The sequence below is a fragment of the Tumidithrix elongata BACA0141 genome, assembly GCF_036349135.1.
GTDB lineage: Bacteria > Cyanobacteriota > Cyanobacteriia > Pseudanabaenales > Pseudanabaenaceae > Tumidithrix > Tumidithrix elongata.
Window position 1 is genome coordinate 1 of the sequence record NZ_JAZBJZ010000006.1, and the last position, 57,671, is coordinate 57,671.

The window sequence follows — 57,671 nt, forward strand, 5'->3', positions numbered from 1 at the left end:
CATCTCGCCTTCTAACTGTTTTGTTATTATCTATTATTTCCAAACAAGTCTATTACTGATAAAGTATGTCAGTTTAGGTTATAGAAAAGTGATATTTAAACAGTAAATAAGACATTTAAACTAAAATTCCTCTGAATTTATAGTAATTTCAATTAAGATAGTTATAACGTAGTTGCCCAAAAGCAATTAAAGCAACTAAGCGAGTCAAAAAGTATGATGCTTAGACAGAGAACCTTTGACGAGATTTGCGAACAGTACGATACAGCTATGTCAGCTTATCTCTCAGACGATCGGGCATTTTCCTTAGAGAGTGCTTATCAAATCGGTTGTCTCGCGATCGAAGCAGGTCTAGATATTACTAAGCTTAATCATATTCATAAGCGATCGCTTCATCATAATTGGAAAAACTGCTCAGGCGATCGAGATAGTTTGCAGTTTATCGATCGCGCCGCTGATTTTTTTGCCCATAGTCTCTTACCCTTTGCTACCAATGAACCTCAAAGCAAATTGTTAGATTTACAGCAACTCAACGTTAAGTTAGAGGAACGTGTCGAACTCCGCACGCAGGATTTAACCCAGTTAAACCAACGCTTACTGGAAGAAATTGCCGAACGTCAGCAAACTGAAGCTGCCCTCAATCTTCAGTTAGAAAGGCTTAAAGGTCTCTACCGCATGGTCTCTGCACTCAACCAAACAGAGACTTTACAAGATATCTACAAAGTTGCATTAGAAGGAATTCGAGATACCCTAAAAATAGAACGAGTCGCTTTACTAATACCTGATAATGACGGAATTAGTCGTTATCAATGCTCCTTAGGATTGAGTAAAGGCTATACCAGCGCTGTTGAAGATTACTTTGTCTCTATTAATGAGAACCAAGATACAGGGACATTGATTATTCCCGATCTAGAAGATCGAGAGGAAACTGAAGAATTGGCTGTAATTAGAGAAAGGGAAGGAATAAAAGCGATCGCTTCCTTTCCAATGCGCTACCAAGGGAAAAATCTGGGTAGAATTTCTGTTTACTACGATTCCCCCCACCAATTTGCCGATGAGGAAATTCAACTAGCAAAAACCATCACGACCTATATCTCTGTGGCAATTACACGCAAAACCACCGAATTAACCCTCAAAAAACAGTTAGCGGCAATGGAGACTTCTGCGGATGGTATTGCGATTATGAATTCCCGTGGAGAATATACCTATTTAAACCAAGCTCATGCCCATATCTTTGGATACGATCGCGCTGATGAATTACTTGGCAAAAATTGGCTAAATCTCTACAACGCTGCCATTGTTAATTTCATTGAATCCCACGTAATGCCTTCTGCCCTTGAGATCGGTTATTGGAATGGCGAACTCACAGGAACTTGTAAAGATGGCACAGGGTTTCCCCATGAGTTATCTCTCACCTTGTTAGCCGATGGTGGCAGCGTCTGTATTTCTCACGATATTACGAAGCGCAAACAAGCTGAATTTGAACTACGGAAAGCGCAACAACTCCTACAAGCAATTTTAGATAACTCACCTTCTTCCATCTTTGTCGTAGATTGGCAAGGCAAGTATATGTTAGTCAACCGTAGCTACGAGCGATTGGTCGCAAGAGCAAACCACGAAGTGATTGGCAAGAATGTTGCAGATATTTGGCAACCAGAGATTGCCTCAGCTTTTATCGATAGTTACATTGGCATTATCAAATCAAGACAACCCAGTGAAGTTGAGGAGGTTGTTCCTCAGGCAGACGGACTCCACACCTACTTTACGGTCAAGTTCCCCCTCATGGACGATCGCGGCATTCCCTACGCAATCTGTGGAATCTCTACAGATATTAGCGATCGCAAAAAATCTGAAGCCGCCATGCGCGTGAGTGAAAACCGCTTGCAAACAATTGTGAGTAACATTTCCGATGGCATTATTATCGCCGAAGAAAATGGGCATATTATTTTTGCGAACCCCTCAGCAGAAAAACTGTTTGGGCTCCAGCCCCAAGGTTTGGTTGATTCTTACCTAGAGATGCCAGAGCAATTTCGTCACCCCACAGAGGTGGAAATCGTTCGCGCCAACCAAAAACGCGGAGTCGGCGAAATGCAGATGGTAAAAATAGAGTGGGATAGCTCACCAGCCTATATCGCGGCAATTCGAGACATTACCGATCGCAAGAAAGTTGAAAAGCAAATTCAGCGATCGTTACAAGAAAAAGAAGTTTTACTTAAAGAAGTGCACCATCGGGTCAAGAATAACTTGCAGGTAATTTCTAGCTTGTTGTCTATTCAATCTCGGCGTTTATCCGATCGCCAAAGCATTGATGCTTTGACAGACTGCCAAGAACGAATCCTTTCGATTGCCTTGATTCACGAGCAACTTTATCAGGCTAAAGATCTATCTCAGATTGGCTTAGATGAATATATTCAGAACTTGGCAAACCGCCTTGCTGTGACTTACTCAGATCGTGCTGAAAAAGTCAAACTGCGCTTAAAGCTTGCGCCCATAACTGTTAACATTGAAACAGCCATGCCCTGTGGGTTGATCGTGAATGAGCTGATTTCTAATTCGTTTAAACATGCTTTCCCAAACCAAAGATCGGGGAAAATTAGAGTTGAGCTAACTCGATTCGATCCAGACCGCCTGATTTTATCTGTCAGCGATAATGGTGTCGGACTGCCTGACGACCTCGATACGCTTACAACTCAATCACTTGGGCTCATGCTAATTAGAAAGCTAGCTAGACAGCTAGAGGGAGTAACAACATGGGACTATACTACTGGCACTAAATTTCAGGTTATGTTTAAAGGTCTTGACTACCGTACTCGAATCTAGCAAGGTTGAAACATGCAGGTAAATGGTAAATATTGATGTCCTTGCCTAAAGTATTAATTGTTGAAGATGAAAGTATTATTGCATTAGACATTGAGGATATCTTGTCATCGCTCGGCTATTGTGTCATTGGTACAGTTGAGTCAGGCACTGAAGCGATCGCCCAAGTTGAGGCAACGCGCCCCGATCTAATTCTCATGGACATTAACCTCAAGGGAAGTATAGACGGGATTGAGGCAGCTAAAGAGATCCAATCGCGTTTTCAAATTCCTATCGTTTATTTGACTGCCTTTGGGGATGATGCCACCCTAAGGCGAACGGCATCAACGGAACCCTACGGATACATTCTTAAACCAATTAAAGCGAACGACATTAATGCCACGATCAAGATGGCACTTGCTCGACATCATGCCGAAAAACGTATTATGGATGGAGCTTTGCAACAGCAAGCTCAAGGACTCCTTGACCTTCATACCTTATATACTGGAACTGTTGCCCATGAGTTACGCGCTCAATTAGCAACAGTTCAACTATCCTCTGATATCCTAAAATTCCACTATCAGCAGATATCAGAAGCTAGAAGATCTAAATGTTTTTTGCGAATTCAAGCGGCAATTCAAAATATGACGATTTTGTTAGATGAGTTAATTGTCCTTAGTCAAAACAACTACAGTCATATTCAATGCCAACCAGAGCCCTTAAACATTATCAGCTTTTGTGAAGAGCTGATTGAGGAAGTGAAACTGATCAGCCCAAAGCATACAAGCCTTGTGCTAGAGAGCCACTTAACGACTCCCTCCGCAACATTCGACCCTAAACTGCTCAGGCATATCGTTATCAATCTCTTATCCAATGCAGTTAAGTATTCTCCTCAAGGTGGTGTGATTCGCTTAACCCTCGATCGCAATCAAGAGCAACTCAGTCTGCAAGTAGAGGATCCAGGTATTGGAATTCCACCCGAGTATTTATCTGAAATGTTTCAAATGTTTCAGAGAGCTGCCAATGTTGGAGATATTAAGGGAACTGGAATAGGATTAGTCATTGTCAAACAATTTGTCGATGCCCATGGAGGGCAAATAGAAGTTGAAAGCGTTGTAGGTCAGGGTACAAAGTTTACGGTAAATTTACCCATCCTGTGAACCATGAGTCGTTTAATGGAACATCTTTTCTAGTCTCGCAGTCAAACCATTGAATGGAAATGTAAAACCGAACATGATTCAACTCCTTCAATTTAATCCTCTCAATGCTCAAAATGCTTTTTCCCTGTCCTCAAGAGATCGCGAGAAAGAACTAGAGAGAACAAATCACGATCTATCTCAGGCCTCTCGCTGCCATTACGCTACGATCGCTTTTTTGGTTGGACTGGTATGGACGATTTCTGGCGGCGATGGGGCTTTTGCCAATCCATCTCCATCCTTGAGATCGAATCCTCTGCAAATTGCCCAGAACAATCTAGGCTATGAAAGGAAAGATTTTACTCCCATAGATCTTAATTACATTCAAGTCAAGATTGGTAAAAAGCCCGGCGCGATCGTGATAGAAGCTTTAGGTAGTGCTGAAGCAGGAGAAGGGGGTGGAGGTGAAGAAATTCTTGAAATTAAATACCCTCGTTTCGATCGCGCGATCGCAGTATTTACACGCACAGGTCTAGCAGATGACTCCGTGAATGGATTTCGCTATCGAGTCGAACTGATCAGGCAAGAGAATCAATTATGGCGCATTGTTTGGGTGGGCATGCAGACCAAGTGCCAGCCAGAACGGGGGCACCAAGATTGGTCGAGTAAGCTATGTAGCTAAAGGCAAGCGATCGCGCAATTCACCACAAAAGATGAATCAGACTTAACGTTTCATTAGCATCTGCTTGACGGATGCCTGATCGGAGAGTGGCTGCGCAGATTCGAGAATTGGATTGGAAACTCCAAGTTTTTGGCGTTGTTGTAGCTTAAAATCTTGAACGGTTTGACTAAATGTGTTGGTAGGATTGGGGTTGTCTTGTGGTGACTGCCAATTTAGCAGATTTGTGATTCCATCGATGGCGGGAATCGTGAGTTTATCTCCTCCAAGTTGGAAGAAATTCATGCTTCCACTTAAAACGGAAGAATTGTTTTGTTGCATCTCTCCCAAGGCTTGCTGGGAAAGAGGTGTATTATTACCCGTTGGTTGACCAATTGTGGCAATCTGCGCGATCGCATCTGAAACGTAATAAGAACCACAAACTGACATTGCGCCACTACCCGCGATCACAACCAACCATAGTTTTTTAGATAGCATTTTTACCTCTCCTAATAATATTTGGGCTTTGGATGAGCAACACAGAGTCCCAAAGAGAAGTTGCTTGCCACTTCAGCAACACAAAAGCAACACAAAACAAACGACGCTCTACATACTCAACACAAGAGAGGTAAAGCTGACAAAGAAAAGATTGATAGAACGTCCAAAAACCAGAAATATAGCAACAGGAAATCATTCATAAAGCCACCTTGACTGCCCATTCTCAGTTAAGGTTCCCGTACAAAAAAATTTATGAATCTACCCTGTGGCTATAGCAAGTATTCCTGCCATGAAATTTAAACTACCACAAACAAAATTTTCAAGCTCACTTTTGATTCACAAAGTTAATATTTCGCAAACTTTATCCTCCTTAAGGAATAGTTTTAAATATTTAGGAAAGCTTTTAAGAAAGGCATCAAAATCTAATGCCTGCTAGGATTGAATTGATATTTATCAAGAACTTAAGAACTAAGCTTTAGGTTTTCATGTCAATTCCTACTACTGACACCACGCTAGAACCCCCCAGCCAAGCGCCAACATCTGAGGATGAGGTGCTTGATGAGGCAACGGATGAGGTAATTGATGAGGCGATCGATGACGTAGAGATGTCGCTATTCGATCACCTTGAAGAACTGCGAACCCGAATTTTCTACGCGATCGCGGCGGTAATCGTTGGGGTTATTGGTTGCTTTGCGATCGTCAACAAAATTGTCTATCTGCTCGAAATTCCCGCCCATGGTGTCAAATTTCTCCAGCTATCGCCCGGAGAATACTTTTTTGTATCGATTAAGGTAGCTGGCTACAGTGGCATCTTGGTGGCTAGTCCCATGATTTTGTACCAAATCGTGCGGTTTGTCCTACCCGGACTCACCAAAAAAGAAAAGCGGCTCGTTGCCCCAATCGTCTTTGGTTCCAGCATTCTGTTTGTGGCTGGCATTGTGTTTGCCTATGTAGCTTTGATTCCCGCTGCCCTCAATTTCTTTATTAGCTATGGCGGGGATGTAGTGGAGCAACTCTGGTCGATCGATCGCTATTTTGAATTTGTGCTGCTGCTGCTATTTAGTACGGGTTTGGCATTTCAGATCCCGATCGTGCAGGCGTTGCTGGCAATTACAGGAATTGTTTCCTCTAAAAAAATGTTGGCGGGTTGGCGGTTCGTCGTGCTTGGCGCAGTGGTCCTAGGCGCAGTGTTAACGCCATCCACCGATCCCATGACCCAAAGTTTGCTGGCTGGGGCTGTGGGGATGCTCTACTTTGGGGGCATCGGCATCGTAAAGTTATTAGGTCGCTAAAGGTGGATAGACATGAAAGATTGCCAACCTAACCTCCAACCCGCCAAACTGCAAATTTACGACACGACGCTACGAGATGGAGCGCAGCGAGAAGGGTTATCCCTATCAATTGAGGATAAAGTCAGAATTGCCCGTAAGCTCGATCGCTTAGGGGTAGCCTTTATTGAAGGTGGTTGGCCTGGGGCAAATCCTAAAGATGGCGAGTTTTTTCGGCGGATTCAAGCAGAGCCCTTGATGAATGCCGAATTGGTTGCCTTTTGTTCGACGCGCAGACCAGGAGCGAAAGCCAACGAGGACGCGATGCTCGTGCCGATTGTGGCATCGGGTACGCGCTTGGTAACCGTATTTGGGAAGTCTTGGGATCTGCATGTTACCGAGGGCTTGCGCACTACCCTTGATGAAAATTTGGCAATGATTACCGACACGATCACCTATCTGCGCAGCCGCGATCGCCATATTATTTACGATGCCGAACATTGGTTTGACGGCTATAAGCAAAATCCCGAATATGCGCTTCGTACCCTAGAGGCAGCGATCGCGGCTGGGGCTGAGTGGCTGGTTTTTTGCGATACCAACGGCGGCACATTGCCCAGCGAAATCGAAACCATTGTGAAACAGGTTGGGAATTGGTTGTCAGAAAGGGGCGATCGAGATTCTAAAGGGATAATGCCAAAGTTGGGGATTCATACCCACAATGACTCAGGGCTAGCGGTGGCAAATGCCCTAGCTGCCGTGCAGCAGGGCGTAACCATGATCCAAGGGACAATTAATGGTTATGGCGAGCGCTGCGGCAATGCCAATCTCTGCACGCTAATCCCCAATTTACAGCTAAAAATGGGCTGGCAATGCATCACGGACGAACAGCTAACCCAACTATCTGAGGTGTCTCGCCAAGTTAGTGAAATTGTTAACCTCGCCCCCGACGAGCATGCGCCCTTTGTAGGTTTGTCAGCATTTGCCCATAAGGGTGGCATTCACGTAAGCGCAGTGCAGCGCAATCCGCTCACCTACGAACATATTGCCCCCGAGCAGGTTGGCAATAGCCGTCGAATTGTGATTTCCGAGCAAGCAGGACTAAGTAATATCCTGTCTAAAGCCAAAGCCTGTGGCATACCCTTACAAAAAGACGATCCGACCTGTCGCCAAATTCTCCAAAAAATTAAAGACCTAGAACAACTGGGCTACCAATTTGAGGCAGCAGAGGCAAGTTTCGAGCTATTAATGCGCGATGCGATCGCCCAACGACCTCATTTCTTTAGCGTGCTTAGTTTTCAAATTCATAGCGATGCCGCCCGCCATAGCGATCGCCACGGTGAGGTCGATTCCCTTGCCACGGTAAAAGTGATGGTAAAGGGGCAAGAAAAATTAACAGCTTCGGAAGGCAATGGGCCAGTATCAGCGCTAGATGCGGCTTTACGCAAATCCTTGGTGAAGTTTTACCCAGCGATCGCCCAGTTTTATCTGACCGACTACAAGGTACGGATTCTCAATAGCAATGCGGGAACAGATGCCAAAACCCGCGTGCTGATTGAATCTAGCAATGGCGATCGGCGATGGACGACCGTAGGCGTCTCCACCAATATCATTGCCGCCTCCTGTAAGGCCTTGGTGGAAGGGCTAGAGTATGGCTTGATGCTCTATGAATCGCAAAACTCACCAAATCATCTAAGCGATCGCGGTTTGTCAGATTTTATCGAACAAAATATCGAACAAAATTACGATCGAAGTAATCCAAACAACCAAATTGGTGCTATAAATCTCGCAAATTAACTATAAAAGCTGTAAACTCTTGCCTGCTTACTCAAGATGGCGTAGTTGCGAGGGGATTTCTCAAACATATGGATAAACTCAATATCCAAAATAGTAACTACGAGCAGACCCTAAACGGGATCACAAAAGACCTTGCGGATCTGCGGGCAAACCTGATTGGACGGCTCAGCCGCGAAATCTTGATCTTGCAAGCCCAAAAAAATGCCCTCACCGATGACATTCAACGCCTGCAAGCGCAGAGAAATGAGCTTGAGGTGCAGATCGTGTCTCAGCAAGGACTCAACCAACAGGAGATTCAGCGCCAACAATGGATCGAGCAACTGGCAAGAGCGATCGCGGTTCACCTCAAAGCCGACACCTATACGTCTAACTCTGGGCCGTTAAATCAATATTCGCAAAACGTCGATCGCTTAATCACGAATCTAGATAGTTCGCTCAGAGCAACGTTTCAAGCACTCCAAAGCGATGTTGACAGCTACCAAAAAGAGCTAGATCAACAAATGGGTCGGATGTATAGCCAAAGGCAGCAAGGAGAGTTAATGCTGGCGGCTTTGGTAGAGAGACTCAACGAGCAGCTTCGCAGCTCCCCTAGCCCCAATAGTTATAGCAATGGCATGAATGGGGTGAATGCTGAAACTGCTGCTAGAAGTGATATCGCAGAAATAAGAACCGATGTCAAAACCAGCGTCAAAACCAATGGTAATGGTTCCTATAGTTCGGCTAGCTCTGCTAAACTTCCGCCGATCTATGGCAATCAAAACCTAGCCACAACTGTTGCACAACCCAAGAAACTTCTAAGCGATGATTGGTGGCAAGGATTCTTTTTGGTGTTAGCAGCCTCGGTGATCCTGTCTTTGCAAAATGTATTCGTCAAAGTTGTCCTTTCACCATCAGACATTTTTGGCGCTTTTCATTTTGGTGGCTTAATCAAGCCCAGCATTTCTAGTTCCTTTATGCTGCTGTTTTTGAGAATGATGTTTGCCACGCCTTTAATGTGGCTGGTAGCAACCCAAGTATTTAGGGTGAATGTCAAAAGAGACATTCAGCAAGCCTTAGCTCCCAATCGGCGACCTTTATTTTGGCGAGTTGTAATTAGTGCGGTATTGCAATTCACCTCATTTGCTTTCATCTATCTAGCGATCGGCTTGATGAAGCCCGGAATTGCTGTAACGCTATTTTTCATTTTCCCAACCGTAACCGTGCTATTGGCTTGGCTTTTGTTTGGAGATCGCCCCACGCGGGCAAGATGGGTTGTGATTGGGATTGTTTATTTCGGCGCAGTTTTAACCGCAAAAGATGTGCTTGTTGGAGTACAACCTAATTTAAATCCGATTGGCATACTTTATGCAGTGCTATCAGGAATTACATTTGCGGGTTATATCGTTGCCTCTCAAGCTTGTTTTAAACAACTCAACCCTGTTTCCTTTACAACGATTAACTTTAGTATCGTTTTACTGCTCTGCACCTTGACCTTGCCATTCATCTCGTCCTCCATCTCTTTTGATGGTTCGCTTTTAGGCATGTGTTTCTTGATCGCGCTGACGACGCTGAGTGGTTATTTATTGACCAGCTTTGGTACAAAACTGATGGGGGCGTCACAGGCTTCGATTGTCAGTGCTAGTGGTCCTGCATTTACGACATTTTTGGCGTTTGCGATCTTGGCAGATAAGATCCAGCCCTTACAGGTGGTGGGGGTATTGATTGTGACCCTTGGGGTAGCACTACTCAGCCTGCAAAATCTACGGAAACGCCCTGCTAGGTAAAAAAATTGCCTGAGATTTTGCCCATGAAGCCGTTAGAATATATCCACAGGTAATCATTCATCATTCTGTTTATCTTTAGGTCATTGCTAGGGATATTAGCTAGGTAAGAAAGTGGTTAGAGATTTTCGAGATCGCGCTCAAGAAACAGCTTCAACATCGCAGCAATTTATGCGATCGCTCAGTCATAGCCTCAGACGCAAGCAAGATTTTCCAATGTGGGCATTGGTAGCCGTTGTGTTGCTGATCATGCTGTTTTGGAATTGGCAACTGGTGATGGCAACCATGGCTGGTGTCATGGTGATGAGCCTGATCTATATCTTGCAAGACTGGGAATGGCATGGGCTCCTACCCCGCCTTCAGAAGCTTTGGCGCAGCCCCTATCGTCGTCTCTCCCTTGCAGTCGCCACAGGAGCCTCTACCGTATTTTTTACCTATACGTTATTGGGAATTTGGAGCAGTGTTCCCGACCACTGGTTAGCCTCAGCCGAAATCTTACAGTTAACCGCCACTTTTGCTGTACTACTCTTACTGGCACAGCAAGTCATCGATCGCTGGGTACAGAAACAACAAACCAGCATCGACCAGCTTATTTCTCGCATCACTTCAACGGACGATTTAGAACGACTTATAGCCGTACGTCAACTCGCTCAATGCGTCCAACAAAAACGCTTTCCACTCAGTCAAGAACGCGCGATCGCGGACTATTGCCATCTACTTCTCAGCCGCGAGTCAGTTCCCGCAATTCGAGATGCCGCCTTGGAAACCATAGAAAGCCTTAACTATCTCAACCTACCTTCTTCCTCAGTCCGCAATCTCTCTAGCTAGCATTTAAAAGCAAGGAATATTTAGGATTTACGCTAGCACAAACAGATCTTACGCGCCCTAATATCTTCTCCATTGAGGACTCAAGGTAGTTAGGAAATGAATGAGGTCAAATGGGATAGAAACCTGCCATCTCGCTCTTACTTCTATACATTTGTTTACCCTTTTGGGGCGGCTATATGCGCGCTTGGGTCGCTCAGACAATTTTATGCCAAATTAGAGCAATTCAAATAACTTGGCGTATAGAGAAGAAACTTGTCTCAGGCATGGATCGCGATGAAGGATTAACGCTGCTAGTTTTTTGGATGAAGTGGCATCGCGTTATTCAAAATAGTCTTTCTGCAAATACTTTAAAGCTTGACCTGTGGATTCTAAGCTTGATTTATCACGTAAAGGAAGGAATATATAGAAAAGCAGAAGCATTTGAAGAGCTTTTGTTAGCCCGTTGGTTCGATCCGAATAATGCAACAGCTCATGCTTATCTCGAACTTTTTTGCGTATATCAACAGCATCCCCCCGACTGATGAAATACGATCTGTTGAATATTCGAGGTTAGTGCTTAATGCTGAATCTTTGTCCCTGTATCGACTAACACAAAGATAAATACCCAAGTTTGGTCTGATCTTAAAGGGGGTAGTTTATCGTACTGATAAATTTTGTTGCGGCGATCGCTTAAGCTTGCGCCATCACCTTCTAACATTTCAATTCCTACTCATTCTTCACTAGTAATGAAACCAGCCATCACAAAGAAAAAACGGCACTTACCAAAACTGCTGGCACTGAGCATTGGCTCCATGATCTTTGCAGTATTCGCGCCGACTGTCGTTCATGCCGCAGATCCAGCGACGATTGACTCTTTGACCAAGACCACCACAGACATGAAGGTGTCCATTGACACCACATGGGTGCTGATATCTGGTTTTTTAGTATTTTTTATGCAGTGTGGCTTTGCCATGCTAGAAGCAGGCTTAGTGCGTCAAACAGGTGTTGTAAATACCCTGATCGAAAACTTTATTGATGCAGCAACAACGATCTTAGGCTGGTGGGCAACTGGGTTTGCGATCGCATTTGGTACGAGTGCCAATGGATTTTATGGCACAGATAATTTCTTTCTCAGCCAAGCGATCTCAACGGCTTCCGATGGTACGTTAACTTACGCCATGGGCGCGGGTGGTTCCAGCGTCCAGATCAGCACTTTCACGCTGTTTTTCTTCCAATTTGCCTTTGCTGCCACGGCAAGTACGATCACCACAGGCTCGATGGCGGAGCGAACAGACTTTATTGGTGACTTGATCTACAGTACTGTGATGGGCGCATTTAGCTACCCCATTATCGTGCACTGGGCTTGGAATAGCGGTGGTTGGCTAGACAAGCTCTACTACCATGACTTTGCGGGTAGCTCGGTTGTCCATGCTGTGGGTGGCTTTACCGCACTTGTGGGGGCAATTATGCTCGGGCCTCGTGCTAATCGCGTGTGGGGACAGATGCCTCCCGCTCACAATTTAGGCTATGCAACGATTGGCACGATGATTCTCTGGTTTGGTTGGTATGGCTTTAATCCAGGCTCTGCTTTAACCATGAGCAACCCTGGTTTGGTTAGCCTCGTAACCATTAACACATCCTTGGCAGCAGCAGCAGGAGCCATGACAGCTCTGATTTATGTCTACATCCGCTTCAAACAGTGGCACTTATTTTGCGCGCTGAATGGTTCCCTTGCAGGCTTGGTGGCGATTACAGGTGGTTGCGCATTTTTAATGCCCTGGGCAGCAGTGCTGATTGGCGCGATCGCTGGGGTAATCGTAATTGTGGCAGTAGATGTGGTCGAATGGTTTGAAATTGACGATCCAGTCGGTGCTTTTGCCGTTCATGGCTGCTGCGGATCGTTTGGAATCATTGCGATCGGCTTTCTTGGCGATCCGAGATTAACCTTAAATCAAAAATCTGGGTTGCTGCTGGGTGGTGGGTTCGATCTACTGGGTGTACAGTTAGGCGGCTTAGTTGCGATCGTTGCATTTACTTCTGCCTTTGCCTTTTTGATGTTCGGCACGCTCAAAATGTTGGGGCTTTTACGCGTGAATCCAGAAGCCGATCGCGTTGGCATTGATGTTTACGAGCATGGTGCATCTGTATGGCCTGATGTTTATCCAATCGACGATCTACAAGATGATGCCGAAGATGAATATGAGGATGAGGAAAACACCAGTTTGAGATCGCTCAAAAATTAAAATTTTGGAATGCGATCGCAATCTAGAACAAAATCTAAAACAAAGCCAACCTTGTATATAGCAATCCTAAATCGTTTGTGAGGCTTGGGTTTCGATACTTCAACAAGCTCAGCACATCACTAGGTTCAACCCGCAGGTGCTGAGGGGTGGGCAGTAAACGCTATCGCCCTGAGTCGAAGCATATTATTCAAATGCAAATTAACTAGGAATGCTATATCCTCTGAGAAACTATGTTTTTATGATTTTATTAAGATGTTCAAAAAAGCGCTAACATCGCTTTTTTGAACATCCGCCCTATAGGAGAAAATCTAATCTTGATTTGTGGCAATTTCAATCGATTTTATTGTCAGTTTTTAAAATAATTTAATTTTTCAAAACACTACTGATTTTTGCCTGAAGTAGATAGACTCTTTGGCATGTTTATTGGCAATAAACGTTTAAACAGTACTGAACTTTGACCGAGCTAAAGTCAAGCTTCAATGTTTTTTATCTGTAGTGGCTCGACAAATTGAAGTGTGAAACTTATAAGCCAAAATGCTTTATTTATTGCGCTCAGACAAAGATGTAGCATCTGATACAAAGTCATCACCCTTGGTCTGGTGAGATCTAGTAAGTTTAATTGCACATTTGACTAAGCCTGACTAATTTCTTCAAGGTTGTTTATTCCTTGACTTTAGAAGCTTAAAAATTTTCTGCTCGATATTTTGTCGCAATATTATGCACAATTTGTCCGATTGGAATCTGTTGTTTTACCGCATATATGTCTGGCTTAACGTATTTCTCGGTGTAAAGGCAGGATATTCATTAAGTGTCTAGAGATACAGAATTGGTTTTCTGATAGATAGATAGTCAAATGCAATTCTTATGTAGATCAATTCCTAGGGTTTGTGAGGTAAAAACTAAAGTGCTAAGAAAGCTTTTAATTTCCGGGGTAATCACATTGTGTATGCTGATTCTCCCATTCGTAGGGAGTGCGTTGGCGCAAACCCCTGCGCCAGCTCCTGCCCCCGCTCCACCATGGGCTGCTAACAACGGTGATACCGCTTTTATGCTGGTAGCATCTGCGTTAGTTTTGTTTATGACCCCTGGTCTAGCCTTCTTTTATGGAGGTTTGGTGCGATCGCGCAACGTTCTCAACACCATGATGATGAGCTTCTTGCTCTTAGCGATGGTCGGTGTAACTTGGACGTTGTTTGGCTATAGCCTTGCCTTTGATGTCACACTTGGACCTAGTGGCTTTGGTGACGGTATTCAAAAATTCATTGGTGGCTTTGAGTGGTTAGCCTTGAATAAAGTTACAGCAGATGCAGCCGATCCAATTGGCTATGCTGCAACAATTCCTCACCAAGTTTTTATGGTGTACCAAATGATGTTCGCCGTAATCACGCCTGCTCTGATATCGGGAGCGATCGTCGAGCGCATTTCTTTCAAAGCCTACTTTTGGTTTATGCTGCTTTGGTCTTCTCTAATTTATCCTCCTTTGGCTCACTGGGTCTGGGGCAAAGGCTGGCTCAATGCCATGGGTGCTTTAGACTTTGCCGGTGGAACTGTTGTTCACATTAGCTCAGGTGTTTCTGCTGTTGTTGCCGCATGGATGATTGGTCCCCGCAAAAACTATACAACGACCCCTCATATCCCTCACAACGTACCCTTTGTTTTATTAGGGATTGGAATGCTGTGGTTTGGTTGGTTTGGGTTTAATGCTGGTAGTGCTTTGTCTGCTGGTTCCTTGGCAACTGTAGCTTTTGTTGCAACCATGGTTGCAACATCGGCTGGTGGTCTAACTTGGATGCTGGTTGAATGGGTATTTAGAGGCAAGCCCACAGCAGTAGGTATTGCCAGTGGTTTCCTCGCAGGTCTTGTAGGCATTACACCCGCTGCTGGGTTTGTCACACCAATTGGTGGCATCTTAATTGGCTCAATCACGGCTGTTTGCTGCTTTATTGCGGTAAATCTTCGCGCAAAGTTGCAATTTGATGACTCCCTAGATACCTATCCCGTTCACGGCGTAGGTGGAACTATTGGAGCATTACTCACTGGTGTTTTTGCTACAAAAGCTGTCAACCAAATTATTGACCCAGCAACAAAACAACCCATGAATCTTGGACTCATTGATGGTAATGCTGGACAAATCTTAGTTCAGTTTTATGGCGTTGCTGCAACCTATGTCTTTGCTGCTGTTGGCACAGCGATTATTCTCTTTGTCTTAAAGCTCGTATTTGGCGATCTACGTGTTAAACCCGAAACTGAAACCCAAGGCTTGGATGTTACCGTACATGGTGAAGAAGGCTACGGTCAGGACTTTGGATCTGGTGGCTATGCTTTGTCTGAAAGTGAAGCACAATAGTCTTTCACCTTTCATTACATTCAGATGAAAAAAAGTGTTCCTAGTCTAGTCCTAGGAGCACTTTTTGCATTGACCCAAACCTGCGAGCTGATGCTATCGTGCAGTGCTGATAGACTAGAAACTAAGCTACGAAAATTATCTGTTGCCTGTCTATGATTAACCCAAACGAGCTTGAAGATAATCTAGAATCCCTAAAAATTCAGAATCAGCAATTGGCCGAGCAACTACTTTTATCGCAGCTAGAGTGCAGCCAAATCAAGCAAAAACTTGAGGAGCTTGAAACTCAAGAGCTAGAGAAAATCTCTTTAATCGTGCAACTGTTAGAAGTTGGACTTGCACTTTCAAGCATCAAAGATTTGAAAGAGCTATTGAGTTTGATATTGTCTAAAAGCCGTGAAATCACTTGTAGCGATGCTGGCAGTATTTATTTGATCGATCGCACTGATTCAGTTGATAGTATTTGCTTTGAGGTTTCTCAGAATGACTCACAACCACAGCGATCGCTGACAAATTTTGCGATGCCCATGAGTCCTGAAAGTTTGGTTGGATATGTGGCAATTACGGGAGAAGTTTTAAACTTACCAGATGTCAAAAACATCCCATCTCATGTTTCCTATCAGCACTACCAAGCCATGGATCGCGATATTGAGTACATTACGCGTTCGGTTGTGGTTGTGCCCATGCAAGGTTCAACGGGAAACGTGATTGGGGTCATGCAGTTAATTAATCGTAAAGTTAAGCCTGATATTCTCATAACCGATAAAAATGTGAACAAAGTTACGCAGTCCTACTCAGATTGGGAAGTTTGTGTCTTGCGATCGCTAGCTAGCCAAGCCGCACTATGTATTGAGCGTAACCAACTGATGAGCAGACAATTGCCGATTGCGCCATAGGTAGAGGGTAGGCAATTAGCAAATAAAGTTCTGAGTCGAGTTTCGATAGGTTTAATTCTAGTTTTCCGATAGAATGAGATTTGCTATATCAATCTCTATTTTTCATTTCATTGGGAGATTCTCATTCATGCTCACGCTCAAAATCGTGGTTTATATCACCGTCATATTTTTTGTTAGCCTTTTTGTATTTGGTTTTCTAAATAGCGATCCTTCTCGTAACCCCGGTAGCAAAGATCTAGAGTAAAAACTCAACATAAAAATCTAAAATCATTGGGAGTGTCTATCAAAAGCTCAACAACCAAAGCATCTCCCTCTACTCAAAAAGAGGAGAAACGCTCTGAAGGTGGGGATTGGCGGTTATTACTGCAACTACTGCCATATGCAAAGCGCAGCACAAAAGACTTAGTCATCTCATTTGTCCTCCTTGTACCTTTGTCAGTTGCTGGAGCGATCCAGCCAATCTTAGTACAACAGGGTATAGATGGACCCATTAAACATGGAGACTTAATCGGACTTAGGTCTGTCTGTTTATGGGTACTGCTAACGATTGTGGTGCGTTTAGCTTTGCAGGCTTGGCAAGGTTACTTAGTCCAAGCAGTGGGGCAAAAGATTACGTCTGATATCCGAACAGATCTCTTTCGTCATGTCACGTTACTCTCCACCAGCTTTTTTGACCGCACCCCTGTTGGGAAATTAATTACTCGCCTTACTAGTGACGTTGAGGCATTAGGCGATGTTTTTGCTACGGGCGCAGTAGGTATCTTTAGCGATCTTGCCTCGATCGCGGTAATTGCACTATTTATGTTTTGGTTGCGTTGGGATCTAGCGTTACTCCTCGTAGCAATGGTAATTCCGATTACTGGGTTAATTGTTTTCTTTCAGCACGAATATCGTAAAGCTAACTACAAAGCGCGCGATCGCCTATCTGATCTAAATTCAATCCTGCAAGAAAATATTATTGGCGTTGGCATTGTGCAGTTGTTTCGTCGCGAGACGTTTAATGCGAAGCAACACAAAGAGGTCAACAAACGCTACATTGACGAAGTTAATACGACGATTTTTCATGACTCAGCAGTGTCAGCCACCCTAGAGTGGATTGCATTGGTTGCGATCGCAGGGGTTTTGTGGTTAGGCGGCGGTCAGATCATCCAAAAAAGCCTCACCTTTGGCGAACTGTCTGCATTTGTGCTGTTTTCACAGAGGCTATTTGACCCTCTACGGCAGTTGGCAGAAAAATTTACGGTGATTCAATCGGGCTTTACTGCGATCGAGCGCATTAACGGCATCATGCGTGAAGCGATCGATATTCGCGATCCTGAATTTCCTAAGTCTCTACCCTCAGATGGGAAAGGAGAAATTTGTTTTGAAGATGTTTGGTTTGGCTATAAGCCAGATGAATATGTCCTAAAAAATTTGAATTTCACGATTCAAGCTGGAGAAAAAGTAGCGTTAGTTGGTCCAACTGGGGCAGGAAAAAGTTCAATCATCCGCCTATTGTCGAGACTCTATGAGCCAACCAAAGGTCGAATTCTGATTGACGGTGTAGATATTAAAGAAATCACGCAATCAGAACTGCGCCATCGCATTGGTGTGATTTTACAGGACGCATTTTTATTCTCAGGGGATGTGAAAGCAAACATTTCTTTAGGTGAGGACTATAGCCTAGAGGAAGTAACGGCTGCAGCCCAGTCTATGAATGTCGATCGGTTCATCCAAGCCCTGCCCAATGGCTACAATACGCAAGTAAGACAGCGGGGAACAAACCTTTCTGGTGGTCAAAAACAGCTTTTAGCGTTTGCTCGGGCTGCGGTTCGCGATCCGCGAATTTTAGTTTTAGATGAAGCCACAGCCAGTTTAGACGTTGGCACGGAATATCTGATTCAACAAGCGCTCGATCGCTTGCTCGTCGGACGAACGACCATTATCATCGCTCACAGGCTTTCCACAATTCGAACAGCCGATCGTATCTTGGTATTAAAGCAAGGTGAAGTCGTCGAGTCAGGTAGTCATACCGAGTTGATGCAAAGCCAAGGTCTCTATGCCAGCCTTTACGAGCTAGAGATGATGTCAATGGCATAGGATTGAGCATCGGGTTCACGTTCATAAAATCGGCGATCTCATTGACATTTGATGGTGCAACAAATCAGGTAGACTTAGCAGTCTGTTAGCGCTGATAAGTACAGACACGATCGAGCATTTTCCGAGTAGCTTCAGACTGAGGGTTCATTAAGGGCTTAAATGTAACCCCATCAGCGGTAACCACCTGAAACCTTCCATCACAAGGGGTATAAGCAAATGGACGATCTACGCCAATCTGATATGTAAAGAAATATCCGTTCTTACGCCCTTCTTGCTGAATCGAATCCAAATTTAGATAGACTTTCTCGCCTGTAGATGCGTTCCCTTGATACTCCCATCGTGCAGGAGTAGCCGCTATCGCTGGTGTCCCATAAACACTAACGATAACGGCGGCCAACATTACTTGCTTCAACATGATTTAATCCCGAATATAAAATCCCCTGAATTTACCTAAATTTAAGTTTGGACTAATTACGGTGTTTTCAACCGCTCTGGCACTATGTCGATCTCCGTTACCGAATAGGGTTGACCATTCAAGCACTTACGGAATTCATCCCTCACCTTGAGCCCACTATGCCACGTAGTTTTGGCAACAGACCGACCATCGATTTTTACATCAAAACTCTGGACATCTTCCATCGTCGCCAAAGCTGCATCAATGGTCGGCACAGCAAAAGCAATCACCCCAAATGGTAGCTTTGGCATTGTGTAATTAAATGCTTTTACCGTAACAGGGGGTTCATTGTTTTGAATCAGAGTAACCGTGATTGTTTGCATCGTTTCAGGTTTCGGAATACTTTCTGCCGTAAATGTAAGGAGAGCACCCTTGTAGTTACCCCCAGGTCCCAACAAATTGATCATCACTGGCGCTTTTTTAGCTTCAGGATCCATCGATGCCTTTAGAAAGGATGCAACGCAATAGTTACCTGGTTTTGCCCCCACTAACCTTGAACTAGGAAAAAGGTTCCAACTGCCCGATATATATTTCAGATACTTTGGATCTTGCAATAATTTAGTTTGTTGTTGCAAATTGAGCATGGCAGAAGCAGATTGAAGTTTTAGTGCCTCAAACACAGGGTCGTAATAACTAGAACGAGAACTACTACTACTACTTTGCTCTTCTGGCTCCTCTTGATAATTCGGATCCCTAGCACAAATAGGAAAAGATGCTATGCCATTCGAAGCTGGGGAGTTTCCAATTACCATCTCCCCAGCAGCACCAGAACAAGGATATTGAGCTTTTGCTTCCTGCACTAAAAAAGTCATAGTTACGGTAAGAGACAAACCAAGCAGCCAAACTTTGTGGAACGAGTTTATAGATAAATTCATCTTTGCAATCCCAAACTAAAGCTATTTTCAATCAGCAAAAAAAGTTTCTTAAAACCACTAAGCATTACCAAGGGTAAACTTCAGCTAATTTTTAGCACATACAAGGCTTAGACGTTAAAACAAGATCCTAGTTCCAGCCAAATATTTGAGTTCAGGCTTCGGCTGCGGTTAACAAGAAATAGTTATGGCATGAATTGATAGCGCTGGGTAGGGAAGCATAACAACAGTTTTACATTTTCTGCTTTCCACCTGCGGATAATTACTCAGTGTCGGTATTGCTGACAGAATTATTTATAGAATTTACGGTGGAGCTGGCAAAAATGCTTGGTTCCGTGCCTTGCAGCAATCTTTCAATATTGGAGCGATGCCGCCAAACCACAAAGCCACCACCGATCGCAGTCAGCACCAAGTAAGCCAGATCGGCGCGAACGATCAGCATTAAAATAGGCGTAGCGATCGCCGCCAAAATTGAGCTGAGCGACACGGTACGCCAAATTGCCATGGTTGCCAACCAAAGTCCAAAAGCAGTTGCGGCGACAATCCAATTAATTGCAAATAAAACGCCTAGTCCTGTTGCCACTGACTTGCCCCCGCTAAAACCAATCCAAATTGAGCGGCTATGCCCTAGCAAAGCCAGTAAGGCTGCACCGATCGCAAACCATTGCATCCAATTCTCAGGAACTGAGTAGTTGAGGGTGAAAAAAGAGCTAAAAAAAGGTCGTAACCAAGTTTGTAGTTGGCTAGCAGATTGCATCAAAAAAACGGCAACGAAACCCTTGAGAAAATCGACAGCAAACACTGTGATGCCCGCAGGCTTACCAACACATCGCCAGACATTTGTCGCTCCAGTAGAGCCAGAACCATGCTGACGAATGTCAATGCCTACAATTCGTCCCACAACATAACCCGTTGGAATCGATCCCAAGAAATAGGCAATAACCAGTAAAAAGTACTCAACCCACATATTCAATCAATAGAAATAGATTGAGGCCCACTGCTCTTACCATTTTGATAGTTGTTCGTAGCTGAACTCCCCTTTGTAGAAACACCTTGGTTCTTTAACCAAGATTTCAGCGGATCTTCATTGGTATCAAGTCTAAGAAAGCCAGAAAACAGCCCACCTAAAAATGCTACGGGCTGGTTTACAAGTTCTTGGAATATCGGTTTTAACTCATCCATCATTTGGTGCCCACTAAATTTTTAGTTAAGTTTTTTGTTGAATTTCCTAGTCTAAGGCAACTGGTTTAGTATTTACTAAATAGACGCTGATTAGGGCATTATATATAAGGCAATTGTACAATCTTTTCAAGGGATCTGAAGGATCTAATAGGTTTACTGCACGACGGAATAAGCATTTCTTTTGCCTTGCTCCTGTATCACCTCGCAATGTTTTTTTCCTAAGTTAATGACTACACTTAACGGTTCCACTTTACGTCGCCTCAAGCAACTCAAACAAACCACAGCAGTTTGGGAGGGGGATCGTCGTTCGTTGCCCAGATTTAGAGAATATCAATCTGATTCAAACCTTATACATCTTGGCGATCGCATTGAGGAGGAAGATCACCCTCAGTGCATTCTTTGGGTAGATGGCTCTATGGGCATGGTACGGGCTATGGACGTTGTCGATGGAAGCGTTGGGCAAGAAGCTTTTGTGCGGGCGTTACTCCAAGCCATTGAACGCCCGCAAAGTCCTGCGCAACCAGGGCTACCCCAAAAAATTCTTGTTTGCGATCGCCAACTACAGTTTTACCTACGTGGTGTTTTGCAGGAGTTAGATATTACCGTTGAGCACGTTGAGAATTTGCCCCTTGTGGATGAAATCTTTGCGAATATCATTCAGCATGCTAATATTACGCCCCCTTCGGTTCCAGCATCACAAGCGGCTGACCTTTATCGTCAATCCGATCGACTTTGGAGAAATGCCCCTTGGAATTATCTCTGGGATCATGAAGTCATTGAAATCGAATTAAATCGTTGGGATCTTGGTTCGCTGTATGCGATCGTGATGGGACGTTTAGGTTTAGAGCAGGGCGTGATTTTTTATCGCTCTAAAGAATCTCTCGTCCGATTTCGCCAGCGGTTGGCACTAGAGGAAGCAGAGGATGATTTAGAGGAAACTTTTTTGCACCAAGACTGCCTCTTTAATTTATTTGAGTCATCCGAATCCCTTTCTGAAAGTGAAATGCGGGTGATTCGATCGCATGGTTGGCCCACAACCCAAGATAACGTTCATCCTATCTTTGGGACATTGCATCCCCTTGAGGGTGGTAGACCGTTTCTGTATGAAGAAGAAGCGATCGCACTTACCGTAGCAACAAATGCATTAAACCAGTTTTTAGCCCAGCATAGCGGCAAACTAAAGGCTGGCAAGTTTGTTTCTCTAAAAGGCACATACAGCATACCAACTTCGCCTAATCAAGAAGGTAAATCTGAAACAGTTAAAGTTCTCGTCAAAACGCTTCCCGATTTGGCTGAAGAGTTACATAGCTTCGCACCTGAGCAAGAAGATGATGAGGATGATGAACCATTAATTCATGAGGATTTGTGGCCTGACAAAGCAGTATTTCAACTTTCCGAAATTCCCTGGTCGTTGGTTACTGAGCTACGTCAAACTGCGCCCTATCGTTATTTGGCAGATACATCCTTCCCTCAAAAGGGAACTGCTTTTTCGGGGCTATTAATTCAAACCTCTCGACCCAAGGCATTGGAGCTGATTAAACAAATTGAATCCTTTGGCGGAATTAAAGGAATCTGTTTTAACCCTGCGGAGTCATTTTTTGGCGAATCCTGTGACCTCGGCTTGATTGTTATGGGTAATGATGACCTACATCTGTTTGGCGAATTCCATAAGGATATTCGCGAACTAGAACAAGTTCGTAAAAATTGGAATCAGCGCTGTAAAACTGCGAAAGGGAAGTGCGGTGTGTTGATCGCGATGGGCGTTACGGGGGCATCGCGCGGCAATCCCGAGCCCCGTCATATCCTCGGATATTATGAAGTGGAGTTGATTCCAGCTAAGGATCTTGGCTTAGGCACACTGCGATCGGAACCGATGTTCGACTTTGAATTTTGATTCTAGGAACCTTTTATCCTTCAACTTCTGACACCTCCCGTTAATAAGGGGAGGATGGGTGGGGTTCTTGAGACTCTCTTTAACACGAGTTCGACAGCTCTATATTTTACCTCTCCCCAACCCCTCTCCTCGCAGGAGAGGGGCTTGAACCCCCAATTTTTCTTGCTCCTCCCTCTCCTAAAAGGCGAGGGAGGCTGGGAGGGAGAGGTTCATCGAATTCACATCTCTTTAAAAGAGCACTTTAAGTGTGAGTTGCTCGCTTGTAGGCTTCATCCAAAACCTCGCTAAGGGTGGGATGGGCATGAACGTTACGCACAAGGTTATGGATAGAGGCACGTTGCGCGATCGCAGCGGAAGCTTCATGAATTAGATCGGAAGCATGAATTCCCATAATATGCACGCCCAAAAGCTCGCCAGTATCTTGACGATAGATAATCTTGGCTAGTCCGTCAGTTTCTCCTTCGGCGATCGCTTTGGAGTTGCCCTTAAAGTAAGAGCGGGTTGTGGCAATCTTAAAGCCATCGGCTTCAGCTTTAGCCTGTGCTTGGGGCTCAGTCAGTCCCACAAAGCTAATTTCTGGGTGGGTAAAGGCAGCCGCAGGAATACTGAGGTAATCGACCGTACTATGTCTGCCGCAAATATTCTCAACAGCAACTACGCCCTGTGCCGAGGCAGCATGAGCTAGCATCATTTTGCCTGTGGCATCCCCGATCGCCCACACATGGGGTACAGTCGTTGCCATGGTGTCATCCACTTCGATAAAGCCGCGCTGATTGGCAGCCAAGCCCACAGACTCTAAACCAATATCTTTGGTAAGTGGAATTCGTCCAGTGGCGACCAGACAGGCATCGACTTCTAGAACATCTACAATTTGTTTGGTCTTGGCGTCGGTTAGCTCAATTGTGACGGGTGAGCCTGCGGTAATTTTGGTAGCAAATACACCCGTTCTCGTTTCGATATCGCGTGGCTTGAGTAGCACGCGCTCGGCAAGCTTAGCGATATCAGGATCGAATCCTGGCATGAGGTGATCCAATGCCTCGATCATGGTGACTTCACAGCCTAGAGCTGTATAGATATCGGAAAATTCTAAACCAATATAACCACTACCAATAATTGCAACCCACTGGGGCAGCCAGTCTAGCCTCACGCCTTCATCACTAGTAAAAACGGTTTTACCATCTAGTTGAATCCCAGGTGGCACAAAGGGAACGGAACCCGTAGATAAAATTACATCTCGAGCCGTAATCTTGCGACCCGACACATCCACAGCCTGTTTGCCTGCTAATTTTCCTCTACCATGAATGATATCGACTCCCAATTTTTTGAGGCTGTTGGTGAGATCGCTACGTAGCTTACTAACTAGATTGCCTGCATGGGTAGAAATCGCCTCTCGGTCAAAATTGACCTCACCCACACTAATGCCCAGAGCTTTGAGGTGATCTTTAGCCCGTAACTCTCGCACGCGTCCTGACGCTGCCAACAATGCCTTAGAAGGAATACAACCGCGATTTACACAAGTACCACCCATGTCAGCAGATTCAACAATGGCGGTTTTTAGCCCACAGGCAACAGCATGAAGGGCAGCCCCATGACCACCTACACCTGCACCAATAATTACCAAGTCGTAGTCAAACTGTTCCGCCACCGTTAAATTCTCCTGTGCAAATGTGCTTGAGTGATTTTATTTTGGACTTCTATTTTGACATGATTTGCCCACGCGATCGCTTGAGCGAGGAATGCAGCCTTGCGAACGGGCTATAGGCTATCTATATAAATCTTAATATATTTGCATAGCCCTACGTTTAGATTCAAAGTAGGCGGAGGATTATAAAGATTGGCACAATTGGCATAGTAAGTTTTTGCTCTAAGTTATTACTCTAAGTTTTTACGCATTGATGAAACCCACTAAGACGAAACATAGGAGAATTCTAATCATTGTCGCGATCGCGATCGCCATCCTCCTACTCCTCTCTAGCATCATTCCGATTAAACTCGCGATCGCCTATGCACAAGCCCCTCAACCTCAAGCCATTTTAGTTTTAGGGGGTGGTAGGGGAAGAGAACAGTTTGCGGCTCAGTTTGCTAAAAATCATCCCGATCTAGACCTATGGCTTTCTTCGGGTATTAACGACGAAGAGGCTCAAACCATTTTTGAAAGAGCTGAAATTCCCGAACAGCGGATACATCTAGATCGCCGCGCCACCGATACGGTTACGAACTTCACCACACTGGCAGATGACTTTAACAGCCTCAAAATTCAGCATACTTATCTGATTACAGGCGACTTTCACATGCCCCGTGCTAAGGCGATCGCTGCCTTTGTCTTTGGTAGCAGAGGTATTGCAGTCACACCCATTACAGTTCCTACAACCAACCCGCCCGAATCCTGGTTGCGAACCGTGCGGGACTGTGGGCGTTCGGTTTTATGGATTACCACAGGTCATTCAGGTGCAAGTCTCAGACCCGATGAAGATAGCGAAGCAGAATAAGAAATCGAGATATGGGCTTCTATTTCTTGGCTCCTTTTGACTACTTCTCGTAGTTTTGGATGACAACGTAGAAAAACAAGAGAATTGATAAGGTCGCTAGGATGATTCCGACAATAACCTGCGATCGTCTTGGAGTTGGATTTTCATCAGCCCAAACCTCCTGCCCCCAGAGTGCCCCAGGAATACCCGCCAATAGCGCTCCATATATTGGCATCCGAACAGCATTATTTGCACATTCTTTCCCAACGCAAAAAATATAAGATAGCGAACCCAATGCGCCCGTAAGGAGTAACGTTGCCAACACAGCCGCAAGCACGCCCCATCGGCTTCCCCGACTAGGATTAAAAACCTTACTGACAACTAATCCTGTAACAACGATGGCGACCAGGACGAGCATCAAGTTCACAAATATTGTAATTAGTAAAAAACTTACCACGCTAAATAATGGCGATCGCTAATGGAAAAAGTAGGAGCAAAAAACTAGATCGAATCTTTGTCCCTGCCACCTAGTCTACCTTAACAGCACGATTGCTGCCCTCAATTCATAAATTAACGGAAGAAACAAAAATGCTTTGCCCGTTGTTGAGATGAGATCAAAGCTAACATCTGCATCTGTCCGACCTTGCGATCTGCCCCACAACATGACTGGCAATATTCTGCGATCGCTGCCCCAGCCCCATAATCTCGTACTTTAGATAGAATGACTTAATTTCACTTTCATATGAATATGAAGGCAAGTATGCTTTACATCCGTTTTTTGATCTCCCACTCCTCAGCAAAATACGCTGATTTTGTTTGACTCTACCTGCGCGGAGTGGTAGGGTGACACTGCCTCTCTCTGTAAGGACCAAATTGAGAGGCAAATTTTAAAAGTCATTATCTAAAATTCAGACTACCTAAATCCTAGATCTGAGTCAAATCTACACCAGATCTACACAATTTTTTGCGCACTAAATTCAAATTATCCAAATATCCATTCCCCCGCGAGCGATTGCTTTTAGTAGCAAGGTCGCTTTTTCTGCTTTCCCATTGCCAACCATTTTTATAGAAATCGATGAACATTCTTCTAATTTATCCCCTGTTTCCGAAAAGCTTTTGGTCATTTGAGAAAACCCTAGAACTGGTTGGTTTTAAAGCCCAACTCCCACCCCTTGGCATTATCACCGTCGCGGCAATTTTGCCGCAGCACTGGGGCTTTAAACTGGTCGATCGCAATATCCGCGATATCACCGAGGCAGAATGGCAATGGGCGGATATGGTGATCATGTCGGCAATGATCGTACAAAAAAAAGATTTCGTCGATCAAATTCAAGCTGCAAAACAACGAGGCAAGTTGGTTGCCGTCGGTGGTCCTTACCCCACGGCATTGCCTAAAGAGGCTGAAGCCGCAGGTGCTGATTTTCTAATTTTGGATGAAGGCGAAATTACGCTGCCCCTCTTTGTAGAAGCGATCGAACGTGGCGATCGCTCTGGGATTATTCGTGCGAATGGCGATCGCCCCGATGTTACCGCTACCCCCATTCCTCGCTTTGACCTGCTAGAGCGCGATGCCTATGCTGAGATGTCCGTACAGTTTTCGCGCGGCTGTCCCTTCCAGTGTGAATTTTGCGACATTATCATTCTCTACGGTCGCAAACCCCGCACCAAAACACCTGCCCAAATCCTTGCAGAACTGCAATGTCTCTACGATCTAGGTTGGCGACGCAGTATCTTTATGGTGGATGACAACTTTATTGGCAATAAGCGCAATGTCAAGCTGATGCTGCAAGAACTTCAGCCTTGGATGGAAGAACGCAATTATCCCTTCTCTTTTGCCACAGAAGCCTCAGTGGATTTAGCACAGGATCCTGAAATGATGGAGATGATGGTGCAGTGTAACTTTGGTTCGGTCTTTCTCGGTGTAGAGACCCCCGATGCCGATAGTCTTGCCCTTACCAAAAAGTTTCAAAATAATCGCGATCCCCTCTCAGAATCTGTGATTAACATTGCTAGAGCAGGATTGCGTGTGATGGCAGGCTTTATCATCGGCTTTGATGGAGAGAAAAAAGGAGCTGGCGATCGCATCGTGCAATTTGTCGAGCAAACCACCGTTCCTACCGCCTTGTTTAGCATGTTGCAAGCTCTACCTGACACAGGTCTGTGGCATCGCCTCACTAAAGAAGGACGCATGATTTCAGATAATAGTAATGGGCATCAAGCCACCTTGATGAACTTTACCCCTACAAGACCCCTAGAAGATATTGCCCGCGAGTACGTTCATGCATTTTGGACGCTCTACGATCCCTTGGTATTCCTCAATCGTACCTACCGACATTTCCTCATCCTAGGCGAATCCGATTATAAGAAGCTAAAACGCAGAAAAGTAGAAAAAACAGCGGGTAGCCCAGGGATAAGTTGGGTAACCATTCGGGCTTTGCTAATCCTAGCATGGCGGCAGGGTGTGGTGCGCAAAACCCGTTTCCAGTTTTGGAGTCATCTATTTGACTTGCTCAGACGCTATCCAAATGTTGTCACCAGCTATCTCTCGGTCTGCGCCCAAGGCGAACACTTTTTAGAATATCGCCAAATCGTGCGCGATCAAATCGAAGCACAGTTAGACCTATACCTAGCTACAAAACCGATGGCAAGAGAAGCAATAAAAGAGACTGCCTTGGAACCAGAAACAGCCCTTAAATAGAAATTAGGGGCAATTCCCTGAGGTTGCCCTGGGCATATTGGGCAGGCACGGAGCACTGCCCCTACACATTCAATGGAAATTTTCTAGGTAATCACCGTGGGGCGATCGCGTCCCGTAAATTCCCGAATCTGAGCGACTTCCTCAGCCACTGAGATTAAGGATGCTAAGGCGACTTGCGGATCTTGATTGTGCTTAGCCACGTTAGGTTCGTAGGACTCGACATACAGTCGTAATGTTGCACCTTCTGTGCCTGTGCCTGACAAACGGAAGACAATGCGAGAGCCATCCGTAAAGCCAATGCGAATACCCTGCTTGCTACTCGTACTTCCATCCACAGGATCGGTATAGCTAAAGTCATCGCTAAATAGAACTTCGTATTGTCCAAACTGTTTACCTTTGAGGCTAGAACCCTTAGCTCGTAGCTGATCCACTAGGGTATTAGCGCGATCGGCATTCACACCTTCGTAATCGTGGCGCGAATAGAAGTTGCGTCCGTACATCTGCCAATGTTCGGTGACAATTTGTTCCACAGACTGCTGGCGTGCTGCCAAGACATTCAACCAAAATAGAACTGCCCACAAGCCATCTTTTTCGCGAACGTGATTAGACCCCGTACCAAAGCTCTCTTCACCGCAGAGCGTCGCTTTGCCAGCATCCAACAAATTACCAAAGAACTTCCAACCAGTAGGAGTTTCATAGGCTTCTATGCCTAAACGAGCGGCAACGCGATCGGCGGCCTGACTGGTAGGCATCGAACGGGCGATTCCCGCTAAACCAGACTTATAGGCAGGTACGAGATGGGCATTCGCGGCAAGAATTGCTAAACTATCGCTCGGTGTAACAAAGAACTTACGACCTAAAATCATGTTGCGATCGCCATCGCCATCAGAGGCAGCACCGAAGTCAGGGGCATTCTCACCAAATAGAATCTCTACCAGTTCGTGGGCATAGACTAAATTAGGATCGGGATGTCCGCCCCCAAAGTCTTCCAACGGAATGCCATTGATTACCGAGCCAGCTTTTGCACCGAGACGACCTTCAATCAAAGCATGGGCATAAGGGCCTGTGACTGCATGCATTGAGTCCACGCACAAACGAAAAGGGAGTTTGGTTAACAACAACTGAATGCGATCGAAATCAAACAGAGATTCCATTAGCTCAGCATAGTCGGCAACAGCATCAATGACTTTGACAACCATGGAACCAAGTTGAAAGTCTCCCTGCCGATCGAGATCGATGTCACTAGCTTCTAAGATTTTGTATTGGCTGATGGTTTTGGTGCGATCGTAAATCGCATCCGTAACTTTTTCGGGTGCAGGCCCACCATTGCCCGTATTGTATTTAATGCCAAAGTCACCATCTATACCACCTGGGTTATGACTGGCAGAGAGAATAATGCCACCAAATGCTTTGTATTTCCGAATTACACAGGAGGCAGCAGGTGTCGATAAAATTCCACTGGCACCGACAAGAACTCGACCAAACCCATTCGCGGCTGCCATTTTTAAAATGATTTGGATCGCCTGACGGTTGTAATAACGACCATCCCCACCTACAACCAAAGTTTGACCTTGAAAGCCTTCTAGACTATCAAAGATTGATTGCACAAAATTTTCTAGATAATGAGATGTCTGGAAGACGGTAACTTTTTTACGCAGTCCAGAGGTGCCGGGTTTTTGATCTGTAAATGGTGTTGTCGGTATGGTCTTAATATTCATAGCAATTATTGGTTCTGGACATATCGGGCAAGGGCTGGAATAACGGTTATTTAAAACTCAAAGACATCTTACAATTTTTACCAAGCAAAATCGTCGATATAAGAGATCGCTTTTTCTGCAGCGAAGGGTTAAATCTCTGGCTATAGGGTTCAGAAAATAACATTTGCAATGAAGTGAGCCATCATGCCTTCATTCTGGTTAAAACTATCGGCTTCAAAAATTTGGATATCCATTCCATTTTTGCCGACTATCCTCAAATCATCAAGAACAAATGGAAAGCCTAAAAAGCTTTACAAGAAAACCCCTAGAAACTCGTTTAACCTTCAGATTCAGTTGTACCTAAATTTTGATTTTTAAAAGGCAATTTTTGAGGAGCTTGGTGTAGATAAAATTTAAGCAATCTGCAAAAATCTTCAACGATCGCATTTTGTCACAAAAAAAATTACGGTTGTTTGGATTGTGGAAGTGCGATCGCAATTGCCTTGTATTTATCTAATTAAAATGTACAATTATTTATCTAGAGTTTATGCGAAGCATATATTTAACTGATATATAGATTGCTCATTATATTAAGTTGAGCAGATTTATTAGGAGGATGAAAAAAGATCTAGTGCGCAGCGTAGTACTTAACTAATGAACATTCAAGAAAAGTTAGAACAACATAAGGCTTGGTTGAAGACAGACGGTGGAGAGGGAGAGCGGTTCAGAGCGAGTAAAGCCGACCTCAGCGAAGTGGACTTCCTTGGAGCTAACCTGAAAGGAGCTGACTTTAGTTTTGCTAACCTTACGGGAGCCAACTTTAGTGAAACCAATCTGGGCTTTACCAATCTCTTTGAAGCCAATCTCACGGGAGCCAATCTCAGAGATGCCAGTCTCAGAGGAGCTAACCTTAGTTTTGCTAATCTCACGGGAGCCAATCTCGAAAAGGCTAACCTAGTTGAAGCGAATCTTGTTGAAGCAATTCTGATTGAAGCGAACCTCAGTAAAGCGAAACTTAGAGAAGCCTATCTCAGCAGAGCTAACCTTACGTCAGCAAACCTTAGTTTTGCTACTCTCACTGGAGCCTACCTTGAAGGAGCCAATTTGGTTGGCGTAAACCTTAAAGGTAGCAACTTTGTTGGAGCCTACCTTGATGGCGCAAACTTTACGGGTGCAAACCTCAATGGTGCAAATCTTCTCGGTGCGAACATGTTTGGAGCTACGCTCATTGCCGCAATCCTTTGCAATACAACAATGCCTGATGGGAAGATCGATAATTCAGGCTGTTATTAATTCCCAAGGTTTCTCAAAGCGTGGCTGAAAGGCAAGGCGATTCATTCCTCAAAGGAATATTAGTCTGTCTACCCAATCGCATAGATGCGATCGCGTCCGTCGTTTTTGGCTTGATAGAGGGCCTGATCGGCGATCGTAACTAAAATAGTCGGTGCGGCATCAATAATGGGAACCATGCTCGCAACGCCAAGGCTAACACTAATATACTTGGAAACTAAAGATGCTTCATGTTCGATTTGTAGGGCTTTGACGCTATCCCGTATTTGATTGGCAACAGTCATAGCTCCATCCATATCCGTACTTGGTAGCAACACGGCAAACTCCTCACCTCCATAACGAAAAACCATGTCGGCTGGACGCTTGGCAGATTGGTTCATTGCCTGAGCCACTTTTCTTAGGCAATCATCACCACCCTGATGCCCATAGGTATCGTTGTATTTTTTAAAGTAATCTACATCGCACATGATTAAAGAAAGGGGCTTGCGATCGCGTCCTGCACGATCCCATTCATCTAATAAATATTCATCAAAACGTCGTCGATTTGCGACATTGGTCAATCCATCGAGATCGGCAAGTTGCTGGAGCTTCTGGTTTGCATCTTGCAATGAGGCCTCGGCGCGATGGCGTTCGTAGATTTCTTGACGGAGTTCCTTCGTGCGTTCTGCAACTTCAATCTCTAGTTTCTGCAAATATTCAGCCTGTACGGCATACAACTCAGCATGGAGAAGGGTGTTCCCGATCGCGGGGGCAACAGGCGAGGCGATTCTTGTCAAAAGCTTTAAATCTCTAGCGGAATAAAATATAGGCGTGTCATGTGCTATGGCAATCGCTCCGATTGGGCGATCGTCGGTGCATAGGGAAACGCAGATCATCGAACTCACGCCCGTAATCTGACCTTTGTGTAATGTGTTATGCGGGAATGTATTACGTGGATCGGAAGCAACCTCATTGATAATGTCGGCTGTACCATTTTGGGTCACACTGCCAATGATGCCTTCTCCTAAGGCAACGGTAGTTTCTAAGGTAAAAGCATCTCCTGACGCAGCAATGGTTTTTAAAAGACCTGTTTCTGAATCAAGCAGTAGCACTGCGGCACTCGTGGCAGGGATTAATTTAGTAGCTTCTTGAATGGTGAGATTGGCGATCGCTTCAAGATCGATACAGGGAGAGAGCTTATTCGCCATATTTAAAATTAGACTCATTTCCCGATAGCCTTCGAGCACCTCATATCCAAGTTGTTTTTTCTCCAGTTCCTGTTTAGCCAGAAAGTTTAGCAACGAGACAATTGTCTCGACATGATTTTCTCCACAAACCCACCCAATGGTTTTGTCTTCTACCGCGACCAGATGCCTGTGCTCTAGTGCGGGATTTCCTTTTGCAAACAAAACATCACCATTGACATCATGAATACTAATCGTTAACTCGAAAGTATTCTGCAATTGTTCGAGAAGCGCTCGCCCTTCTTTTTTGATGAGTTTGCGCAGGCTGATCTTAAACATTTTGAATTACAACACTGATGAAAAGGGTGTTTTAGATGAAGTTGCATATGAATCATAGCAAGCAAAGGACTTGGCGAGATCTTGCGACCTCCTCATTAAAAAGGAGTAGCAGATAAGTCGGAATGAGTATGTCTTTATGATGGGACAAACGCAGCACTAGACACCCCCTTAGCTAGATCCGCTTTTTGTAAATAATTGTTAATCTTTATTTCATAGAGTTAAGAAAACAGAGAAAACAAATGCAAAGCGGATTTACCATCAACGACCAAGGTCTACTCAACAACTACGCGATCGAACCTCAGATGTATGTTGACGATGCCGAACGTGCTGGCTTTACACCATTTGCCGAGAAACTGAACGGTCGCCTCGCCATGATTGGATTTGTCTCTCTACTTACCATCGAAGTTTTAACCAGACATGGCTTGATCTGGTGGCTCAGTAACCTGTAAGCCCTCATAGCATTTTCCTCCAGTTAAGTTAAGTCAAAGATAATAACGGTTCCATCCCTACCTATTCAGTAGGGATTTTTTTTGCGATTTGTCAATAATGCCGCACTTCTCAACCTCAATCGACATTAAAAGATACAGCGATCCTAAATCGCTTGCGTGTAGGGTCAATGCATGAATTAACCCTACAATTCTAGACAGAGAAAAACTTCTTATTTATCATTTAGGATCGCTGGATGTCTCTATTATTAGAAACGATTAAAGTCAAAAACTCGAATTTACAAAACATCGAATTTCATAACCAAAGGCTTAATTTCTCAAGGGAAAGATTATTTAGTGCCAATCAAAAACTAGATTTAGAAAGTGAAATTCAAATCCCCTCAGATCTAAAAGATGGAATATCTAAATGTAGAGTTTTATATAGGGATAAAATCGAAAAAATAGAATTTCACCCCTATCAAATCAAGTTAGTTAAAACCTTACAAATTGTTTACAGCGATCGCATTGATTATCCATATAAATTTGCCGATCGCACATCCTTAGAAAGCCTGAAAACAGGTATCGTAGCCGACGATATTCTCATCGTTAAAAACGGCTTAATTTCGGATACTTCCTACGCCAATATTGTGTTTTTTGACGGTCGGGATTGGATTACCCCTGCAACACCTTTATTAAAAGGCACAAAAAGAAGTCAATTGCTGCAACAACAAAAAATTCGAGCAGAAATAATTACGATCGACGACTTACAAAAATTTCAATATGCCAAATTGATTAATGCAATGATCGATCTAGAAGAAAGCCCGGTCATTGAAACCTTTATCCATTACAGATAGAAATGATGAATAGAGAGGAAGTCTTTTAAGAATGGAAGTAGACAGAGATGAGAGGAAGGAAAGCCAGAAATAGCCAAGCAAAAGACCATGATGGAATTTGAACTGGTGACTCGGGTTGGTTGAGCAGGGCTTCAATTCTCTCCTCAAGGCGATCGCGGGTTGTCCAACGGCTTAAAGCCGCAGAAAAAATTTCAGTAGAATCGGTCTTATCGCTCACTAACCATAGAATGGATTCTGCCAAAAGCAAGGTATCCACAGATTGCGCTGCCCAGCGATCGGCACGCAATTCTCGCAAAATCAACAACTCTTCCCAAATTGCTTGCGTGTTTGGCAGCCAAAATGTAACTTGACGAATGCAGCCCAACCAGAAAAACCAAAAGGTGTCGCGATAATGCAGGTGAGCCTGTTCGTGTTGGATTACGGCTTTAAGGTGCGCTGCGTCAAGATTTTCTAGTAAGCCCCGACTCACCACCAGTTGCGGTTGCCAAAATCCAATCTGAGCGGCAAACATCGTCGGTAACTCTAAAATTCTCACCGACTGCCCGCCCAGTTCTACCTGTGCGTAGGTGTTGATTTTATGCAGCGATCGCCAGCCTGTCACGATCAGTTGCACGAGCAGAAAAAAGTTGTAAATGAGAAATCCCCAAGCGATCGCATAGCTAAACCAACCCGCTGGCAAGCCAATCATCTGTCCTTGCGTACCCATCAGAATCACAGAAATTGCGGTTGCGATCGCCAGCAATGGCGGCAACAGAAACAGGATGAGACTTCTTTGCCAGCGTTGCGACCAAGAAGTGAGGAAGTCAGTACCTGTAGGGGTTGACCAACTCCAACGCAAACCAAAAGCACAGAACGTTACAACCAAAATCATCGCTAGGTGCATTATTCCGACTCCCTTGCTTGACGAATTGCTTTAAGCCTTGCCGCGATCGCTTCGATTTTTGCCTGACTGGTTTGATCGAGGTCATCCGCAAAGGCTGCCACGATGTCGGCTGTGCCCACTTCTAAAAATCGGTTGAGTTGGTGATAGGCCTCTAAGGCTTTGGCTTCTTGGCGCGACACGAGTACCTGCCAGTAAAAAATACGTCCTTGTTTTTGGCAACTAAGCCAACCTTTTTGCTGAAGACGCCTCAAGACCGTCATCACCGAAGCATAGGCAAGTTCGCGATCTGGATCTGCCAAAATGCGATCGAGGATATCTTTGACCGTGGCTAAATTCAGATCCCAAATAATATTGAGAATTTCTGATTCTAAAGGTCCTAGCTTTAATTGCCGAGGCCGATATTTAGGTAAGGGAGTCATAGCTAAAGTATCAAGTTGTAACTAGCTTACATGTTGGAACGTAGTCTCAACACCAGATCGACCAAGATTATTTTAAGTCCCGATTGAAATCTTGATATTTGACAGCCCGTCGTTTGACATCAGTAAAGATTTCAGGACAGCATAAAAGGCTGTATGCAAAGCTTATCGGGCAACTCTAGTAAAAAGTAGCATTATGAATAAATTGTTTGGAAAGTTTTCTACATTGTTGATTGGTGGACTTATCGGTAGCCTATTGCTTGCCAACTCAGCTTCCTCCGCTGATGTAGATAGAAAAATTGCGATCGCAAGGTTGATCAATGCCAAGCAAGAAATCGTCGGCATTGCCACATTCTTACAAACCGCTGAAGGGGTAAGCGTAACTGTACAAGTACAGGGCTTAGCGAAGGGGGAACATGCAATTCATATTCATGAGGTAGGTAAGTGCGAACCACCGAGCTTTATGTCTGCTGGAGAGCATTTTAACCCCAAGCCCGCCAGCGCCACTGTTATAAATCCGATGCATCAGCATGGTGACAAACATGGCGGTCACGATCATGGTAGTGCCGCAGGTGACTTACCCAATATGGTTGTGGACGAAGGTGGTATAGGTCTTTTGGTTGCAACTTTACCGAAAATCGATCTAGGATCGGACTCAGATGCGTTATTCAAAAAGGGTGGTACAGCTATCGTTATTCATGCTGGGGCTGATGGCAAATCTACGATCCCGAATGTCGATGCCAAGGCTAGAATTGCCTGTGGTGTAATTGTACCTTAAGGAGTGGGCAAAGCATTCGAGTTCCAATCTCTTGAATTCTTATAAATTATCCCGAATGTTTTGCCGCTTCAATTCGCCTGCTTTTATTATAGACTTTACCTAATGCATTCGTATTTATGAACCTTTCTAACTTCCTTTCTCGCTCAGTAAAAGAGTTTGTCTGGCAACCCTTGAATCTAGGGATAGGATGCTTGTTAGCAGTTTCTACTTTGTCAGTTTTACCAACCAAAGTCTATGCTCATGAGGTAGAAGTTTCAGGGGATGTGGGTGGACTAATACACTTGGAACCAAACGATAATCCTGTGGCAGGCAAACCCACTCAAGTTTGGATCGCACTCACCAAACGAGGTGGAGAGATAATTCCATTAGAGCAGTGTGACTGTATTTTAGAAGTAAGGACGAAGCCCTTTCGTCTTAGCTCAGTGCCTATATTCCCTACCCTCAAGCCAACTTCCGCAGAGCGCTATAGAGGAATTCCGGGCGCTGAAGTAATTTTCCCTCACATTGGTCGATACGAGTTGCAACTCAGCGGTAAGCCTAAAGCCGGTGCTGACTTCAGCCCATTTGTCTTAAATTTTGAGGTTACGGTAGCAACGGGAAGGGGTTAGTGTTAGATTTCCTGTTGGTTGCTGCTTTAGGTTTTTTAGGGAGCTTTGGTCATTGCATTGGTATGTGTGGGCCAGTGACCGTAGCTTTTTCACTCTCTGGCAAGCAGTCATCTCCGAAAACTTGGCAGCAGCATCTGTACTTTCATGGGTTGCTCAATTTGGGCAGACTGATGAGTTATACCTTGGTGGGCGCAGGGATTGGTGCGTTAGGATCGGCACTGGTAGCTAGCGGTCAACTAGCAGGCATTGATAGCCAATTGCGCCATTGGTTGGCAATTTTTACGGGCAGCCTTTTGGTTTGGATGGGAATTTTGCAAATTAAGCCCGACTTACTGCCGCGCATTCCCCTGTTTAATCCGATGGCGATCGCAACGTTGCATCAAAGACTGGGCTCGGCAATGGCTAAACTTTCCTTGCGATCGCACTGGCTGACACCTGCTTGCTTGGGAATGGTGTGGGGGCTGATTCCTTGCGGCTTTTTATATATTGCCCAGCTCAAAGCGGCAGAAACTGGGGATATTTGGAAAGGCGCGATTGTGATGTTGGCATTTGGTGTGGGAACTTTGCCTTCTATGCTAGGGATAGGCATTTCAGCTTCCCTTTTGAGTAGCGATCGCCGCAGTCAGCTATTCCGAATGGGAGGATGGATAACCCTTACTATTGGCATTCTCACGCTATTGAGAACGGGTGAGATGGTCGATTATACAGGTCATGCGGCGCTATTTTGCCTGATGTTGGCACTCGTTGCGCGTCCAATTAGCAAGTTATGGGGATTTCCCCTGCGCTATCGTCGGGCTTTGGGCGTAACTGCTTTTATATTATCCATTGCCCACACGTTGCATATGGTTCAACATTCGTTTAAATGGAATCTGGATGCGATCGCTTTTATGCTGCCCTTTCAACGATGGGGAATTTGGTTGGGTGCGATCGCGCTTTTATGCATGGCTCCTGCGGCTTTCACCAGCTTCGATCGCATGGCACTTAAACTAGGCAAATACTGGCGATATCTGCATTTGCTTACCGTACCAGCTTTGATTTTGGCTGTAATTCACACGCTCCTAATCGGTTCCCATTATCTCGGTAGTTTGGAATGGACAGGCACGAATATTACACTCTCGATTTTGTGTGGAAGTGTTGCATTATTGATTTTATTGCTACGATTTCGAATAACTTGGAAACTGGCATTCCTAGAAAAATTTTATGTTGCTCCGAACGAAAAAAACAAGATTCATTAATCTGATACCGCAAGCATCAGAAAAAAAACCAACAATCCCGAGCGTTATCCTGCCTATGCATGACTAGATGCTATTGGATCGTCATTTCTTAGCTTCGATAAAATTTTTATGCCTAATTACTTTCTCCCAAAGGGAATCGAACAACTTACAGAGGCGACCTCGATCGCACTGGCAAATTCTCTCCAATTCCAAAAGATTGCAACTCCCTTAAGCCAAGCGGAGATCACAACAGCTTTTGTTCATCAAGGTTCCATCGAGCAAGGAGGAAATCTCTCACCCATCGTTTTTTTACATGGGTTTGACAGTTCTGTTTTAGAGTGGAGAAGACTGCTTCCTTTACTATCTAGCGATCGCGAACTGTGGGCAATCGATCTATTAGGCTTTGGCTTTACCGAAAGACCTTTGGGATTATCCTTCAATTCTGAGGCGATTAAGGCACATCTATATTCCACATGGAAAGCCCTAATTGCTAGACCTGTAACTTTGGTGGGAGCCTCGATGGGAGGAGCCGCTGCGATCGACTTTACCCTCACCTATCCTGAAATAGTTGAGAAGCTTATTTTGATCGACAGTGTCGGATTCACGGGAGGAGCGACCGCAGGCAAGTTTCTATTTCCTCCACTGGACTATATAGCGACACAATTCCTGCGCAATCCAAAGGTGCGTCAAAAGATTAGCGAAAAAGCTTACTACAATCCTAGTTTTGCTTCACCTGATGCGCTTTGCTGTGCGGCATTACACCTAGATTGTCCCAACTGGCAACAGGCATTGATATCCTTCACAAAAAGCGGCGGCTATGGCTCTTTTAAAGATAGACTCGCCCAAGTTCAACCACCTTCTCTGATTTTATGGGGCGATCGCGATCGGATTCTGGGTACAAAAGATGCTGAAAATTTGCGGAGGGTAATTCCTCATAGCCAACTAATTTGGATCGAAGCGAGCGGTCATGTGCCCCACCTCGAACAACCTCAAAGCACCGCGAAACATATTCGAGAATTCTCTGGTTAGAATTGACTAAATTTATAGACTGCGATCTTGAAACAAAGAATGGGCAAACAAAGCGGCTTGGGTACGATCGCGCAAGTTTAATCGGCTGAGAATATTCGTGACATAGTTTTTAACCGTATTTTCGGAGAGAAATAACTCTTCCGCAATTTCACGATTGTTAGCACCAGCCGCAATTAGCTTGAGTACCTCTAGTTCTCTGGGGGTGAGTTTTGACAATTCCGATGGAGGGGGAATCGAAGGAATGGATGTTGCTGTCGGCGCGATCGCTTTTTCAAACAAGCCGGGTCCTAGTTGCGTATGTCCTTTATACACAGCACGAATTGCCATCGCAAGTTCGTCAGGCTCGGTATCTTTGAGCAAATAGCCTTTTGCCCCCAATCGCATCGCTTGCGACACGTAATCATCATCATCAAAGGTGGTCAGGATCAGAATTTTGATATCGGGATAAAGCTGTGCGATCGCGCCAGTGGCAGCAACGCCATCCATCACGGGCATCCGAATATCCATCAGAACGACATCAGGTTGCAATGAGGGAATTTGGTCGATCGCCTTTTGCCCATTTTCTGCCTCACCCACGATCGACAGATCGTCGTTGGACTCAAGCATGGTTCTAAGTCCTTGACGAATAATATGCTCGTTATCTACTAACAAAATCCGAATCATAGGAATGTGCCACAGTAAAATTTGCTAGAGGTAAAGCAACAGAGAGACGACAACCTGCTCCTGGTTGGCTATCTAGGATGAATTGACCGTAAAGCGCTGTCGCTCGTTCTCGCATCCCCTGCAATCCAAATCCAGTCGTGTTTTGATTTGGATTAAACCCCTTACCATCGTCCTCAATCATCAAGTGAATGATGCCCGTTTGTTGATGTAGTTCAATGGTAACAGCCTTCGCCTGAGCGTGCTTATAGATATTGGTCAGGGATTCCTGCACAATTCGATAGAGCGTTGTATTGATATCAGAGGGCAGGGATTGGGTTAGATGAATGCGATCGGACACTTCAATCCCCATGGTTTGCCTAAAGTCATTCAGTAGCCTTTTAAGTGCTGATTCCATAGATTGCCCCTGTAATGGATTCGATCGCAACACAGAAACTGACTTCCGCACTTCTAGCAGGGCTTCTGCGCCCAATTGCTTTGCCTGCTTTAGGGCAGTCAAGGCTTGGTCATTTTTAGTTTGCCAAAGCAGCAGGGCATTGTTGATTTGAATTGTTTGTGCAGATAGGGTATGTCCTAGTCCATCATGAATTTCACGGGCAATTCGGTTGCGTTCTTGTAGCGTTGCTTGGTCTTCAATGCGCAGAGCATACTGGCGCAATTGTTGGTTGGTCGCTTCTAATTCTTGATAGACCTTCTCTAACTTTTCTCGACTTTTTCGCTCGGCAAGCAAAGCGTTAATTAAGAGCAAAGCGAAAATCAGCGTCAAGCTGAACAGCAAAATACTACTCAGACGCCAATCCCAGACTGCTTCAGCGACTCGATATCTTTCAGGATCGATGGGTCTTGACAAAAGTAAGATCCCATAGGTTAAAAGTGACAAGGTCAAAATCACCAACTGTCCCAATCGTTTAAAGATGAGGCAGCTTCGCATCAGCAGAACGAGGCACAACAGAAAAAGCGGACGCGAGGATAAAGCCCCTTGTGTTGCTGGCAGTAAAATCAAGCCAAACTCCAGCGCAGTGTATAGCAGTTTTTTTCTAAAAACTCCAGTGGGCAACCACAATCCCATCAGTCCAAAAGCCAGAATTGATAGCACTGGCAGCAATAATGACAAGGACCAATGGAACGGCAGCAGAATTTCCATAAATACCGCCGTGACCAATAGCAACCATTCCAACTGGAGCAAAAGACGAAAGGATGAATAGGTCGAGGGAGTCATGGTGATGCTATTTCACAGTGATGATGAATGCAGGAAATCTATTGCTTACTCTCAATCTTAATCGGTAACGTCTGTTCGGTCTAGAAAGCCTGAAACGCTTATATATGCTTCTGCCCCCAGATCCCCTTAATTATTCACTCGAACTTGCGTTCGGTATGCAATTGATATACCAAATCTTTTGCCTATATTCCTAGAAGAATTACGACTAATTTTAATGTCAAAGCCATAGGAAAAAAGTCATGAATGCTTCAGTACTTTCTAACGGGTCAGGTCAGTACATCTGGGTCATGTGAAAATTTTCTTTACCCTATAGGATGGGCACACCAAAGGAAATTCTCGTTATTCAAGTCTCAAAATAGATCTGTAAGATGAAAAAACAACTGAGCCTCGCGATCGCGATATGTACGATTCTCCTTGCAGGTGGCATTACGGCATGTACGCAGGCAAACTCCTCAGCAACACCGCAGGCAACTTCTTCTCCAGTCAGTAGCGTTCCCTCCGATCCATCTCCAAGTTCTACAGCCACAAGTACTCCTTCAGACACCTCGCAAACGGGCAAGCCTACAGATACGGAACGGGCTCAGAGACGCGAGGCTAGACGCAAACAGATCGAGGAAGTCTTAACTCCAGAGCAAGTGCAACAATTGCAAGCAAAGCTGAAGCAAGGCGAGAAGATGCAAAAAGCCCTATCTGAACTCAATCTGACTACCGAGCAGAAAACCAAAATCCAGATAATTTTTGAAAAATCCTACGCCAAGACCCCAGATTCTGCTCCAGGAAAATCACAGTAGGGATTCGGAATGGAATCCCTGGGCTAAATGAACGCGAACATAGAATGACCTAGGAATTGTTATGAGCGAACATCAATTAGAGATTCCATTGAATTACGAGGAAGTCCTCAATCACTCCTCTCATGGAAATATTCCAAATCAAACATTGGCTCAGGATTCTAGTCAAGAGCTGACTGAGAATGGGTCAAAATTGCGGCCTAAAGTCTCAAAAACAAGACGAATTGGTTTGACCCTTGCAGGTTTATTGTTGTTGGGAATAGTAGGATTCTTTAGCTTTCGAGCACTTACAGCCACTAAATCCGATGATTCTGGTAAGAAAGGCGATCGACAGGGACAAGTTATTCCTGTAGCTGTAGCAACGGTGACGCAAAAAACAGTGCCGATTCAATTGCAGGCGATCGGAAATGTGCAGGCAGGATCGACGGTTTCAGTGACTCCCCAAGCGGGAGGACAGATTACTGGCGTGTATTTCAAAAAAGGGCAGGAAGTCCATAAGGGGGATCTCCTATTCACGATCGATAATCGATCGCAGACAGCTTCAATCCAACAGGCTCAAGGAGTACTGGCAAGAGATCAGGCATCCGTACAACAGGCAAGAGCTACCCTAGCCAAAGATTTAGGATTAGTGCGGCAGGCAGAGGCAACCTTAGCAAAGGATGAAGCGCAGGCGCAACTCGCCCAAGCCCAGAGCAATCGCTATAACGATCTGTACAAGCAAGGGGCGATCAGCCAAGATCAGGCGCAGCAATATGCCACTAGCAATCGCGTTTCCGAAGCGGTACTACAAGGCGATCGCGAAGCCATTACCAATGCCCTAGCCGTTGTCGAAGGTGATAAAGCCGCGATCGCCAATGCCGAGGCATTGCTGGCTACCGATGAGGGAGCCTATCAAAATGTGCAAGTTCAGGCTTCCTATACCCAAATTTATGCTCCGATTGACGGACGGGTGGGCAACATTCTCGTGACCGAGGGTAATGTCGTACAGGCGAATAGTAGCAATCCGCTCGTCACGATCGCCCAGATTAATCCAATTCAAGTTTCCTTTGCCATCCCTGAAGCGAATCTGCCAGAAATTCAAAAGCGGATGCAGAATGGCAAGCTCAATGTCGATGTCACCTTCGCTGGGAATACTCGCCCGATTTCGGGAACCCTGACCTTCATCAACAATACCGTCGATAACACCACAGGGACGATTCAACTAATTGGAGATTTTAATAACGCCGAAGGGAAGTTGTTCCCCGGTCAGTTTGTGAATACGACGCTGACGCTAACCCAAGAACCGAATGCGATCGTGGTTCCCGCTCAGGCTGTACAGAATGGGGCAAACGGACAATTCGTATTTGTGGTAAATCCTGACGATAGTACGGTAACCAATGTGCCAGTGGTTGCTACTGCTACCATTGATGGTCTAGATGTGATTCAAAAGGGACTCAAACCAGGCGATCAAGTCGTTACGGATGGGCAGGCAAATCTGGTTACGGGCAGTAAGGTACGGGTGAAAGCGGCTCCTGACAATACGGCTGGAGATCGTTCTACAGGAGACAATGGGGTCACCAAGCCAGCCACAGATCCGACCAAGACAGGTAAACCTCGGAAACCACGTTCGGGGAACTCTAATACAAGTCAATCTGGCAACAATCAATCTGGCACGAGTCAATCTGGAAAACCCGTGGGAGGACAGTAATGAACCTCTCAGAAATATTTATTCGTCGCCCAATCATGACCACATTGGTGATGGCGGGTATTTTGATCTTCGGATGGATGAGCTATCAGTCCTTGCCGATCAGCGATTTGCCAAGTGTGGACTATCCTACGATTCAGGTGACGGCAGGCAGACCAGGAGCTAGCCCCGAAACGATGGCAGCATCAGTAACGCGCCCCCTAGAGAAGCAGTTTTCTAGTATTGCGGGACTGGATTCGCTCAGCTCCACGACGACCTTGGGAAAGACTCAAATCGCGCTGCAATTTAACCTCAGCCGCAGTATTGACGATGCTGCTCAAGATGTACAAGCTGCGATCGCGGCATCCTCAGGACAGCTTGCCAACGATCTACCCAATCCGCCCACCTATAGCAAGGTCAACCCCGCCGATCAGCCGATTCTCTATCTCTACCTCTATTCTCCCACCCTACCTCTATCTCAGGTAGATAATTATGCCGAAACCTACCTAGCCCAAAAGCTATCGACGATTTCAGGTGTAGCGCAGGTGAGCGTTTACGGTTCGCAAAAATATGCGGCAAGAATTCAACTAAATCCGCAACTTTTAGCAAGTCAAGAAATCGGCATCGATCAGGTACAGACTGCAATTCAGCAGGGCAATGTCAACTTGCCAACGGGAAGTCTTTCGGGCGAACATAAGAACTTTACGGTGCAAACGAACGGCCAACTTCAGGATGCCGCTGCCTATCGCAAGTTAATTGTGGCATATAAGAATGGCACACCCGTTTATCTAGAACAATTGGGGAAAATAATTGACAGTGTAGAGAATGATAAGGTCGCGAGTTGGTATAACAATACTCGCGCCATTATTCTGACGATTCAGCGCCAGCCAGGCACGAATACGGTGCAGGTGGTCGATACGATTCAGAAATTGCTGCCAAAATTGCGCGAACAGATTCCTAATTCCGTGCAGATTGGCGTCCTTTACGATGCCTCCCAGTCGATTCGCGCCTCAGTGGATGACGTGCGGTTTACCTTGGTCTTAACGATCGCTTTAGTCGTTCTCGTCATCTTTCTGTTTTTACGGAATCTATCTGCCACTGTCATCCCCAGCTTGGCTTTGCCCGTGTCGCTGATCGGCACATTCGCGGTGATGCACCAGTTGGATTTTTCCCTCGATAACCTGTCCCTGATGGCATTGACCCTATCGGTGGGTTTCGTGGTGGATGATGCGATCGTCATGCTGGAAAACATCGTGCGGCACATGGAAATGGGCGAACGACCGATGGAAGCGGCGCTAAATGGCTCGAGAGAAATCGGTTTTACGATTCTATCCATGACGCTCTCCTTGGTGGCTGTGTTTATTCCCATGTTGTTTATGAACGAACTCTTGGGAAGGCTATTCCATGAATTCGCGGTGACGATCGCGGTTTCCATTCTGGTTTCAGGCTTTGTCTCGCTCAGCTTGACCCCGATGTTATGCAGTCGTTTCCTGCGTCCCGTCCATCATGCGCGTCAAAGTCGCCTCTATCGAGCCACTGAGGTCATGTTCGATCGCTTTCTCAACCTCTACGATCGCACCCTGAAAATCGTGTTGAAGTATCATCGCACCACGATGATTCTCTCGTTTGTGCTGCTAGCGGTGACAATCGGGCTGTTTGCCGCAGTACCTAAGGGCTTCATTCCCAGTGAAGATAAGGGGCAAATTATCGGAACGACGCAGGGAGCCCAAGATGTCTCCTTTGATGCTTTGGTAACGCACCAACGAGAAGTTGCCGCTCTAATTCGTCAAGACCCCAATGTCGAGGCGGTAAACTCCAATATTGGCGCTAATGCCAGTGGTGGTGGGGCAACAAATGCCAGCAATTCTGGTAGCTTATTCATTCTTTTAAAGGAGCGATCGCAGCGATCGTTAAGTGCCGATGAGATTATTCAAGAGTTACGTCCCAAACTTGCGACAATTCCTGGCATTCAAGTCTTCTTACAAAATCCGCCTGCAATTCCGATTGGAACCTCGCAAACTACGGGACTCTATCAATTAGAGCTCCAGAATTCTGACGTACAGCCTTTGCAGCAGTACGTTCCCCAACTGGTAGAAAAGCTGAGAGCGCTTCCCCTACTCCAAGATGTGAATAGCGATTTGCAGATGACGGCTCAAGTCCAAGTCAACATCGATCGCGACAAAGCCTCAACCCACGGCATCACAGCCCAACAAATCGAAAATGCGCTTAGAAGCGCCTATGGAGCCTATCAGGTATCCACGATCTATGCTGCCACCAACGAGTACCAAGTCATCCTCGAACTGGAACCGCAGTTTCAGCAGGATATCAATGCCTTGCTGTCGCTTTACATCACCTCTACCAATGGTACAGTTGTACCGCTCAAAACCTTTGCTACTATCTCCCAAGGGATTGCGCCTCTGATGGTCAACCATGCGGGAAGGATGAATGCTGCCACGATCTCTTACAATTTAGCACCCGGCGTAGCCTTGGGAACGGCGAATCAACAGATCGAACAATTAATTCGCGATACGATTCCAGAGAGTATCAGTACTAGTTTTAAGGGTGCGAGTGAGGTATTTCAGAGTTCGTTACCGAGTTTATTAATTCTGCTCGCGATCGCAATTCTGGTAATCTATCTAATTCTGGGAATCCTCTATGAGGATTTTATCCACCCGATTACGATTCTGTCAGGCTTGCCCTCAGCGGGTTTTGGCGCGTTGCTGACGCTGATCATATTCCAAGTCGAACTCAATGTTTACTCGTTTATTGGGATTATTCTGCTCGTGGGTATCGTCAAGAAAAACGGAATTATGATGGTGGACTTTGCGATCGAAGCACAGCGAACTCAATCCCTAAAACCCGCAGCAGCAATTTATCAAGCCTGTTTGGTGCGATTTCGCCCAATCATGATGACGACGATGGCAGCACTGATGGGAACCCTACCGATCGCGATCGGGTTTGGTGCGGGTTCTGAAACTCGCCGACCTTTAGGTATTGCCGTCGTAGGTGGATTGGTGTTCTCGCAAATCCTAACCCTGTACCTAACACCCGTTTTCTATATCTATATGGAATCATGGCGCAAAAAGCTTAAAGGATTTAGTTTGCAGCGTCTTTTTGTAGAGCGGGTTTAAAAGGAATACCGAGAAAGAAAAAGAGACGGACAGAAAAAACATGAATCTTTCCAAGCTATTTATCAACCGTCCAGTCATGACAACGCTGGTAATGATTGGAATCCTCATCTTTGGATTGATGAGTTACGTCCTGTTGCCGATCAGCGCTCTACCCAATGTCGAATATCCCTTTATCAGCGTCTCTGCCAGTCTCCCCGGGGGCACGCCCGAAACAATGGCATCGGCGGTGGCTGCGCCCCTCGAACGGCAGTTTACCGAAATTGCAGGACTGAACTCCTTTAACTCGACTAGTTCTACGGGCAGTACCAATATCTCCTTACAATTTGACTTCAGTCGTAGCGTTGCCTCCGCTGCCAAGGACGTCCAGTCTGCGATCTCTGCCGCAGCGGGACAGCTACCAGCGGATATGCCCAAGCCCCCTACTTATCGCAAGGTCAATCCATCTGTTTCTCCAGTTCTCTATCTCTACCTCTATTCCGAAACCTTGCCGATTTCCGAAGTGGATGAGAATGCCGAGATTACGATCGCCCAGCCAATTTCCGCCATCAATGGTGTAGCTCAGGTGCAGGTCTATGGACAAAAACAATATGCCGTCCGCGTCCAGCTCGATCCGCGTGAAGTCACCACAAGGGGAATTGGACTCGATCAGATCAAGACGGCGATTCAGCAAGGGAATGTTAACTTACCCACGGGGAGCTTGTCTGGCAAGGATAAAAGCTATCTCATTCAGGCAAACGGTCAACTCAATGATGCCGCTGCCTATGGTGAATTAATTGTCAGCTATAAAAATGGTGTGCCCGTGCGGCTGCGGGATCTAGGTGACGTGATCGACAGCATTCAAAACAACAAGGTCTCGAATCTTTTTAGCGATCGCAATGTTTCCAATCAACCCTCGATCGTTTTAGCAATTCAGCCCCAACCCGGAGCGAATACGGTCAAGATTGTCGATGCTGTCAAAGCCATGCTTCCGACATTACAGGCACAAATCCCCCAATCGATTGAGATGGGCATTCTCTACGATCGCTCGATCACAGTCCGCGCTGCAATTCAGGATGTGCAGTTCACGCTAATTCTGTCGATCGCTTTGGTGGTGATGGTGATCTTCCTGTTTTTGCGAGATATCCCTGCCACGATGATTCCCAGTATGGCTTTGCCGATCGCGATTATTGGTACGTTCGCCGCTATGTACCTCTTGGGATATTCCCTAGACAACCTCTCGTTGATGGCATTGACCCTTTCGGTGGGATTTGTGGTGGATGATGCGATCGTTGTACTAGAGAACATCGTGCGCCATCGCGAAATGGGCGAATCGCCGATGGAAGCAGCGTTAAAAGGTTCGCAAGAAGTCAGTTTCACGATTTTATCGATGACGCTTTCTTTAGTTGCCGTATTTATTCCAATCATTTTTATGGGCGGACTGATTGGGAAGCTATTCCATGAGTTTGCGATTACGATTAGTATTGCCATTCTCGTGTCGGGGTTTGTCTCTCTCAGTCTCACTCCCATGCTCTGTAGTCGCTTCCTCAAATCTCCCCACCATCAGCAAAACCGTTTCTCCAATTTTTTAGAGAGGGGCTTTGACGGTTTATTAAGGATCTATGAATGGACGCTCAAGCCTGTCTTGAAGCATCATCGCATCACCATGATTTGTTCCTTCCTGCTGCTACTCCTCACCTTCTATGCTTTCACTCTAGTTTCCAAAGGATTTATTCCCACAGAAGATACTGGGCAACTGATGGCAAACACCAAAGCCGCCCAAGACATCTCGTTTGACGATATGTTAAAGCATCAACAAGAAGTCGTCGATATTATTCGCAAAGATCCCAACATCGATGCCCTCAACTCGACTGTCGGTGCATCAGGCCCCAATGCCTCCGTCAATAGTGGGCGAATTACAATTCGGTTAAAGCCTCGCAACCAAAGACCGCTCAGTGCCGATGAAGTAATTCAGGAACTAACGCCAAAGTTACGCCGCGTTACTGGTCTTCAGACATTTTTGCGATCGCCTCCAGCAATTCCCATTGGTGGACAACAAACCAATTCCACCTACCAATTTACCCTGCAAAGCCTTAACTTACAGGATTTGCGGGATGCCGTTCCTCGCATGATCGATAAGGTCAAAACCCTACCTGGGTTGCGGGGGGTCGATAGCGATCTGCAACTCAGAACGCCTCAAATAGAAGTACAGGTGAACCATGACAAAGCGGCTCTCCTTGGTATTACCGCTGCCCAAATCGGGAAAACCCTTGGGAATGCCTATGGTTCCAGCCAAGTTTCCACAATTTATACACCCAACAACCAGTACTACGTCATTTTAGAGCTGAAGCCAGAGTTCCAACGCGATCCGACGGCACTATCGATGGTTTACGTGCGGGCTAGCAATGGTAAAGCGATTCCCTTGAGCACGATCGCTACGATTAAGCAGGGTGTGGGGCCGCTCACCGTTAACCACTTGGCGCAACTACCTTCAGCCACGATTTCCTTTGATACGCAGCTAGGCACATCTTTGAGCGAAGCCACCGCAGCCATTAAACAGGTCGCACAGGAGGTTTTACCAGACACTGTGACAGCGAGCTTTCAGGGTTCGGCGCAGGTGTTTAGCAGTTCTTTTAACGATTTGGGCTGGCTGTTGGTCGTCTCTATTATCGTAATTTACCTGATCCTAGGAATTCTTTATGAGGATTTCATTCATCCACTCACAATTCTATCGGGTCTGCCTTCGGCAGGTTTTGGGGCATTGCTGACGCTGTGGGTGTTTCAGGTAGAGCTGAACCTCTATTCCTTCATCGGAATCATTCTATTGGTGGGCATTGTCAAGAAAAACGGGATTATGTTGGTGGACTTTGCGATCGAGGCGCAGCGCAAGGAAAATAAGAGTCCTAGGGATGCGATTTATGCTGCCTGTATCGTGCGGTTTCGTCCAATTATGATGACGACGATGGCAGCCTTGATTGGCACATTACCGATCGCCCTAGGCACTGGCACAGGTTCGGAAGCCCGTCGTCCTTTGGGAATTGCGATCGTGGGTGGACTGGTGTTCTCGCAAATCTTGACCCTTTATCTTACGCCTGTGTTTTATACCTATATGGAAGCATGGAGAAAGAAACTCGGTCACCCTAAAACGAAAATACGCCATATTTTCTTTCCACAAAAAGAAGTTTAATAGCTTGACCTTTTACGATCTACCTAACGATTGTCAATGATTCAAGGATCTCGGTACAAAGATCTTTGCTATTTTCTCAATGAACCATTTTTGATGGCAAGTAGTCTTAACCGATGACTGCAATTTCAATATTTCTATACGAGGAATAAATCATCATGAATGTAAAATCAATTGTTGCCTCAGGAATTTCGGGATTATTGTTAGGCATGGTAGCCATGCCTTTAGCGAGCCGTGCAATGCCTACGGAAACATCTACTGCTACAGAGCCTACAACGGTTTTAGTTGCCGCTGAACGACACCCCAATATGGTTGCTGCTAGGCGTAAACTCGAAGCGGCTCGTGAAGATCTAAGAAGGGCTGCTCACGATTACAATGGTAAACGTGTCGAAGCAATTCAACTGATCGATCGAGCGATTCAAGCCATTAATGAAGGTATTGCTCAGGATAACCACTAACACTGGATAACCTTTAGATTTCAGTCTTAGCAAAATGATTTTGCGCTGAAAATCGAAGTTGTATATTCGGTCGCTCAAGAAATCATTTGCTGTGTGACATTCCTTGATGTCTTCTTGGGATTCTTACAAATTTAATTTGATAGATGATATTGTTACGATCCATGCAGCATGGTATCTCTAGATTTGAAGTTGCATAACTTACTTTTGTAAGAATCCTTAAACCCCAGCGTAAGGTGAGACTTGATAGAGCACAGTTCTAACGACTATTTTTTGCTCTGTTTTTTATGACTTTTTTCCCTATTCAATCTCTTATGGGGTTTGATAATTTTAGTAGGAGCGGAAAACGCCCTTTTCACGACTCTTACGCAGCCACCCAAGTTTCCCCCTTGGGTGCTTTCTCCTATTCAATAGAAGTACATCCTTAAACTATTTGCAAATCGCTTGGTGAGAAAGACTGGGCGACGATCAAAGGAGTCTATCAATCCTTCATCTGAATATAATGTATGCAGTCGTATCTGCACGAGATGGCTTGAGCAGATATCGATTAACCTCAAACATTTGGCTCGATCGCCTAGTTCGCATAGCCAGGTGATTTTTTGTGTTTGGTGATGCGATCTTCCATTATATTTAGCGCTCAAATTCCAATGCGATCGCCCCTTGACATCTTCTAGTCAATCTTAGGGTACATTAAGCAAAGTGTGTAAATCACTCAATTCATGCTCATAACCTATTCACCAAGGAAGATCCTCTTTTTCTGAAGATACTGAATATCACCACATGATTATCGATAAATTCCTGCTAATACTGCTTTTGGCGATCGCGGCAAATTTAGATAACCTTGGTGTTGGAATTGCCTACGGATTGCGCCAACGTTATTTTCCCGTTCTTTCTAATCTAGTCATTGCGCTAATTTCTGCGGGACTCACACTTTTATCCATGATACTCGGACAATGGCTAGAGCGCATTTTGCCTATACAGGTGGCAAACACTTTAGGCGCATTGATTATCATTGGGGTTGGTATTTGGGTATGTTGGGAGCCTTTGCTCCTCCCCAGTTATCTCAGACTGAGAAACTTCTTGCGAGGAAAGATCTCCCGACAAACAAAGGTCCAAAGTAGACATCACCAAAATGTAGCAAACCAACCAACAGGAGTAAACCAAAATACTGCAACCTATAATTATTTGATAGCTTGGTATCCCGTTCAAAGAAACGAAACGATTCTTTTAAGTATTTCTCTTTCCCTCAATGCGATCGCAGGGGGAATTGGCGCAAGCCTATCTGGATACAACGCTCTCCTTACCTCTGGAGCTATTGGTATATTTAGTTACGTTACGATTGCGATCGGGCAAAAACTATCGCGAAAATATTTCAGTTCGCTGTTAGGAACGCTGTCACAACAGATAGCTGGTTTAGTTTTGATCGCGATCGGTATTTACGAACTCTTCCTTTAACATCCGCAAACGTTATCTAGTTATTGAGCCAGCCCAAAGCCACAAAGCTTAGAAGCATTAGTCCAAAAAGCAAGCGATACCAAACAAAAAACCATGTGCTGTGCTTTTCTAAATAGCGCAAAAGTCCAAAAATTGCCAGAAAGGCTGAAATGCTAGCAGAAGTTAAGCCCAGCAAGAGAATTCCCCATCCATGAAGATCTAAACCAGCCTTGAAAAGTGTCGCGATTTCTAACACCCCTGCAAGAATAATTGCAGGTAAACCTAATAGAAAAGAGAATTTCGCCGCAGTTTCGCGTTCCATTCCTAATAATAGGCTTGCTGTAATTGTAGAACCAGATCTTGACACCCCAGGCACCAACGCAAATGCTTGGGCAATGCCTACTAAAACTCCATCAAGTAATGTAAGCTTCCTGAAATTCCTTTGCCTTTTCCCCCATTTCTCTGCCCCCGCAAGTAGCAAAGACATTACGATTGATGCTACACCAATCACCACTAAACTTCGCAAAGGTGAATTACAGGAATCCAAGGTTTTTTTGAGGAGTAACCCAGCCAGACTAATTGGAATCGTACCTACAATCAGTCCTAATACTAGACGAAACGATCTGGAACTGTAGTCTCTTTTGATTACGGCACGAAAAGAACTGCCCAAGAGTCGAACGATATCTTGCCAAAAGTAGACAAGCACTGCGGTTAAACTTGCTAGCTGCATTGCAGCAGAGAATGCTGAGCCAGGGTCTGGCAATCTTAGCAGGCTGGGTACGACTCGTAAATGTGCTGTACTGCTAATCGGTAAAAGTTCAGTGATGCCCTGAACTACTCCGAGAAAAATAATACTCAACCAATCGAGGTTGACAAAATCTAGATTAACAGCATTATTATCAGTGCAAGCAGCAGCTATCCAAAAAGAATGAAGCATATATGGTCATCAGACGTATTCGCTTAATAATAGGGGAAAGTTGGTTCGATGGTTTGCTAAGTAAGATTCTCAGTTTGATCGAACTATAGTTATTCAAAGCTTCACTAGCACTAACAAATAGTGCTAGAAATAATTTTAGAAATAAGCTTCATTTTATAAAGGCAATAAGTATAATCTACTAGAGATATTTGTGATTCAGTCTTTATATTGATTCCAAAAACGCTAGAAAATAAAATGTGAGTGATAATTGATGGAGAATAAGGAAAAGAATCAGAAGATATCTAGTCATCCAAAGCGTAAAAATCTCGTACGACAACCATTTTTTTTTATAGGCATTGCACTAGTATCTCTATGTTGCGGCATGGGATTTAGAGCAATACTTTCTCTGACTCCATTCAGACAGCATTCTTCCTCTACACATCTACCCAATAGCCAACAAAGCCTCACCGATATTCTGCCAGCAACTTTAACGCATCCTGTGAATCTTCTGATTCTAGGCATTGATAACGATGATGACTCGAAGAATCCACAATTAAGTACCGACACTACCTCTGAGCAAGCTTTCCTCAGTCCCAGCGACACCCTACTTCTCGTCAGATTTTTGCCAGAAAGCGCGCAGCTTCACGTTCTATCGATTCCACGAGATACGCTCGTGCAGCTTCCCGGCAGAAGTGTCGCAAAAATAGGGCAAGCTAATGTCCAAGGAGGAGCATTACTGGCAGCCCAAACTGTAAGTCACGATCTAGGTGCGGTTCTTCAGATCGATCGCTATATCCGCATCAGCCGCAATGGATTAATGAAGTTGGTCGATGTTTTAGGTGGAATAGAAGTAGATATTCCCAAGAAAATGGACTATAACGATGACTCCCAACATTTGTATATCCACTTTAAACCAGGGAAACAAAAGCTGGACGGTCGGCATTTGCAAATGTACGTTCGCTTTCGCCATGACGAGTTAGGGGATATTGGGCGCGTGCAGCGACAGCAAGAAGTGATCAAGACAATCCTTCAAACCATGACCAAGCCTGAAAACATTTCAAAGTTGCCCGACATTTTGCAAATTGCTCAACAAAATATTGACACCGATCTATCTTTGGATGAAATGCTGGCACTTCTCAGAACTGCATTGACTAGCGATCGCAATAAAAATAAGTTTCTGATGCTACCCGGTAGATTTAGCAGTAAGAACGAATATTCTTTGAGCTATTGGATTGAAGACCGTCAGGCAGGATCTAAGATCCTAGCCCAATATTTCAACGCTTCTGAGCATACGGAAACGAGTCAAAATGCTTCTGGTTACAGGGAAGCAAGTCACAATGGCAGTCCGATTTCCGTAAATCAGTTAAATATTGCCGTTGCCAATGCCACCAAACATCCAGAAGTTGCGAAACTTGCGGTAATTTTCTTAAAGAAGCAGGGATTTGGCAATGTTTACATTACCGATCATGAAACCTATTTCAGATCTGAAACCGCTGGTAAAACCCAGATTATTGCCCAACGAGGTAATACCGAAGCTGCGGATTTGGTCAAAAACTTAATTACTGTAGGGGAGATACAGGTTGCGGCAACTGGAGATATCTATTCAGATGTTACGATCGTGGTCGATGATGATTTTGCTTCTAAACTGAACGCACAACAAGGGAATTGAGTTTAATCCGAAAGCATCTAGAGCTAAAATGCGTAAATGTATCCACGCCTTCATCCTCGCATCACGGGCGACAGAAAATTCCTGCATGGATACACCCACCAAGCGATCGCAAAATCCCCAATCGCGCGCAGCATCTAGAGGATTATAGCGATCGTGGAACGAAACACGACGGCTATCGTGGCAGTGAAAGCACGACGCCTAGCAAAGGTCTGTGCCCTTCATACCTGCGAGCCTCTTCTCTTCTACGAGCTTCTTCACGGCGAGCTACTTCCCTCCGATATTCTTCTCGGCGAAGTTCTTCCCTACGGGCTTGTTCTCTACGAAGTTCTTCTCTCCGATATTCTTCTCTACGAAGTACTTCCCTGCGATCTGTGCTTCTAAAGGATTGGTTGCGGTCTGTGTCTCTATAGACTTGGCTGTGCTGTTGGGTATTTCCACGATAGGAGTTCTCATCTGCTGAGGCAGCATTGGGATTATACGCAAGAACAGCACCGATCAGCGTAGTTCCGAGTAAAACAATGGGTATAACTTTCATGGCATGAACCTATAGATAGTTGATACTGTCTACATTTCAGACACCTCTAACTATCTAAAAGCTTCATTCTCTCCTATGATTTTGCCAAAATTTGAGATTTAATGAAGTTGAGATTGAGACGGCTTTAACTTTTTCCTGCCACCTATAGCAGAAATCAGTTTCTGTATCTCTTCCTAATTCGATTGGCGATCGCTTACAATATCCTTTGGGATTCGCACCATGCAAGGATACGAATCCCCAAAAGAGATTACTTACGGTGGTGTTCGGCTCTCATTTGTGCGAGTTGAGCCTTTTGCTCGGGTGTCAAAATCGCCAGACCTTGTTCTTTAGAACTCTTGCGAATGTCACGGATTTTCTGCTTTTGTTCAGTTGTGAGATTTAGCGATTTCCATGCCCCCTTGCGATCGCCTGATTGAATTGCCGCAGCAAGTTTAGCGCGTTGATCGTCGGTCAAAACAGCTTGAACCTGCTGTTTGGTGTTTTCATGCAACGTCTTGAGCTGTTGTTTTTGAGCGTCAGTGAGGTTGAGTTGTTTCCATCCACCACCTCGGTGATGTTGCTGCGTTGTAGTCTGAGAGCTAGGTGTGGAAGAAGATTGAGCCGCAACAATACTAGGAATGGCCACTGCCCCTAGCGTTACGGATAAAACTGCGATCGCCAAACCCCGATTTAGATTACGAAACATAGTGTAAATTCCTTTTGGAACATGTGTGAGTGCTTACCTTTGTTTAGACAGAAGCAGGCGATCGAAAGGTTCATTTTTTTGCAACTTCTTCAAATCCTGTCTGGGCTACTCAGATCGCACCTGCGTTCATTCAAAGAACCAAGAAAAATATAGGGGATTGCCCCTAACCAAATTGTGCTTGAATTTTTGACAGGCTGCTTAAGCGTCAACTTTCGTTCAGGAATTAGAAAAAATATCTACAAAATGCATGTAGCGATCGCATTAAGTGCTAGACCAAATATAATGATCGAGGTCGATCGTGGTCATTTGAGTTAGGAATGGTGTAAGAACGTGGGTTGGCGAGTGCGTGGTGTTCGTGGTGCCACAACAGTGGAAGACAATACGATGGCATCGGTACAGAAAGCTGTACTTGAGCTAATGACAGCGATCGAAGTTCATAACAAACTCGATCCGCATGAGATCGTCAGTGCAACTTTTTCAGTTACGCCTGATATTGACGTGGTGTTTCCTGCCCAGATCGCGCGATCTCGCCCCAATTGGGAGCATGTACCCCTGCTTGACGTACAGCAAATGGTTGTAAAAGGTGGTCTGCCACGCTGTATTCGCGTACTTTTGCATATCAACACGACCCAAGAGCAAGACGAGATTCAGCATGTTTATTTAAATGGGGCAAGAAATTTACGCCCGGATTTAAACTGCGCTGAGTTGAAATAGCAAATCGATCGCTCATAACTAACTTTGCCCCAGATGAGGGGCAGCATAGGGAAATTACCTTTAAATTAGTGATCGAGAGTCGAATTTCATTTTGTAAATTCAAGCATTTGGCTTTTGACCCAATCGAAAGCCAAATGCTTGATAATCATTCTCATAAAATGACGTGCCGATCTTAAAATTTCATAAATTCGCGAACAAAGATAAACTGCCTATCTACGATCGCTCATATAGCATCTTCCAAGATTAAAGCCCCCTGATTCCCGAGTTGAGAATGAGAGGGCTAAAAAACAGTCCAGCCTAGAATTTAAGCTCCGACGGATTCTTTCGCGGCATAAAACACTTCGAGGGTGATTTCGCTGATGTTGCGATCGCGGGCGAACTTCTCAGTATTTCGCTTGACCTTACCGCGCACAAACCCAGGAATCTGTTGTAATGTCGCCTTAGCTTCCTTACTCCAGTTCATATCCGAGTCAGCAGAGATGCCCTTGGTGATGACCTCTTTGGTGTCGTGGCCGCCAAAGATTTCGAGGAGGTGATCTTCCATTCCCAGCGTAAAGGAGTTATAGACCAAATCGCAAATTTGATTTGTGCCTTCATAACCTAAGAAAGGCTTGTAACCAATCGGGAAGTTTTGAATGTGAACGGGAGCCGCAATAACACCGCAGGGAATATCCAAGCGTTTGCCAACATGGCGTTCCATTTGGGTTCCAAAGATTGCCGAAGGTTCGACCCGGGCGATCGCATCGCCAATCAAGCCATGATCTTCGGTAATGATCACTTCATCGCAATATTCGCTGACTTCATCGCGGAACCAATCAGCATCATTTTTACAGTAAGTGCCAGCCCAAACTACTTTGATGCCCATCTCTTTGGCAAGAATCTTGGTCATGGCAGCGGCATGGGTACTGTCACCAAACACAACCGCTTTCTTGCCTGTGAGGTTTTGGCAGTCGATCGAGCGCGAGAACCAAGCTGCCTCAGAAACATAGAGAGTTTGTTGATTGATATATTCTTCGTAATTCACATTCGCACCCTGAGCGTTGAGCGCTTGTTGAATCTTGCGAATACAACGTGCTGTCTCTACAACGCCCATAGGCGTAATGTCAACATAGGGAGTCCCAAACTCGGCTTCTAGATATTGAGCTGCTAGGATGCCCTGTTCGCGATAGGGAACTAAGTTAAACCAAGCTTTAGGTAAGTTCTTGAGTTCGTGTACCGAAGCCCCATCAGGAATGACTTGATTGACTTCAATTCCTAAATCTGCCATCAAGCGTTTCAGTTCCGTACAATCGTGATGATTGTGGAAGCCTAAGGTGGAAATTCCAATAATATTTACAGAGGGCTTTGCGGTTTTACCTTCTGGCAGATCGCCTTTCTTGCGAGCTTTCTCAATGTAAAACTTGACAATTTGCTCTAGGGTGCGATCGGCAGCTTGCAATTCATTGACGCGATAGTGATTGACATCCGCCAACATCACATCCCCTGTAGAACTCATCTGAGCTTGCTCGACAAAGTTATTGAGGTCTTCTTGCAAAATACTTGACGTGCAGGTGGGGGTTAAAACGATCAGGTCAGGGGTTTCTTCTCGATCTTTGCGGGTGATATTGTCAATTACTTTTTCCCCCGATCCTCTTGCCAGTACGTGGCGATCGACCACGCTAGTGGTTACAGGGGTAAAATTACGCTCTCTTTCTAGCATGGAGCGCATGACATTGAAATAGTCATCTCCTAGAGGGGCGTGCATAATGGCATGAACATTCTTAAACGAACTGGCGACGCGCAGTGTACCGATGTGGGCTGGCCCTGCATACATCCAATAAGCCAATTTCATATTTGTCTACTCTTGTTTAATCGCTAGATTCTCTGAGTTTTAAGCCTAATAGGCATTTGAGCTGGTGTGCTGACTCGCGCAATTATTCTTTACTGTTTATCGCATGTTTCTAAAATATATATGACGAATTTCTCAGGATTTGTAATAAATTGTTAGCCGTTAACTTTAAGTCAGTAATCAGTAATATGTATGGGTCACTTAAATTTAAACTGCTTGTCTAAACTCAATGCCAAAATATTTAATTCAAAGGGCTGCGCTACCTTTAGTTGCA

50 protein-coding genes (1 of these 50 running past the window's edge) are annotated in these 57,671 nt (G+C 45.1%); 32 read left to right on the forward strand and 18 right to left on the reverse strand.

What is annotated here, in order from left to right:
- Positions 1 to 213: 213 nt before the first annotated feature.
- The 3 genes from V2H45_RS02580 to V2H45_RS02590 all read left to right on the forward strand — a co-directional run bounded on the left by V2H45_RS02580 (position 214) and on the right by V2H45_RS02590 (position 4,611).
- The gene (locus V2H45_RS02580) at positions 214 to 2,817 is read left to right on the forward strand and encodes a PAS domain S-box protein (RefSeq protein ID WP_330482047.1); all 2,604 of its coding nucleotides are present in this window, start codon (positions 214 to 216) and stop codon (positions 2,815 to 2,817) included.
- A 35-nt stretch (positions 2,818 to 2,852) separates the two neighbouring features.
- Positions 2,853 to 3,953, forward strand: a complete 1,101-nt coding sequence (locus tag V2H45_RS02585; RefSeq protein WP_330482048.1) for a hybrid sensor histidine kinase/response regulator — start codon at positions 2,853 to 2,855, stop codon at positions 3,951 to 3,953.
- A gap of 73 nt (positions 3,954 to 4,026) precedes the next feature.
- Positions 4,027 to 4,611, forward strand: coding sequence for a hypothetical protein (locus tag V2H45_RS02590; RefSeq protein WP_330482049.1), 585 nt, complete (start codon positions 4,027 to 4,029; stop codon positions 4,609 to 4,611).
- A 42-nt stretch (positions 4,612 to 4,653) separates the two neighbouring features.
- On the opposite strand, the gene V2H45_RS02595 is transcribed toward V2H45_RS02590, so the two are convergent.
- The gene (locus tag V2H45_RS02595; RefSeq protein ID WP_330482050.1) at positions 4,654 to 5,085 is read right to left on the reverse strand and encodes a hypothetical protein; all 432 of its coding nucleotides are present in this window, start codon (positions 5,083 to 5,085) and stop codon (positions 4,654 to 4,656) included.
- Between the two features lie 485 nt (positions 5,086 to 5,570).
- Here V2H45_RS02595 and tatC point away from each other — a divergent pair, with 485 nt between their 5' ends.
- The 5 genes from tatC (at position 5,571) to V2H45_RS02620 (ending at position 11,256) form a co-directional block, all read left to right on the forward strand.
- Complete coding sequence (gene tatC / locus V2H45_RS02600; RefSeq protein ID WP_330482051.1) at positions 5,571 to 6,377, forward strand: twin-arginine translocase subunit TatC; 807 nt, start codon at positions 5,571 to 5,573, stop codon at positions 6,375 to 6,377.
- Between the two features lie 12 nt (positions 6,378 to 6,389).
- Positions 6,390 to 8,147, forward strand: coding sequence for a citramalate synthase (cimA, locus tag V2H45_RS02605; protein ID WP_330482052.1), 1,758 nt, complete (start codon positions 6,390 to 6,392; stop codon positions 8,145 to 8,147).
- Between the two features lie 68 nt (positions 8,148 to 8,215).
- Positions 8,216 to 9,910 carry an EamA family transporter gene (locus V2H45_RS02610; protein WP_330482053.1) on the forward strand — a complete coding sequence of 565 codons (1,695 nt, stop codon included), beginning with the start codon at positions 8,216 to 8,218 and terminating at the stop codon, positions 9,908 to 9,910.
- A 111-nt stretch (positions 9,911 to 10,021) separates the two neighbouring features.
- Complete coding sequence (locus V2H45_RS02615) at positions 10,022 to 10,735, forward strand: hypothetical protein (protein ID WP_330482054.1); 714 nt, start codon at positions 10,022 to 10,024, stop codon at positions 10,733 to 10,735.
- A gap of 176 nt (positions 10,736 to 10,911) precedes the next feature.
- Positions 10,912 to 11,256 (forward strand): hypothetical protein, encoded by a 345-nt coding sequence (locus V2H45_RS02620; protein ID WP_330482055.1) that lies wholly within the window; start codon positions 10,912 to 10,914, stop codon positions 11,254 to 11,256.
- A 35-nt stretch (positions 11,257 to 11,291) separates the two neighbouring features.
- On the opposite strand, the gene V2H45_RS02625 is transcribed toward V2H45_RS02620, so the two are convergent.
- Positions 11,292 to 11,432, reverse strand: a complete 141-nt coding sequence (locus V2H45_RS02625) for a hypothetical protein (protein ID WP_330482056.1) — start codon at positions 11,430 to 11,432, stop codon at positions 11,292 to 11,294.
- 28 nt (positions 11,433 to 11,460) lie between these two features.
- Between V2H45_RS02625 and V2H45_RS02630 the strand changes: the two genes are divergently transcribed.
- From V2H45_RS02630 to V2H45_RS02650, 5 genes are all read left to right on the forward strand, one after another.
- Positions 11,461 to 12,957 (forward strand): ammonium transporter, encoded by a 1,497-nt coding sequence (locus V2H45_RS02630; protein WP_330482057.1) that lies wholly within the window; start codon positions 11,461 to 11,463, stop codon positions 12,955 to 12,957.
- Positions 12,958 to 13,903: 946 nt separating this feature from the next.
- The gene (locus tag V2H45_RS02635; protein ID WP_330482058.1) at positions 13,904 to 15,304 is read left to right on the forward strand and encodes an ammonium transporter; all 1,401 of its coding nucleotides are present in this window, start codon (positions 13,904 to 13,906) and stop codon (positions 15,302 to 15,304) included.
- A 152-nt stretch (positions 15,305 to 15,456) separates the two neighbouring features.
- Positions 15,457 to 16,197, forward strand: coding sequence for a GAF domain-containing protein (locus tag V2H45_RS02640; protein WP_330482059.1), 741 nt, complete (start codon positions 15,457 to 15,459; stop codon positions 16,195 to 16,197).
- A 127-nt stretch (positions 16,198 to 16,324) separates the two neighbouring features.
- A complete protein-coding gene (locus V2H45_RS02645) occupies positions 16,325 to 16,441 on the forward strand; it encodes a photosystem II reaction center protein I (protein WP_330482060.1) in 117 nt (38 codons plus the stop codon).
- Positions 16,442 to 16,479: 38 nt separating this feature from the next.
- Positions 16,480 to 18,276, forward strand: coding sequence for an ABC transporter ATP-binding protein (locus tag V2H45_RS02650; protein WP_408648703.1), 1,797 nt, complete (start codon positions 16,480 to 16,482; stop codon positions 18,274 to 18,276).
- Between the two features lie 85 nt (positions 18,277 to 18,361).
- On the opposite strand, the gene V2H45_RS02655 is transcribed toward V2H45_RS02650, so the two are convergent.
- The 4 genes from V2H45_RS02655 to V2H45_RS02670 form a co-directional block, all read right to left on the reverse strand.
- The gene (locus V2H45_RS02655; protein WP_330482062.1) at positions 18,362 to 18,691 is read right to left on the reverse strand and encodes a hypothetical protein; all 330 of its coding nucleotides are present in this window, start codon (positions 18,689 to 18,691) and stop codon (positions 18,362 to 18,364) included.
- Positions 18,692 to 18,747: 56 nt separating this feature from the next.
- The gene (locus tag V2H45_RS02660) at positions 18,748 to 19,605 is read right to left on the reverse strand and encodes a hypothetical protein (RefSeq protein ID WP_330482063.1); all 858 of its coding nucleotides are present in this window, start codon (positions 19,603 to 19,605) and stop codon (positions 18,748 to 18,750) included.
- Between the two features lie 259 nt (positions 19,606 to 19,864).
- Complete coding sequence (gene plsY, locus V2H45_RS02665) at positions 19,865 to 20,569, reverse strand: glycerol-3-phosphate 1-O-acyltransferase PlsY (RefSeq protein ID WP_330482064.1); 705 nt, start codon at positions 20,567 to 20,569, stop codon at positions 19,865 to 19,867.
- Between the two features lie 2 nt (positions 20,570 to 20,571).
- Positions 20,572 to 20,784, reverse strand: a complete 213-nt coding sequence (locus tag V2H45_RS02670) for a hypothetical protein (RefSeq protein WP_330482065.1) — start codon at positions 20,782 to 20,784, stop codon at positions 20,572 to 20,574.
- 226 nt (positions 20,785 to 21,010) lie between these two features.
- Here V2H45_RS02670 and V2H45_RS02675 point away from each other — a divergent pair, with 226 nt between their 5' ends.
- Positions 21,011 to 22,678, forward strand: a complete 1,668-nt coding sequence (locus V2H45_RS02675) for a DUF6930 domain-containing protein (protein WP_330482066.1) — start codon at positions 21,011 to 21,013, stop codon at positions 22,676 to 22,678.
- Between the two features lie 241 nt (positions 22,679 to 22,919).
- Here V2H45_RS02675 and lpdA read toward each other — a convergent pair whose 3' ends face one another.
- Positions 22,920 to 24,323 (reverse strand): dihydrolipoyl dehydrogenase, encoded by a 1,404-nt coding sequence (gene lpdA / locus V2H45_RS02680; protein ID WP_330482067.1) that lies wholly within the window; start codon positions 24,321 to 24,323, stop codon positions 22,920 to 22,922.
- A gap of 250 nt (positions 24,324 to 24,573) precedes the next feature.
- Here lpdA and V2H45_RS02685 point away from each other — a divergent pair, with 250 nt between their 5' ends.
- Positions 24,574 to 25,167: a YdcF family protein gene (locus V2H45_RS02685; protein ID WP_330482068.1), complete on the forward strand. Its 594-nt coding sequence runs from the start codon at positions 24,574 to 24,576 to the stop codon at positions 25,165 to 25,167.
- Positions 25,168 to 25,207: 40 nt separating this feature from the next.
- Here V2H45_RS02685 and V2H45_RS02690 read toward each other — a convergent pair whose 3' ends face one another.
- Positions 25,208 to 25,564 (reverse strand): hypothetical protein, encoded by a 357-nt coding sequence (locus V2H45_RS02690; protein ID WP_330482069.1) that lies wholly within the window; start codon positions 25,562 to 25,564, stop codon positions 25,208 to 25,210.
- A 657-nt stretch (positions 25,565 to 26,221) separates the two neighbouring features.
- Between V2H45_RS02690 and V2H45_RS02695 the strand changes: the two genes are divergently transcribed.
- A complete protein-coding gene (locus tag V2H45_RS02695) occupies positions 26,222 to 27,844 on the forward strand; it encodes a B12-binding domain-containing radical SAM protein (protein ID WP_330482070.1) in 1,623 nt (540 codons plus the stop codon).
- Positions 27,845 to 27,927: 83 nt separating this feature from the next.
- Here V2H45_RS02695 and V2H45_RS02700 read toward each other — a convergent pair whose 3' ends face one another.
- The gene (locus V2H45_RS02700) at positions 27,928 to 29,562 is read right to left on the reverse strand and encodes an alpha-D-glucose phosphate-specific phosphoglucomutase (protein ID WP_330482071.1); all 1,635 of its coding nucleotides are present in this window, start codon (positions 29,560 to 29,562) and stop codon (positions 27,928 to 27,930) included.
- Between the two features lie 633 nt (positions 29,563 to 30,195).
- Here V2H45_RS02700 and V2H45_RS02705 point away from each other — a divergent pair.
- Positions 30,196 to 30,834, forward strand: coding sequence for a pentapeptide repeat-containing protein (locus V2H45_RS02705; protein ID WP_330482072.1), 639 nt, complete (start codon positions 30,196 to 30,198; stop codon positions 30,832 to 30,834).
- A gap of 68 nt (positions 30,835 to 30,902) precedes the next feature.
- Here the strand turns inward: V2H45_RS02705 and V2H45_RS02710 are convergent, their stop codons facing one another.
- A complete protein-coding gene (locus V2H45_RS02710; RefSeq protein ID WP_330482073.1) occupies positions 30,903 to 32,333 on the reverse strand; it encodes a diguanylate cyclase domain-containing protein in 1,431 nt (476 codons plus the stop codon).
- 239 nt (positions 32,334 to 32,572) lie between these two features.
- Between V2H45_RS02710 and V2H45_RS02715 the strand changes: the two genes are divergently transcribed.
- Together V2H45_RS02715 and V2H45_RS02720 are read left to right on the forward strand one after the other, a co-directional pair.
- Positions 32,573 to 32,782, forward strand: coding sequence for a chlorophyll a/b-binding protein (locus V2H45_RS02715; RefSeq protein WP_330482074.1), 210 nt, complete (start codon positions 32,573 to 32,575; stop codon positions 32,780 to 32,782).
- A 233-nt stretch (positions 32,783 to 33,015) separates the two neighbouring features.
- Entirely contained in the window at positions 33,016 to 33,612 is a 597-nt protein-coding gene (locus tag V2H45_RS02720) for an aminotransferase class IV (RefSeq protein WP_330482075.1), read from the forward strand.
- A 25-nt stretch (positions 33,613 to 33,637) separates the two neighbouring features.
- Here the strand turns inward: V2H45_RS02720 and V2H45_RS02725 are convergent, their stop codons facing one another.
- Positions 33,638 to 34,483 carry a M56 family metallopeptidase gene (locus V2H45_RS02725; RefSeq protein ID WP_330482076.1) on the reverse strand — a complete coding sequence of 282 codons (846 nt, stop codon included), beginning with the start codon at positions 34,481 to 34,483 and terminating at the stop codon, positions 33,638 to 33,640.
- 11 nt (positions 34,484 to 34,494) lie between these two features.
- A complete protein-coding gene (locus V2H45_RS02730) occupies positions 34,495 to 34,914 on the reverse strand; it encodes a BlaI/MecI/CopY family transcriptional regulator (protein WP_330482077.1) in 420 nt (139 codons plus the stop codon).
- A gap of 193 nt (positions 34,915 to 35,107) precedes the next feature.
- Between V2H45_RS02730 and V2H45_RS02735 the strand changes: the two genes are divergently transcribed.
- The 4 genes from V2H45_RS02735 (at position 35,108) to V2H45_RS02750 (ending at position 38,540) form a co-directional block, all read left to right on the forward strand.
- On the forward strand, positions 35,108 to 35,689 hold the full coding sequence (locus tag V2H45_RS02735; protein WP_330482078.1) for a superoxide dismutase family protein: 582 nt from the start codon (positions 35,108 to 35,110) through the stop codon (positions 35,687 to 35,689).
- A 116-nt stretch (positions 35,690 to 35,805) separates the two neighbouring features.
- Positions 35,806 to 36,297: a hypothetical protein gene (locus V2H45_RS02740; protein WP_330482079.1), complete on the forward strand. Its 492-nt coding sequence runs from the start codon at positions 35,806 to 35,808 to the stop codon at positions 36,295 to 36,297.
- On the forward strand, positions 36,297 to 37,532 hold the full coding sequence (locus V2H45_RS02745) for an urease accessory protein UreH domain-containing protein (protein WP_330482080.1): 1,236 nt from the start codon (positions 36,297 to 36,299) through the stop codon (positions 37,530 to 37,532). Before V2H45_RS02740 ends, V2H45_RS02745 begins: the two co-directional genes overlap by 1 nt.
- 108 nt (positions 37,533 to 37,640) lie before the next feature.
- Positions 37,641 to 38,540: an alpha/beta fold hydrolase gene (locus tag V2H45_RS02750; RefSeq protein ID WP_330482081.1), complete on the forward strand. Its 900-nt coding sequence runs from the start codon at positions 37,641 to 37,643 to the stop codon at positions 38,538 to 38,540.
- Positions 38,541 to 38,552: 12 nt separating this feature from the next.
- Here V2H45_RS02750 and V2H45_RS02755 read toward each other — a convergent pair whose 3' ends face one another.
- On the reverse strand, positions 38,553 to 39,203 hold the full coding sequence (locus V2H45_RS02755; protein ID WP_330482082.1) for a response regulator transcription factor: 651 nt from the start codon (positions 39,201 to 39,203) through the stop codon (positions 38,553 to 38,555).
- Positions 39,178 to 40,419: a sensor histidine kinase gene (locus V2H45_RS02760; RefSeq protein WP_330482083.1), complete on the reverse strand. Its 1,242-nt coding sequence runs from the start codon at positions 40,417 to 40,419 to the stop codon at positions 39,178 to 39,180. The genes V2H45_RS02755 and V2H45_RS02760 overlap by 26 nt, the downstream gene beginning before the upstream one ends.
- A 368-nt stretch (positions 40,420 to 40,787) precedes the next feature.
- Between V2H45_RS02760 and V2H45_RS02765 the strand changes: the two genes are divergently transcribed.
- The 6 genes from V2H45_RS02765 to V2H45_RS02790 all read left to right on the forward strand — a co-directional run bounded on the left by V2H45_RS02765 (position 40,788) and on the right by V2H45_RS02790 (position 51,071).
- Entirely contained in the window at positions 40,788 to 41,210 is a 423-nt protein-coding gene (locus V2H45_RS02765; protein ID WP_330482084.1) for a hypothetical protein, read from the forward strand.
- A gap of 61 nt (positions 41,211 to 41,271) precedes the next feature.
- Entirely contained in the window at positions 41,272 to 42,894 is a 1,623-nt protein-coding gene (locus V2H45_RS02770) for an efflux RND transporter periplasmic adaptor subunit (protein ID WP_330482085.1), read from the forward strand.
- Positions 42,894 to 46,001, forward strand: a complete 3,108-nt coding sequence (locus V2H45_RS02775; protein ID WP_330482086.1) for an efflux RND transporter permease subunit — start codon at positions 42,894 to 42,896, stop codon at positions 45,999 to 46,001. Before V2H45_RS02770 ends, V2H45_RS02775 begins: the two co-directional genes overlap by 1 nt.
- 40 nt (positions 46,002 to 46,041) lie before the next feature.
- Positions 46,042 to 49,164 carry an efflux RND transporter permease subunit gene (locus V2H45_RS02780; protein WP_330482087.1) on the forward strand — a complete coding sequence of 1,041 codons (3,123 nt, stop codon included), beginning with the start codon at positions 46,042 to 46,044 and terminating at the stop codon, positions 49,162 to 49,164.
- Between the two features lie 155 nt (positions 49,165 to 49,319).
- Entirely contained in the window at positions 49,320 to 49,619 is a 300-nt protein-coding gene (locus tag V2H45_RS02785) for a hypothetical protein (protein ID WP_330482088.1), read from the forward strand.
- A gap of 729 nt (positions 49,620 to 50,348) precedes the next feature.
- The gene (locus V2H45_RS02790) at positions 50,349 to 51,071 is read left to right on the forward strand and encodes a manganese efflux pump (RefSeq protein WP_330482131.1); all 723 of its coding nucleotides are present in this window, start codon (positions 50,349 to 50,351) and stop codon (positions 51,069 to 51,071) included.
- 16 nt (positions 51,072 to 51,087) lie between these two features.
- Here the strand turns inward: V2H45_RS02790 and V2H45_RS02795 are convergent, their stop codons facing one another.
- Complete coding sequence (locus V2H45_RS02795) at positions 51,088 to 51,987, reverse strand: undecaprenyl-diphosphate phosphatase (protein WP_330482089.1); 900 nt, start codon at positions 51,985 to 51,987, stop codon at positions 51,088 to 51,090.
- A gap of 361 nt (positions 51,988 to 52,348) precedes the next feature.
- Between V2H45_RS02795 and V2H45_RS02800 the strand changes: the two genes are divergently transcribed.
- Positions 52,349 to 53,635: an LCP family protein gene (locus V2H45_RS02800; RefSeq protein ID WP_330482090.1), complete on the forward strand. Its 1,287-nt coding sequence runs from the start codon at positions 52,349 to 52,351 to the stop codon at positions 53,633 to 53,635.
- A gap of 172 nt (positions 53,636 to 53,807) precedes the next feature.
- Here V2H45_RS02800 and V2H45_RS02805 read toward each other — a convergent pair whose 3' ends face one another.
- Both V2H45_RS02805 and V2H45_RS02810 read right to left on the reverse strand, forming a co-directional pair.
- Entirely contained in the window at positions 53,808 to 54,170 is a 363-nt protein-coding gene (locus V2H45_RS02805) for a hypothetical protein (RefSeq protein ID WP_330482091.1), read from the reverse strand.
- Between the two features lie 247 nt (positions 54,171 to 54,417).
- Entirely contained in the window at positions 54,418 to 54,855 is a 438-nt protein-coding gene (locus V2H45_RS02810) for a Spy/CpxP family protein refolding chaperone (protein WP_330482092.1), read from the reverse strand.
- 330 nt (positions 54,856 to 55,185) lie between these two features.
- Here V2H45_RS02810 and aroH point away from each other — a divergent pair, with 330 nt between their 5' ends.
- Positions 55,186 to 55,569 (forward strand): chorismate mutase, encoded by a 384-nt coding sequence (gene aroH / locus V2H45_RS02815; protein WP_330482093.1) that lies wholly within the window; start codon positions 55,186 to 55,188, stop codon positions 55,567 to 55,569.
- A 304-nt stretch (positions 55,570 to 55,873) separates the two neighbouring features.
- Here aroH and bchB read toward each other — a convergent pair whose 3' ends face one another.
- Positions 55,874 to 57,400, reverse strand: a complete 1,527-nt coding sequence (gene bchB / locus V2H45_RS02820; RefSeq protein WP_330482094.1) for a ferredoxin:protochlorophyllide reductase (ATP-dependent) subunit B — start codon at positions 57,398 to 57,400, stop codon at positions 55,874 to 55,876.
- Positions 57,401 to 57,626: 226 nt separating this feature from the next.
- On the opposite strand from bchB, the gene V2H45_RS02825 reads away from it, so the two are divergent.
- On the forward strand, positions 57,627 to 57,671 hold the beginning of the coding sequence (locus tag V2H45_RS02825) for a hypothetical protein (RefSeq protein WP_330482095.1). The gene runs 498 nt beyond the window's last position; only the first 45 of its 543 coding nucleotides appear in the window; the start codon lies at positions 57,627 to 57,629; its stop codon lies beyond the right edge, outside the window.

What these genes read in the sequence shown, in the direction of transcription:
- V2H45_RS02590 (WP_330482049.1), top strand. Translation starts at nt 4,027, where the DNA reads ATGATTCAACTCCTTCAATTTAATCCTCTCAATGCTCAAAATGCTTTT.
- V2H45_RS02795 (WP_330482089.1), bottom strand. Translation starts at nt 51,987, where the DNA reads ATGCTTCATTCTTTTTGGATAGCTGCTGCTTGCACTGATAATAATGCT.
- V2H45_RS02775 (WP_330482086.1), top strand. Translation starts at nt 42,894, where the DNA reads ATGAACCTCTCAGAAATATTTATTCGTCGCCCAATCATGACCACATTG.
- V2H45_RS02585 (WP_330482048.1), top strand. Translation starts at nt 2,853, where the DNA reads ATGTCCTTGCCTAAAGTATTAATTGTTGAAGATGAAAGTATTATTGCA.
- V2H45_RS02580 (WP_330482047.1), top strand. Translation starts at nt 214, where the DNA reads ATGATGCTTAGACAGAGAACCTTTGACGAGATTTGCGAACAGTACGAT.
- V2H45_RS02720 (WP_330482075.1), top strand. Translation starts at nt 33,016, where the DNA reads ATGTCTCTATTATTAGAAACGATTAAAGTCAAAAACTCGAATTTACAA.
- V2H45_RS02705 (WP_330482072.1), top strand. Translation starts at nt 30,196, where the DNA reads ATGAACATTCAAGAAAAGTTAGAACAACATAAGGCTTGGTTGAAGACA.
- V2H45_RS02625 (WP_330482056.1), bottom strand. Translation starts at nt 11,432, where the DNA reads ATGTTAGAAGGTGATGGCGCAAGCTTAAGCGATCGCCGCAACAAAATT.
- V2H45_RS02750 (WP_330482081.1), top strand. Translation starts at nt 37,641, where the DNA reads ATGCCTAATTACTTTCTCCCAAAGGGAATCGAACAACTTACAGAGGCG.
- V2H45_RS02755 (WP_330482082.1), bottom strand. Translation starts at nt 39,203, where the DNA reads ATGATTCGGATTTTGTTAGTAGATAACGAGCATATTATTCGTCAAGGA.
- V2H45_RS02710 (WP_330482073.1), bottom strand. Translation starts at nt 32,333, where the DNA reads ATGTTTAAGATCAGCCTGCGCAAACTCATCAAAAAAGAAGGGCGAGCG.
- V2H45_RS02770 (WP_330482085.1), top strand. Translation starts at nt 41,272, where the DNA reads ATGAGCGAACATCAATTAGAGATTCCATTGAATTACGAGGAAGTCCTC.
- V2H45_RS02695 (WP_330482070.1), top strand. Translation starts at nt 26,222, where the DNA reads ATGAACATTCTTCTAATTTATCCCCTGTTTCCGAAAAGCTTTTGGTCA.
- V2H45_RS02725 (WP_330482076.1), bottom strand. Translation starts at nt 34,483, where the DNA reads ATGATTTTGGTTGTAACGTTCTGTGCTTTTGGTTTGCGTTGGAGTTGG.
- V2H45_RS02610 (WP_330482053.1), top strand. Translation starts at nt 8,216, where the DNA reads ATGGATAAACTCAATATCCAAAATAGTAACTACGAGCAGACCCTAAAC.
- V2H45_RS02635 (WP_330482058.1), top strand. Translation starts at nt 13,904, where the DNA reads ATGCTGATTCTCCCATTCGTAGGGAGTGCGTTGGCGCAAACCCCTGCG.
- V2H45_RS02810 (WP_330482092.1), bottom strand. Translation starts at nt 54,855, where the DNA reads ATGTTTCGTAATCTAAATCGGGGTTTGGCGATCGCAGTTTTATCCGTA.
- V2H45_RS02730 (WP_330482077.1), bottom strand. Translation starts at nt 34,914, where the DNA reads ATGACTCCCTTACCTAAATATCGGCCTCGGCAATTAAAGCTAGGACCT.
- V2H45_RS02805 (WP_330482091.1), bottom strand. Translation starts at nt 54,170, where the DNA reads ATGAAAGTTATACCCATTGTTTTACTCGGAACTACGCTGATCGGTGCT.
- cimA (WP_330482052.1), top strand. Translation starts at nt 6,390, where the DNA reads ATGAAAGATTGCCAACCTAACCTCCAACCCGCCAAACTGCAAATTTAC.
- V2H45_RS02675 (WP_330482066.1), top strand. Translation starts at nt 21,011, where the DNA reads ATGACTACACTTAACGGTTCCACTTTACGTCGCCTCAAGCAACTCAAA.
- V2H45_RS02800 (WP_330482090.1), top strand. Translation starts at nt 52,349, where the DNA reads ATGGGATTTAGAGCAATACTTTCTCTGACTCCATTCAGACAGCATTCT.
- V2H45_RS02660 (WP_330482063.1), bottom strand. Translation starts at nt 19,605, where the DNA reads ATGAATTTATCTATAAACTCGTTCCACAAAGTTTGGCTGCTTGGTTTG.
- V2H45_RS02655 (WP_330482062.1), bottom strand. Translation starts at nt 18,691, where the DNA reads ATGTTGAAGCAAGTAATGTTGGCCGCCGTTATCGTTAGTGTTTATGGG.
- V2H45_RS02765 (WP_330482084.1), top strand. Translation starts at nt 40,788, where the DNA reads ATGAAAAAACAACTGAGCCTCGCGATCGCGATATGTACGATTCTCCTT.
- V2H45_RS02595 (WP_330482050.1), bottom strand. Translation starts at nt 5,085, where the DNA reads ATGCTATCTAAAAAACTATGGTTGGTTGTGATCGCGGGTAGTGGCGCA.
- V2H45_RS02685 (WP_330482068.1), top strand. Translation starts at nt 24,574, where the DNA reads ATGAAACCCACTAAGACGAAACATAGGAGAATTCTAATCATTGTCGCG.
- V2H45_RS02785 (WP_330482088.1), top strand. Translation starts at nt 49,320, where the DNA reads ATGAATGTAAAATCAATTGTTGCCTCAGGAATTTCGGGATTATTGTTA.
- V2H45_RS02740 (WP_330482079.1), top strand. Translation starts at nt 35,806, where the DNA reads ATGAACCTTTCTAACTTCCTTTCTCGCTCAGTAAAAGAGTTTGTCTGG.
- V2H45_RS02640 (WP_330482059.1), top strand. Translation starts at nt 15,457, where the DNA reads ATGATTAACCCAAACGAGCTTGAAGATAATCTAGAATCCCTAAAAATT.
- tatC (WP_330482051.1), top strand. Translation starts at nt 5,571, where the DNA reads ATGTCAATTCCTACTACTGACACCACGCTAGAACCCCCCAGCCAAGCG.
- V2H45_RS02690 (WP_330482069.1), bottom strand. Translation starts at nt 25,564, where the DNA reads ATGCTCGTCCTGGTCGCCATCGTTGTTACAGGATTAGTTGTCAGTAAG.
- V2H45_RS02700 (WP_330482071.1), bottom strand. Translation starts at nt 29,562, where the DNA reads ATGAATATTAAGACCATACCGACAACACCATTTACAGATCAAAAACCC.
- V2H45_RS02670 (WP_330482065.1), bottom strand. Translation starts at nt 20,784, where the DNA reads ATGGATGAGTTAAAACCGATATTCCAAGAACTTGTAAACCAGCCCGTA.
- V2H45_RS02780 (WP_330482087.1), top strand. Translation starts at nt 46,042, where the DNA reads ATGAATCTTTCCAAGCTATTTATCAACCGTCCAGTCATGACAACGCTG.
- V2H45_RS02620 (WP_330482055.1), top strand. Translation starts at nt 10,912, where the DNA reads ATGCGCGCTTGGGTCGCTCAGACAATTTTATGCCAAATTAGAGCAATT.
- V2H45_RS02735 (WP_330482078.1), top strand. Translation starts at nt 35,108, where the DNA reads ATGAATAAATTGTTTGGAAAGTTTTCTACATTGTTGATTGGTGGACTT.
- bchB (WP_330482094.1), bottom strand. Translation starts at nt 57,400, where the DNA reads ATGAAATTGGCTTATTGGATGTATGCAGGGCCAGCCCACATCGGTACA.
- V2H45_RS02630 (WP_330482057.1), top strand. Translation starts at nt 11,461, where the DNA reads ATGAAACCAGCCATCACAAAGAAAAAACGGCACTTACCAAAACTGCTG.
- V2H45_RS02645 (WP_330482060.1), top strand. Translation starts at nt 16,325, where the DNA reads ATGCTCACGCTCAAAATCGTGGTTTATATCACCGTCATATTTTTTGTT.
- V2H45_RS02760 (WP_330482083.1), bottom strand. Translation starts at nt 40,419, where the DNA reads ATGACTCCCTCGACCTATTCATCCTTTCGTCTTTTGCTCCAGTTGGAA.
- V2H45_RS02715 (WP_330482074.1), top strand. Translation starts at nt 32,573, where the DNA reads ATGCAAAGCGGATTTACCATCAACGACCAAGGTCTACTCAACAACTAC.
- plsY (WP_330482064.1), bottom strand. Translation starts at nt 20,569, where the DNA reads ATGTGGGTTGAGTACTTTTTACTGGTTATTGCCTATTTCTTGGGATCG.